The sequence below is a fragment of the Luteolibacter sp. genome (assembly GCF_039920825.1).
GTDB lineage: Bacteria > Verrucomicrobiota > Verrucomicrobiia > Verrucomicrobiales > Akkermansiaceae > Luteolibacter.
Genome location: NZ_JBDSCX010000003.1, coordinates 57672 through 102812 on the forward strand (window position 1 = coordinate 57672; position 45141 = coordinate 102812).

The following is a 45141-nucleotide window of genomic DNA, read 5'->3' on the forward strand; positions in this document are numbered from 1 at the left end:
GGCGAAAGGGCCGGGGGATGGCAAAATTGCCTGTGGTTATTTCGTGGCGACGGTTTTGAAAGATGCCGGATTCCAAGTGGATCGCTATCAGCTCGCACAGCAGGCGTCGGAAAACATTTTACGCTCGTTCATTCCGCGCGAGTCCTGTGCGTTGAGCGTTGGCAAGGAATTCAAATCATTCGCCGAGGAAGTCGGGAAACGCGAACCCGGGGTGTATGTGATCGGACTCGACACCCATGTGGCCTTCATCGTCGTCGGGGATGGCGGCTTCCGGTTCATCCACTCCTCCGGCTCGAAACCTTGGTGCGTGGTCGATGAAAGCCCGGATCAGGCAGGCGTGTTGCAACGCTCGAATTGGCGGATGCTCGGCAATCTAACCGCCGATGCCGCCGTGCTGAGACATTGGCTGAAGGCGGACAAGATCGTGGTCCGCGGGACCTGATTCGATCAAGCCAACGCGGGTTCCGCCAGACCTGCGCGGACGAGGAGCGGTTCCTGGTCGGGATCGCGGCCCATGAAACGGCGGTAGAGTTCGTCGGGCGGGACGGAATTTCCCTTGCTGAGGATGTGCTCGCGGAAGGCGGCGCCGGTGTCGGAATTGAGCACGCCTTCTTTTTGAAAACGGGTGAACGCATCCGCATCGAGCACCTCGGCCCACTTGTAGGAATAGTAGCCCGCGGCATAACCGGTGGGGCTGCTGAAGAGGTGGTTGAAACGCCGCATCATCGAGGGCGGCTGGGTTTTCAGCGGAGCGAGATAATCGGCGAGTACTTCGCGGTCCACGGAATCGAGATCCTTGCCGGCGAAATCGGATAGACGGATGTGGAGTTCCAGATCGAGCTTGGCGAACGCGAGCTGGCGCATGAAACCGGAGGCGCTCATGTAGTTTTTCGCGGCGACCATTTTCACGAACAGATCTTCCGGGATCGCCTCTTCGGTTTCGAAATGGCGGGCGAAGAGATCGAGCGATTCGCGGTCCCAACAGAAATTCTCCATGATCTGCGAGGGCAGCTCGACGAAATCCCATGGGACATTCGTGCCCGCCAGCGATTTCACTGCGACCTCGCTGAGAAGGCCGTGGAGCAAGTGACCGAACTCATGGAAAATCGTTTCCACCTCCCGGTGTGTTAGGAGCGCCGGCTTGCCGTCCACCGGCGGGCTCATGTTGCCGATGATCAGGCCGAGGTGCGGTTCGCCGAGGGCTCCGGTGTGGAGCGAGTTCATCCAGGCTCCGCCGCGTTTCGATTCGCGTGGATGCCAATCGGCATAGAACGAACCGAGATGGGCAGAGGTTTTCGAATCATGGATCTCGTAGAATTTGCACTCGGGGTGCCATGTTTCTACGAGAGTTGATGGTTGAGAGTTGATGGTTGATAGAGAAGAACCGGGTTCGATGTAAACCGTTTCCAATTCGCGGATGGTGATGCCGAACAACCGCGAGGCGATTTCAAACATGCCGGCCATCACGCCATCGACCGGGAAATACGGACGCAGCGCTTCCTCGTCGAAATCGTAGTTTTCCTGGCGCTGTTTCTCCGCCCAGTAGCCGACTTCCCATGGTTCCAGAGCGTCCACCGGTTGGCCGGATTTCGCGGCCTTGTATTGGGCGAGCTGTTTGTATTCCGCGAGGAATTCCGGATGAATGCGGGCATGAAGGTTCTCGATGAAACCGAGGGCCGAGCCGCCGGTCTTCGCCATGCGGCGCAAGAGCGTTAGGTCGGCGAAGTGTTCGTGGCCGAGGATCTCCGCTTTTTCGTGACGCAGTTCGAGGATGCGCCAGACGAGCACGGTGTTGTCGTATTCGGCATAAGCACCGACTTTCGATGATGCTTCCCACACCTGATGGCGGATTTCGGCATCGTGCAAATGCTGCATGATCGGGAACATCGACGGGAGCTGAAGCGTGAATCGCCAGGCGTTTTCATGGCCCTTCGACCGGGCGTTCGCGGCGGCACCGGCCTTGGCGGAATCGGGTAGGCCGGCAAGTTTTGTTTCGTCGGTGATGACGAGTTCCCACGCGTTGGTCGAGTCGAGCACGTGCTCGGAATACTCCTTCGTGATCTGCGAAAGCTCGGCCTCGATGGCTGCGATGCGTTCTTTTCGGTCGGCGGGGAGATCTGCGCCGGAGTTGCGGAAATCGGCGAGCGTTTCCTCGACGAAACGCTTTTGCACCGGCGGGAGCGTGGCGATTTCCGGACTTTCTCCCGCAGCTTTGATGATGGCCCACAGGCGGTCGTTGAGTGCGAGCGAAGAATAGAAATCGGTGACTTCGGGAAGCATTTTCCCAAGCGCCTCGCGTTGGGCGGGGTTGTCGCTAACAGAGTCGAGGTGGTTAAGTCGGCCCCAGCCGTCGTTGAGTTGCTCGCTGGCTTTTTCAAAAGCAAGGAAAGTGGATTCGAACGTCGCGGCGGCGGGATCCTGGGCGCAGATGGCTTCGATGTTGCGCTTCGCAAGCTCAAGAGCGCGGCGGATGTCGGGCTCAACAGCTTCGGGGATGAGCGTGGACCAGCGGATGTGGAAATCGGGAGCGAGGAACGGGTGCATGCGGGGAAGATTGTGTGAATTCGGTATTCAGTAAAAAGTGGCGGGGCGTATCTTCGGTGGAGAACCGAGGTTGTCCATTCTTTGATGGCGGAGTATTGGGACAGGAGGCAAATCAAGCCGGACTATTTCCACCTCCCGCCAAGCTCGCTCACCAGCCGCGCTACCTCGGGCCGTCGTTTGAAAACCCGCCCGTTCCATCCGAGCCGGAGCTCGTGCCGATATTCGTCGAGACCGGGCAGTGACTGGGTGTGTGGCAACCATTCCTTGCATCACCCAGATCAAATACGCCTCATGTCCGGTCACCTAATGTATCGAACCGGGACTCGCCCAAGGAATGTAAGGAACACTTTCCTGTTCGCCTACGGCTCGGGAATCCCCAGATCCTTGCAAATCTTCTTCACCAAGAGGTCGTTGACTTCGGCATGACGGGGAACCGCGGAACGACGGTTGGTCGTGCGGTTTCTCCACCATGAATGATTTCCTCCTTCGCGGACCAGTTCGCAATCGTGTTTGGCCAAGTGGCTGATGAACGCCCGCCGCTTCATACGGTGACAGGCTCTTCGGTGTAGCTGCCGTTCGCGCTTGCCCTCGCCTCCTCACGATTGAACTCCAAAGCTTCCATGAGGATTTCCCGCAGGGACGCCATCAGCTCTTCCTTGGTTTTTTCCTGTGCGTTGACGCCCGGGATCTCCTCGATCCATCCAACCCACCAGTCGCCGTCCTGTTGGGTGATTGCCGTGTAGGTTGATTTCATGAATGGATGATTGGCACGAATCCGGCGCTTGGGCAACCGCCGAAGCGTTTTGCCAGCAACGCGTCATAGAGCGGATCGGTGCCCCGCAAAGACACGCGGAGGCTGGCGGTCCCGACCATGCTGGCGACGATTCCACGCTTTGCGGAAGCGGTTTCCGACCGGAGCAGCAATTCGATCAACCGGGAAACGGTGGTGTGTTTCTCCCGTGCCACCTTCTTCGCGAGACGGAGGATTTCCGGGTCGAGCGTGATGGAGGTTCGCTTTTTCATGAGCAGGTAATTAACCCAATTCATGCCTAACGGCAAGATCGCGCTTTGAAATCGAAGGGACGAGACGTCCCTTCCCCTATGGTGTTTCCGGCTCATCCGCCGGTTCATCTGATGCGGGAGGCGCGGGCGGCGGGACAAAAGCGGCCAGTGGCTTCACCAGGTTCGTCGGCAGCGGGAAAACCCGGTCGTAGATGCCGGGAGCGACCTCGGTGGACTGCGAGTAGGCGTCGCGGATCATTTCCATCTTCGCGTCGAGGTTGTCGATGTAGTGGAGGGCGAAGGCTTCCGGTGTGCGCGGCAGGACGGGCGAGCCGAATTCGTACTGGCCGTGGTGGCTGCCGATGAGGTGGAGCAGGTGGAGGCGGGTCATTTCCGTGGACGGCTTGAGGCCTTTCCACTCATCGGTTTCCACGCTGTCGACGAGGTCGTTCCAGAGCTTGTTGACCAGCTCGATGCCGAGCGGGATATGCCCTAACATTTCTCCGTGGATGCTGTGGATCTGGGCGAAACCGTCTTCGGGATAGGAATTTTCCCAGAGCTTGCCGCAGTCGTGGAAGAGCACGCCGGCGAGCATGAGGTCGCGGTTGAGTTCGGGATAAACCGGGCACAGCGCATCGGCGGAACGCATCATCTGTGCGACGTGTTCGACAAGTCCGCCGCGGCGGGCGTGGTGATTCTTTTTCGCGGCGGCGGTGCGGCGGAAGCGATCACCTAACTGGGAAAGGAAATGGGCGCAAAGTCCGTGGAGCCGCGGGTCCTCGATGGAGTCGCACAGCCGGCGGATTTCCGCGAAGTCGCGGTCCTGTTTTTCACGGGTTTCCGGATCGCCTGCCAGAAAATCCGCGATGGCGGCATCTTCCAGATTATACCACCAGAGCTTGTTCGGATTGACGCCATATTGGTTTTGCGTCCATTCGGCTTCGAGGCGGACCACGGTGCCTTCGGCAAGTGTTTCAGCGGCTTCGGACATCGGCGAGTCCGACCAGATTTTCAGGGAAAAATTTCCGGTGGAGTCCGCGAAGACGAGTTCGAAATATGGCTTTCCGCCCTTCGTCGTGCGGGTCGCCCGCGACTGGAGCTGGGCGTGGATCGCGGCATGAATGGGGATTTCTCCGGCTTGTTCCTTGACGGCGGCAATGGTGATCGGGCTCACGGGCGTTAGCATGGCAGGTGATGCCGCCGTGTCACGTTCATCATGAATCCATCAGCGCCGGCAGGCTCACCCGGAACGTCGCGCCTTCACCGGGAACGCTTGCGACTTCGACGGTGCCATGGTGGTTTTCAACGATGGCCTGGACGATCGCGAGCCCGAGTCCCGAATGTCCGCTGGACGGACCGCGCACGGGATCGACCCGATAGAAACGGTCAAACAGTCGCGGCAGGTGGTCCGCGGAAATGCCCGGGCCGTGGTCTGCGACTTCGAGGATGACGCGGTTGTCATTGAAGAAAACGCTTACCGTCGCATCGCCGCCGTTTTGCTGGTGGCTGATGGCGTTGGAAATCAGATTGCCGGCGACAATCGAAAGCGCCTGCGGATCGGCATGGCAGCGGGCGGTCTGGAGATTGGATTGGAGCCGGATCCCGTTCTGGTCGGCGAGCGGCTGGAGGAGCTGGATGGAGTCTGCGGCGATCAATGAGAGGTCGACGGTTTCGCGGCGGATTTCCGGACTGCCATCCTGCCGCGCTAACAACAGCAGCGATTCCACGAGCGAACGCATGCGGGTGGCGGCGTGGCCGCAGTTGGAAAGGATCTCCCGGTATTCGTCGGCGCTGCGCTCGCGTTTCAACCCGCGCGAGGTTTCCGAGAGGATGACAGTTAGAGGTGTGCGAAGTTCGTGCGAGGCGTCGGCGGTGAATTCCCTCTGGCGCTCGATTCCGGCGGCGAGCCGGTCGAAGGTTTCGTTGAGCACCTGGCTGAGACGGGTCAGTTCGTTGTCGGTGCCGGCGATGTCGATGCGTTCCGATAGTTTTCCTCCTGCGATTCTCGATGCGGTCTGGCTGATCGCGTTGATCGGCTGGATGGCGCGGCCCGCGAGCCACCAGCCGCCGAGCAGGCCTAACAGCCACAGCAGCGCGCCGCTGCCCGCGATCTGCCAGCCGAGTTGCTGCAGCGCGGCGCGGTCCGCGGAAATATCGCGGCCAACCACGACCCGGAAACCGCGCGGTCCGCCGTGGACGAGTTCACGAAAGTTCCCGCGCATCCGGGTCAGTTGATCCTGATTCGCAGGAAGTTTCGGAAACACCAGGCTTTCCGGGGAATTCACCGAACGGAAAAGTGTCTGGCAACCACCGTCCCAGAAGGCGATGTAAGTACTTTCGGAAGCCTCGGGATCGAAGAGATCACGCATCTCCAGGGGAAATTGCGAAGCATCGTCGATGCTCAGGAAACGCTCGCGAATCTCAGTGGTGGTCGGCGGACGATCATCCTTTTTTTTCTGAGAGGGAAATTCCCAGAAGCTTTTCATGAATGCCCGCTCGAACGCCTCGAGCTCGCCATCAATACGCTCCCGCCGGGCATCCGCGGCCAACCGATGCGCGAGCATGCACAGCGCGGCAATCACGCCCATGAGAATGAGCGCATGCCAGAGCTGGAGCCGCCAGCGGACCGAATGGAAGAGGTATTTCATTCGATGGAATAACCGTGGCCGCGACGCGTGGTGATGAAATCCGCGCCCAGTTTTTTCCGGATGTTGGAAACATGTACATCCAGAAGGTTGGAAAGCGTGTCGTCATCCTCGTCGAAGAGATGCTCGTAAAGCTCGCTGCGGCTGACGACCTGGCCGCGATGAAGGGCGAGGTATTCGACCAATGCGTATTCGCGGGCAGTTAGGGAAATTTCCCCGCCGTCCTTGCTGACGGTCCTTGCCGCGGTGTCGATGGTGATGCCGCTGACTTCCATCAGGCTGGACGCTTGTCCGGAACTGCGCCGGATCAACGCGCGGATGCGGGCTAACAACTCGTCGCTGTCGAAAGGTTTCGTCAGGTAATCATCCGCTCCGGCATCCAGTCCGCGGATCCTGTCGGGCACCGCGTCGCGCGCGGTGAGCATGAGGACCGGTGTTTTCTTGAGCGGGCGCAAACGGCGGAGCACTTCCCAGCCGTCGAACACCGGCAGCATGCCGTCGAGGACGATGCAGTCGTAGTCGGACGCGCTCGCCTTGAAGAGACCCGCCTCGCCGTCATCCGCGGTATCGACGGCGTAGTTCTCCTCGCGCAGGCTCGCGGCGAGACTGCGTTGCAGGAGTTGGTCGTCTTCGATGATGAGCAGGCGCATGGAGAAGAGAGTTGATAGTGGATGGTCGATTGTTGATGGAAAGATGCGGGTGGTGGATTTTTTCTATCAACCATCAACTCTCAACCATCAACCTATTCATGCCGCAAGGCATCGATGGGGTCGAGTCCGGCGGCGCGGCGCGCGGGCATGAAGCCGAAGATGATGCCGATGGCGGCGGAGAAAACGAAGGCGACGATGTTGATTTTCGGGTCGAAGAGGAACGGCGCGCCGACCACTTCGGCGAGTGCGATGCACAGGCCGTAGGCGAGGGCGATTCCGGCCACTCCGCCGATGCAGGAAAGTGTCACCGCCTCGACCAGGAACTGCAGCAGTACCTCCCGCGCCCGCGCGCCAATGGCGAGGCGGATGCCGATTTCGCGGGTGCGTTCGGTGACGGAAACCAGCATGATGTTCATGATGCCGATGCCCCCGACAAGCAAACTGACACCCGCGACCGCGCCTAGCAATGATGTCATCACCTTGGTGCTGGAACTGATCACTTCGGCGAGTTGCTGCGAATCGAAAACGTTGAAATTGTCCCCCTCGTTGGCAGTGATTTTGCGGCGTTCCCGCATCAGTGCGCTAACGTCCGCCACGATATTCGCACTGGGGTATTCCTGTTCCCCGGAGATCATCACCTGGTTGAAACTCTTGCCGCCCTGGCGACCTGAAAGTCGGTGGATGATGGTGGTGTAGGGAACGATCATGTTGTCGTCCAAGTCATCGCCGAAGCCGCCCTGGCCTTTCACCGCGGTGACGCCGATGACTTCCAGCGTCATGCTTTTCACCCGTACCTTGCTGCCAACAGGATCCACCTGTTCGCCAAAGAGTTCCTTCCGGATTGTTTCCCCGATGACGCAGACGGGTGCGGACTCGTCCACCTCGGTCTCCGTGAAAAACCGGCCCGTGCCCACCGTCCAGTTCGCGATGGCGAAATAGTTGGGCGTGGTGCCCTGGATGTCGTAGGTGCGGCTTTCGTCCTGATAGACCACTTGGGCGTTGTTGGAAACGAACGGCGCGACCGATGTGATGCCGGGAATCTGATCGCGGACGGCATCGACATCCTGCAGGCTGAACATCGGTGCCGCGCCGCCGCCCCAACCCTGGCCGGGACGGAGGACGAGCAGGTTGTTCCCCATTTTGGAAATCTGTTGTTTCACGGTCTCGGTGGCTCCCCGGCCTAGCGTGACCATCGTGATCACGGCGGCAACGCCGATGACGATGCCGATCACAGTTAGAAACGAGCGGGTCAGGTTGCGCCGGATTTCCCGGATGGCGATGAGCAGCGCGTTGAAGGTCATGGCGATCATAACGGAAAGTTCTAGCGGGTTACGATGTCGTCGGAGATCAGTCCGTCGCGGACGTGGATGATGCGGCGGGCGCAGGCGGCGACCTCATCTTCGTGGGTGACCATGATGATGGAGATGCCGCGGTCCGAGTTGAGCTTGCGGAGGAGCTCCATGATCTCGACGGTGGTTTTGGAATCGAGGTTGCCGGTCGGTTCGTCGGCGAAAAGCGTGTCGGGTTTGGTGACGATGGCACGGGCGATGGCGACCCGCTGCTGTTGGCCGCCGGAAAGTTCTGCCGGGGTGTTGCGCTCCTTGTCCGACAGGCTGACCTGAGCCAGCGCCTCGCGGGCCATCTCATGGCGTTGTTTTCTGGAATAGCCGCGATAAAGCAGCGGAAGCTCCACGTTCTCAAGCGCCGAGGTCCGGGCGAGCAGGTTGAAGCCTTGGAAAATGAATCCCAGCGCGTGCCGGCGGAGCAGCGAGCGCTGGTCCTTGTTGAGGTGCTCCACGGCGATTCCCTTGAACAGATAGGAGCCGGCGGTGGGGGTGTCGAGGCAACCTAACAAATTCATGAGCGTCGATTTCCCCGAGCCGCTGGGACCCATGACGGCGACGAACTCGCCACGATGGATAGTTAGATCCACTCCGCGGAGGGCGAGGAACGCGGCCTCGCCCGAGCCGTAGCGTTTGGTCAGGCCGTGCAACTGGATGAGCTTTTCGGGGTTCATTCGGTCTTTGGTGGCTTGATGCTGATGATGACGGGAGTGCCTGCGGCCAGCCCCTCACTGGTGATTTCGGTAACGCGGCCGTCGGTGATACCCGGAGTGACCTTGATTTCCAAAGGTTCCCCGTTCTTGAGCGTCCACACTTTGGGAGTGGAGTCCGAGGAGCCCGCTTTCGCTGGAGGAGCGCCTCGCCAACGTCTGCCACCACCGGGAGAAAGGCTCTGGACGAGGGTCCGTTTGGTGGTATCCGGTTTGCCGATTGCAGCGGCGGCGACGGGGTCGAAGCGGAGGGCGGAATTGGGGACGACGAGGATGTCCCTCTTGTCAACGATCGCGATGTCCACAGTGGCGGTCATGCCCGGGCGGAGGGATAGATCCTCGTTGGTCACTTCCAACTCGGTGCCGTAGGTGACGACCGCGCCGGATGCCGTGCCAGTGGCCGCGTTTGCGGTCGTTCCGGTGCCCACGGCTCCGAACGCCACCTTCTTAACCTTGGCAGTGTAGCTGCGGCTCGGCCAGGCATCGACACTGAAGGTCGCGGTCTGGCCAACCTCGATACGGCCGATGTCGGCTTCGGACACGTTGACGAGCAGTTCCATTTTTTTCAAATCCTCGGCGATGGTGAAAAGCGTGGGCGCGGTGAAAGAAGCGGCTACGGTCTGACCGACTTCGATGGAACGCGCGAGCACGATGCCATCGACCGGCGAGCGGATGATGGTTTTCGCCAGGTCGCTTTCAAACGCACGGACGTCCGCCTCCGCTCCGGTCACCGCCGCTTGGGCACTTCCCAAATCCGCCATGGCACGGGACAGGGTGGCGCGGGAGGTTTCCATGGTGGCCCGCGAGGGAGTTTTTCCGCCACTGATCTCGAGGAGTTCCTCCTGGCGTGCCAGCGCGGCTTTGCTCTCGGCGACGGTGGCATCGGCCTGGCTGACCCTGGCTTTAGCGGCGAGCAGGGCGGCGCGGCTGCGGTCGGTCTGCTGGTCGAGCTTGGTGGTGTCGAGCTTGGCCAGGGTCTGGCCTTTTTTCACCTGATCGTTGGTGTCCACCAGCACTTCCTTGGCGGTGCCGGACAGCTCGCTGCCGACGATGATCTGATTGGTCGGAGCGAGGTTGCCCGCGGCGGTGACGATCAGCGAGATACGGCCGATCTTGGATTCCCCCGTCTGATAGTCCGCCTTCTGTTCTCCACCGTTGTTACGGCGCAGATAGTACCAGACGCCCGCCCCGATCAGGGCGACGGCGAGAGTGATGAAAATCCATTTCCTCAACGGGCGCGAGGCCCCGCTGGCGACGATGGTGGCGAGATCTTCTGATGAATCGAATGAAGTCATTGAATTTGATAGATGTTTGAAAATGATCTCAGGAGCCGGCCGACCAGCCGCCGCCGAGGGCCTTGTAGAGCTGGATGTAGGCGATGGTGCGGTCCGCCCGGACGGAGAAAAGATTGGACTCCAGCCCCAGAAGAGAGCGCTGGGCATCGAGCACGGAAACGAAATCGATCTCACCGGTCTGATAGCGCTGACGGGCGATCTCATCCGCCTCACGGGCGGCGGCGGTTGCCTTTTCGAGGGTGTCCAACCGCTCGGCGGTGCGGCGGCAGGCGATGAGCGAGTCCTCGACTTCGGAGAGAGCGGTCAGGACGGTGGAGCGATAGGCCTGATAGGTTTGTTCCTCGGCGGCGCTCTGGGCCTCGATGTTCGAGCGGATGCGGCCGGCATCGAAGATCGGGCTGCTGATTCCCGCGATGATTCCGGCGGTGGCGGTCTCCGGATTGAAGAGTTTGCTGGAAGCAAGCGTGTTCAGGCCTAACGAACCGGCGAGGTTGAGCGAAGGATAGCGTTCCGCATCGGCGGCGCGGGTGCTGGCGGCGGCGGCGAGGAGCTGATAGCCGGCGATGCGGACATCCGGGCGCTGGCGCAATGTGTCGACGGGAATGCCGACGGCCAGGCTGCGCGGGGGATTCGGAATCGCTTTTTTTCCGGAGGACAGCGTACCGTCGAGACTGCCGGGAGCTTGACCTGATAGAAGCGCGAGGAGATTGCGTGATTGGGATATGTTTTGTTGCAGCGCGGGAATGGAGGCCCGAGCCTGCTCGAGACTGCTGAGGGCCTGGCTGGATTCGAGCGAATCCGCCTCCCCGGCCTGGGTGCGCCAACTGGCGAGTTGCGAGGTTTCCTCGCGAGTCTTCACATTGCTGAAAAGGACTTCGAGAGCGGCTTCGTTGGCGCGGAGGTTGGTGTAGGCGATGGCGATTTCCGAAGCGAGCGAGGCTTGAACCGAGTTGAAATTTTCCTCACTCGCGCCAAGCTGCGCCGATGCGGCTTCGACCGAGCTTCGGGTCTTGCCGAAAAGATCGACTTCCCACGAAGCGTTCAATCCGGCGGAGTAGGAGGTGTCGGAATTCCGTCCCGAAACATCCCTATCAGAGGTATTGGCGTTGGTGGAGGCCGAGCCGCTGAGCGAGGGAAAAAGCGAAGCCCTCGTCGCATTGCGCTGGGCGCGGGATTCCTTGATCCGGGCGGAGGCGGAGGCCATGTCCGGGCTGTTTTTCAGCGCGTTCGAAATGAGGTGGGTCAGCGTCGGATCGTCGAAACGGCTCCACCAGCGCGAGAGGTCCTGGGTCGGCGACGCCACCGGGAAATGATGCGCGTTCTTCCAGTCCGCAGGCACGGAGACCGGTTGTTTAGTGATGATGGAATCGACGCCGCAGCCACTCAAACCAAGGAGGGCGAAGCTGGAACAGAGGAAAAATCGGGCGGATTTCATGGCGGAAACTGGAGGCAAGCTAGCCGCCGGAACCTTTAGAAAAGGTGAAGAGGTGGATTTCTTCCGGCGGAATTCGCCGCAGATACGCCTCTTCAGTGGCGAAGCTTGCCGCAACGTGCGAATAGTCACTCAGTCTCACGACGAATCACCGAAATGCCCTTGGAAAAACAAAAGACGGTCCCGCCATCCACGCCTGCGGGAAGCCACTTCCGCTTCGCGCGGATCGGAACCGTTCTTTCGAAGCCGCCCGGAATGTTTTACGATGTCTGCCGGGTGCTCGGACTCGGCGTATTCGGGATGACGATGCGGGTGAAAAGCAAGGGCCTGCGTTCCGTGGATCACGAAGGCGGCATGCTCGTCGCGGTCAGTCACGTGAGCCATCTCGACCCCATCGTGGTGAGTGCGATGCTCGGCCGCAGGATCAGTTGGGTTTCGCGGATCGAATTCTATCAGCACTGGTTCATGCGCACGCTGTTGTACCACGGCGGCGCGTTTCAGGTGAACCGGACCGGCGCGGCGCGTCCCATGATCCGCGAGGGACTGCGACGTCTCAAGCGCGGTGAAGCCGTCGGTATTTTCCCCGAGGGCGAACTGATGCGCGGCAAGAACTCGGTGCTGCGCGGTGCTTCCATCAAACAAGGCGTCTGCATGCTCGCCGCGCTCTCGGGACGTCCGGTGCTGCCGGTCATCGTTCTCGGCACCGAACAATTGATTCGCATCGGCCCCTGGCTCCCTGCGAAACGCGGCAAGCTCTGGATCCTCGCGGGAAATCCCATTCACGCGGTCCCTAACTCCCGCGGCCGCCGGTCGCGTGATGAATTCGCGCAACGCCTCATCGCGGAATACACCCGGCTCTATGCGGAAATCCGGTTGGAGTTCAACCTGCCGGAAGACATCGCCCCGTGAGCCGCCGCCCTTGACGTGCCTCCACCCCTGACTTGTGATGGCCGGATGAAATTCGCAAGGCCATGACGCGCTCCCCGCTTTACCTCAGCTACGGCATGCCGAAGTCGGGAAGCACGCTCGCTTTCGAACTGACGCGGACGATGCTCGAACTCGCCGGAGTTCCCCAAATCAAAATCGGCGAAGGCGTCACCGATCCGGAGGCGAAGATCAATTTCGTCCACAAGCTCGATGGCCCGGGATACGAAAAACTGCGCGACGAGGCGAAGACCATTTCCCGTCCGATCGTGATCAAAACCCATTCGCGATTGTTTCCGCGTCTGGAGAAACTGCTGCAAAGCGGGAAATTGTTAGGCCACGCCATCTGCCGCGATCCGCGCGACATGGCGCTCTCCATGTTGGACGCCGCACGCGAAGGCCGCGCCTGGGGCGGCAGCGAGGAAACCCGTTTCAAGACCGTGGCGGATACCGAGAAACGCCTTCACAAGAGCATCGAGATGTTTACGAAATGGGCCGCATCGCCTAACATCATGCCGATCCACTATGAGCGCCTGGCCTTCGATACCGAGACCGTCGCCGCCGAGATCGCCGCGCAACTCGGCATCACGGTGGACATTCCCAAAGCCATCGAAATCGCGACCGGCACCAAGTTCACCCAGCTCAACCAAGGCGTTTCCCAACGCTGGAAAACCCAGATGGATCCCGCCGACGCGAAGCGGCTGGAGGTGACGTTCAAGGATTACATCCAGACCTACTGTCAGGATGTGCCGTCCGCACCCAAGGAACGCAAGCCTCCCTCGGGATTCCTCGCGAAGTGGCTGCCGCGTAAGGGTTAGAAATCCGGATGGATCTCCGTCCCCGCTGTGTTTGTCGAATTAAGACCTGCCTGTGTCATCGCCGCCATGTTTCCCGCTGGTAACACGCGGGAGTCACCTGATGGAAGGCTTGGAACTCACGCCTGAAATTCCCGACCGCCGAAAAGCCAAGCGCCAACGCGACGTCGCCCGGCGATCTTCCACCTGCCAGCATCCGGCGCGCCACCACCATCCGCTCGTTCCTCATCCACTCCTTCGGCGGCAGGCCCACGTCGTCCAGAAACACTTTGTAAAAATAGCGCTCACTGCATTCCAGCGACGCACAAACCTCGCCGATCCGATAGCCACATTTGAGCACCAGACGTTGGAGGCAGGCTGTTTTACCCGGTTGCACGAACAGAATTCTCCACGTCCTCTCCGCCCTCACGATCCGCATTGGGAAACAGCTAACCGGACCCTCCGCCGCCAGCAAGCGGAAGTTAGATTATTTCGGGAAAATAACGATGGCAGGGGCCGACCTCCGGGCGGTCCGCGTGAATGACTGGCGAATGCCCGGCTAAGGAAAAAACCTGCCCGGTCCTCGCCGCTGTTTTCATTCTCATCCCTTTCGCCTGACCGTTGCGCTCTAACTAAGGATTCCTCGAATATCAGAAAACACGGAACCCTGTTCCGAATTGGCATCTCTCAGTTCCTTGCCCGCGCCCCCGCCGCCGGATTGGATCCGCGATGACGGGCCACACCTGATAGGCCGACTGCGGACAACCTTTCCAACAGGAAGGAATCCGCCAGCCGCTTCGAAGACTCCCCGTCGATTGAAAACAACAACCTAACCACCACCATGCCCTACACCAATATCGACGCCACCATCACCGACGCGCAACGCACCGCCGTTTTCGCCGCCATCACCGACATCGAGACCAATCTCAGTTTCCTCGTCAACCTGACCAACTCCGAGCGCCAGGCGCTGCCGAAGATGGGCAGCGCGACCCAGTCATTCGTTTCCAAAGCCCTGGAAATCGCCACCAACAACCCGCAATTCGTGCCGCCTTATGCCGATGTGGCCGGAATGAAAAAGGACTACGACCTCGCCGTCCGCCTGCAAGGCATCGAAATGCAGCTCGCCTCGCTCCACGAAAAGGTGTCCGACACAAATCTCGCCGCCGGTTCCGAGGCGTATGTGACCGGCCTCACCCTCTACAACTCGATCAAGGCCGCTGCAAAGGTCAATGTGCCCGGAGCCAAAGCCCTCGCGACCGAGTTGGCCGAGCGCTTCGCAGCAACCACAACCACCCCGGCCGCTCCCGAACCCGTCCCAGCCTGATCTAAACTCCATAAATCTCTGATTTTCAAACAACCACCACCGGAGAATTCCGGTGGTGGTTCGTTTTTTACGGGGTGGAACACGCCCCAAAGCGCCACCTTACCCCCACCTCCGAAGTGGGGGTGCCCACTTCCGAAGTCCCCCCTCCCACTTCGGAACCGTGACCCCGGAGTTCTGAACTGCGGTAGCCGAGTCCCAGCCTGCGACGGCGCGGTCCCGAACCACGAAGCCCGAGCTTGGAACTCCGGTGCCTGACTTCCGAACCGCCCGCGCCCGGTTGGGAACCTCGGTGGCGGAGTCCATCACCGCAGCCTCGGAGTTTGGAGCTCCACTCACGCGGTCCAGAACTCCGCTCGCCATGTTTAGAGGTGGGGCAATGCCACCCACGGCCTGTTTTGGATAGAAACACCGTCGCCTGCGCGGGGAATGAGTCGGATATTCTTCTTGCCCGCATAGTACTGCCCCGGTTGACTTAGTGCGTCCATTCCGGTGGATGGGGTCTGAAAAACTTCGCAACTAGCGGTCGGCATCGACCGCAAACCGATGCCGCAAAACCGACCCAAGGGCCGGGGGGGCGGTGGCGTATGTCCAGGCCGCCTCTTCGGGGGAGGCTAAAGGCCACGGCGGTCGACTAGTTGCGACTTTTTCACTCCCCGTCCACCAGGAAGGACTCGATCACTTCCTCATTTTATTTTATCCGATTCATTATGAAATCTCTTCCGGTCGTTTTGTGCCTGTCGCTTGCAACCCTCGTCTTCGGTCGCGATTTCCGCCCGGAGTCGCATTTTGAAAACATCCCGTTGGAAGACTCCTCGATCCAGCAGTGCTACGTTTTCCACACTACGGCGGGAGTGGAATATCGGGTGGAATCCTCAAACGATCTGATCCACTGGACCACGCAGGATGAAATCTACGGCTTGGGAAACGAATATGTCGTGACCATGCGGGAATACACCCCGCCGCCTCCGCCACCACCGGGCACTCCACCAGCAGTGCGGCCCGCTCCGGCCAAAAACACCAGTGTCCTGTTTCATCGGTCTTCCGGCGCGTCGGGCGGCACTGTTATTTCGTGGCGGTCGTTGGATCATGGCGGCCCGGTCGTCGTCAGGATTGCCGGGGAAATGGTCGCCGGTTGGGATCTCATGCCCCTTTATTCGGACCGCTACGACGCCTATTATTTCTTCATCATGTATGCGGGGGACGTGGCCAATCCGCCTGCGGAAAACCCACCGCTCGGTCCTAACGACACCGCGATGCTTGCGGTGTTGGAGGCCAGCCTGCCGTCGATGAACCAGAAGGTCTCCGATTCCGCCGCCCGCGCCCGCAATTCACCCCCGCCAGCGCCGGCGGACCCTGATTCCAAGCGGTTCTGGCGCGTCCATGTGGACGCCGGCATCGACTCCGATCTCGACGGCAGCCCGGATTGGGCGGAGTTTGAAATCGCGGCGCGTGGGACCGGCAGCTTGGTTTCCGGCGTTTCGGGCGATGCTTTCGATGCCGATACTAACGCCGACGGCATCCCCGACGGAGACCAGCTGGATGCGGATCTGGATGGCGTTTCTGACTCCCAAGATCCCAAACCATCGGATAGCTCCGCCTTTTTTCCTGTAGGCCCCATCCCCCGCTACGCCTTATTCCCCATCCTATATCAACCCGAGTATCCGGATCCTTTCCAGATCAGTGATAAAGGCCGCGTGCTCTATCGAACGGGGTCTTGGTGTGCCGGAATCTGGACCCCTCTCGTTCCCCCGGCGGGTGGCATCCAAGGCAGTTCCCAGCCGGCCCACGCCTACGCGATCAATGACAACGACGTGATTGTGGGCGAGGGGACCTATCAGCTGAGTAGCGACCCTGAATACCATGCGCGCATGGTTTATTATTGGCCAACGCCTGACGCCTCGCCTCGGCCGGTGCAAAACAGTCAGGATTTAAATGCGGGTTACGCATCTCATTTCGTGGGCGACTATTACTACCACGGGTTCGCCCCGCGTCCTGTTCTTTCCAAGGACGGCCGTTTCACCGCGGTGACAAAGGAGTGGTCGGAGACTTCTGGCGGATATTCCACGACAAGCGTGCAGGGTAGCGATGGTACGTTCTACGAGAACGAACTCCGGGTAAGTGTTTGGACCTTGCCGATCGGAGCCGGAAATCAATCAACTGAAGCCGATGGCTCCATCGAGATGCCATTTCATCGCGAATCCGGCCTTAACTGGGGATACACCGTGGCGCATGACCAGGACGGCAATGAAACCGGGCCTCGCGAGGGTAAAGTCCTCGCTCCCGGAGAGTTGCCGAAGCTGCCTTTCGAGCCATACAACGTCTTCTCAACCACTAACGGTATCCTCGCTCTGCCACCCACGCATTTGGAAGAGTCACCGAAGCTGTTCCGCAACAACACCTGGCACGACAGTCCTTCATACCAATACGCTGCGGACATGGCCGACGACGGAGTGGCTATTGCCGACGGAAACGGAGCCGCCAAACTCGGCCTGACCGCGCCCATCCTCCTCAATGGAAAATGGGAGGGGATCGAACGCAGCACTCCAGGCTTGCCGCCAACAGAACCAACCGACCCCGTGTTGAGACTCCTCGATACCACTCCAAGCGGCTGGATCCTCGCCCAGACTGGAACTGGTGTAACAAAAACAGACGCCACGATGTTACCGATTACGGTGAAGGGAAAATCCAGCGACACCTCGCTCGCCGACGGAGCGACCGGCGTGGATGAGTTTTCTATCCTTTGCGACAATCCCGGCCCTTCGGTTCAGGACCGGATCTGGATCATGGCACCTTTGACGGAGGGCCAAACTAAATTCACCCTGAAAGCGCCAGTGAACCCCGCAGCACCGTTGAAGCTCAAGTTGGATACGGAAGGCATCCGTTTCGACGGCGCCACTGAGAAAATATTAACTGCTCCCGAGAACGAGGTTCTCATGGAATGTGTGTCCGCTAACGAAACCACCCGCGATGTGGAGTTGAACCTTTCGCTCGGCTCAGTGGAATCCATCAGCAAGCCTCTGGGAGTCAAAATCATGAAGGACCGGATCGTCAGGGTGAAGCCCTTCCTCGTCACCCAACGCACGGTGGTTCCCGATCCCGCCAACCCCGGCCAGTCTTTGATCAAAACCAATACACCAGACCTCACTCCCACCCGCGCTACTCTGGAGAAGTATCTGAACGACGTTTTTGAACCGCAGGTGAACACCACGTTCGTTGTGGAGGAACCGACCGATCTGCAACTGGAGTGGGATGCGAACGGCAACGGCTCGGCGGATCCAGCGAGTCCTGAAACTCCAGGTGCGGAACTCCAGCCCATGCTGGATCTGGCGGACGGATTTGCGGGGGACGCTGACATCAAGGTATTCTTCCTCGGGACCGACAAGAAGATCTATAAAGATAAAGCACGCGGACTGACAATGCCCGACACGAATAGCTGCTGGATTGTGGCGGATACGCTTGCCAAACCTGACAAGCCCGAAACTGGCATTACCCTCTATGAGGTTGCCCAGACTACCGCTCATGAGATAGGTCATGTGATGGTGGGTTCCGGACATCCCGATGGCGGTGATGGTCCAGCGCCGTTGCCAGGGACCGACCACCTCGAACGCCTGATGGTGGACGGAGAAAAGCTGCCGCACCTTAAGGTTGGTGATGTGACCCGTGCGATAGCCCGCAAGCATCGGCTCGTCAAAGGCGAGTGGGATGCAGCGGAGATTTGGCTGAGGGACAATGTCGACAATCACGGTGGGCTATGAAGATATTAGGCATTTTACAACTCATTTTTTTGTGTCTGTCTTGTTTTTCGCATGGAGATATTGATCGATCATGGAGTCGAACTGACACCGAGATTGACGCATCATTTGGATCGGCCGCAGCTCAAAGAGGCGCTTTGTCTCAACATGAGGCAATTGCTGATTGGAAGGAGAAGATAGATGCTTCGATAAACCTGCCTCCACAAGAATCCATTCCTCTCTTGGGAGAAGCTGTCAATAAACTTGCAAAAAAGAATATTTTCCAAGTCGAAGAACGTATTGAAGTTTACGATCAGGCACGCGATCTCCTCCTTTCCACACCCGGCCACGCGGAATACTATCGTGACAGGATCAACGAAGCGCGGCTCAAGATGGAAAATTCGCGGGGCGATGCCGGAGATTATCCTTATTATAAAAATAAATTACGGGAGGTCATCCTATACGATTTTCCGATCTTTGAGCAACTCCCGAGTCCTGAAACCGTGAGGGTACTTGGCGAATTCCTTTTTGATGAACGGGGCTATGTCCGCGTGGACAACCCGAAGGATGAGAATGAGTTGTTCAAAATGATTGCCCAAGGCCCCGTCTTTGGTCGTGCGGCAAGGTCACTATTGGCGCTCCCGTTAGAGCACAAGCCGGTAGTGGACACGAGGTATCCCAGCTATACCAATCCCGAGGACATACTGCCGTGGCGGCAGTGGATTGAAGAGATCAAGGCTGGTAAACGCACCTTCCGCTTCGTGGGAGACCCGACGGAATACGATCTCAACGGCCCGGCCTCACAGGAAAAGCTGACTCGCCTCGCAATGAACAGGGAGCGGGATGAGGAGCGTGCGGTGGGGCACAACAGACCTTCGTCTGCTCCAGAAGCCGAGTCTGCCGTCACTCGAATTGGCAAGCCATCCACCATCGCCGGGATTCTTGCGGGTTGCGCCCTTGTTGCGGCTGCGGTTTGGTATTTTCTCAGAGGGCGAAAGACCGCGTAAGGAAAAGTTAGAAGTGTGTTCCGGCTGTCTCAGCCGGAATATTCAGCGGCTTCGCACCCGGCTGAGACAGCCGGGACACATTATAGTTAGAAATCCAGATAGATCTCCGTCCGGCGGTTGGCGCGGCGGCCTTCGGGATTGTCGTCGCCGGTTTCGGTGGTGTTGGGGCGGCGCGGCTGGCTGTCGCCCTTGGCCACGGTGATGATCTGTTTGGCATCCACACCCGCCTTGGTGAGATAGTCGCGGACGACATCGGCGCGGCGGGAGGAGAGCTGGTTGTTGTAGTCCTTGGTGCCGAGCGCGTCGGTGTGGCCGCTGAGCGTGATCTTCTTGCCGGGATCGGACTTGAGGATGAGGGTGACGATTTCCAACTGGCGGCGCGTGCGGGGGTTCATCACGTCCTCGTTGAACTCGAAGTAGAGCGCGAGCGTGTCGCCACCGGCGGGATTCTTGACGAGCGGCGAGTAGTAGATGTCGCCGCCGGCGACGCGGCGGGCGTAGTCGGCGAGGAGTTGGTTGAGATTGATTTCCGAGACGATCCAGTTAGACGGCGCGGGAGGTTGTTTGAGGGTCATCGCGAATTGCGCGGTTTCCTTGCCGTCGGTGCTTTCGACATTGGCGAGATAACCGACGGTGTCCTGGCGCTGGAACATCGAACGCAGCGGCTTGGATTTGCGGAGCCGGTAGTTGCCCTCTTCAAACAGAATGCACAGCCCGGCGATCTTGGCGTCCGATACGGTCGCGGGATCGACAAAGGCGCGGGCGAACTCGAAATCCTGCTTCAGCACGGCTTGGAGAAACGCATCGGCCACGCCTAACGAATCCGCGAAGACCGCCTTGGGAATCGGCTCGCCGGGACCGGGGGGCAGAGTGATTTTTTCGACCGCCCACTTGCCCTGGTTGCGGCGGAGATCGAGGAAAATGCTGTCGCGGCCGGGTTCCTGACCGGCGAGTTCGAGAGCCCAGCGCGAGCGGGCGTTGAGCTCGAGTTCGCCGACTTCGCGCACGCCGTCGGGCTGGCGGAGGCGGAGCGGCGTGGCGGAAAGTTCCTTGAGGCGGGCGATGGTTTGCGAATCGAGCGCGTCCTTGCCGATGAGGCGGCCGACCTTCGCGAGATCACCCGCTTCGAGCGCCTTGGCGATTTGTGAAACGAGCACCGCTGGATCCGCGGCGGTCACACCGACGCCGAGATCTGCTAGGACGGTGTCGGCATCCTCGGGTGCGACCGGCTCGGCCAGGCCATTGATTTTTGGCGGAGCCACCGGTGATGCGACTTGCGGATGAACGGCTTCGGGTGTCTTCGGATGGACGCCGGGGCGGACGATCAGCAAGACCAGGGCCGCTGCGGAGATCACCGCCGCAAGACCGAGGAAAAAGTAGGGAAGCTTGGATCGTTGCATGTGAGGCTCGGTTAAAACGACAGGGAGACTTGGTAAATTTCAGCCAATCCGGATCATTGCTGGCGGGGCAGCGCCGGGATCAATGCGCGGAAGAGCTGCCCTTCCCGGACGACATTGAGAGTGGTATCCTGCGCCGCGGCGAACGCGGACAAATCGATTCTGAATTTGTTCGCACTGATCACGGGAGAATTGTTCATCGTGACGATGAGATCTCCGGGGAGGAACCGGGATTTTGCGATTCCATCATCGGTGAGGCTGGTCACGAGCACGCCTTGGAAGCCACCGGCGCGCTCGGCGGGTTCAAGGTCACGAACCGTGATGCCGAGTGCTTTCCATGCCTCGTCGGGAGTCATGGTGCGGGACTGGGCCGTGGGATTGGCCGGGACAGCGATGGCTGGATTCGCGACTCCGGCCTCGGCGATAGTGGCGGAGATTTTCAACGACTTTCCTTTGCGCCAGACATCGAGGTTGATGACGGTGCCTACTTTGGTGCGCTGCAGAAGTGATAGAAGCTGGGTGGTGGAATGGATTTTCTCGTCGTTCACCACGCGAACGATATCACCGGCCTGGAGTCCTGCGGATTGGGCGGGTGAGCCTTGGAAAACGTTCAGGATCAGCACGCCGTTTTCCTCCTGATAGCCAAGGATGGCGCGCGACCGCTGGTCGAGGTCATTGAGTTTCACGCCGAGAAATCCGCGGATCGGTTTGCCGCGTTCGAGGATCTGGAACAGCGCGTCCTTGACGTCGTTGGACGGGATGGAAAAGCCGACGCCCTGAAACGCGGGCTTCTCTTTGTCGCGGGAGAAAATCGCGGCGTTGATGCCGATGATCTCGCCGCGCAGGTTGACGAGCGGGCCGCCGGAGTTGCCGGGGTTGATGGCGGCGTCCGTTTGGAAGAGGTCGCGCTGGGTGTCCGAGAGCGAGCGTTCTTTGGCGGAAATGATGCCCTGCGTGACGGTTTCGCCGAGGCCGAATGGATTGCCCACGGCGAAGACGATTTGCCCGACTTGGGCTTGGGAAGAGTCGCCGAGTTTCAGCGGAACGAAGGTTTCGTTGGAATCGATTTTCAAGACCGCGATGTCGAGAAGCGTGTCCTCGCCGACCAGCGTGGCATCGTAAGTTTTTTCGCCGTGGAGGGTGATTTTGATTTTCTGCGAGCCGGCGATGACGTGGTGGTTGGTGACGATGTAGCCTTCCTTGGCGACGATCACGCCGGAACCCTGGCCCTGGGTCGGATAGTCACGGATGCGAATCTGGCCGAAGATGTCGATTCCCTGCTCTCTGCCGATGCCGACGGTATCGATGCTGACGACGGAAGGCACTACGGCTTCGGTCAATTTCGCATACTCGTTGTTGAGGCGGGAGAGCAGTTCGACGTCGCCGAGATCCAGCGGCGCCTTTTCCGGCCAGGTGACCTGCAGGGGGTGGAAATCGCCGGACTTCTTGGAGAGCCATGGCAGGAGGGTGCGCAAACTACCGCCGGAATTCCAGGTCCGGATGGCGGTGACGGCGACAAACGCGATGGCGAAGACGGCCGCGAGCGCGAGCAAGCGTCGGAAAGATAGCTTCATGTGGTGGGTGGGTGACGGCTCCAGCATGCGTCAGAATCGCAAAGATCCAAGCGCGGAAACGATTCGCCCGACTCGCAAGGAGGGCGAAATTTATGGATACTTCCGCCTTGGCCCGGCGTATGGGATTTGCAATGAAATCAATCATGCGAGTCCCCATTCTCCTGCTTTGTTCGGCCGCCATGCTTCACACTGTGCGCGCCGAAACCCTTTCCGACGCTGATCGCGAGGCGTTGTTGGACAGTCTCTCGAAACTCCATGATGAGGCGGAATCCAAGGTGGACGGGAAATTCCGGATCGCGCTGGCTGCTTTCAAGAATGCCATGGGCAGCGACGATGCCGCCATCGAGCTCTATCTGAACTGCATGGAGCGGGTGAACTTCGACGAGGAGAAAAAGAAAGCCGCCGATTTCCGCGATTGGAAACGCAAGGAAGCCGAGAAGCTGTCCGATCCCGGAATGCGGCTCGCGCTTCGCCATCAGCTGCGGTGGTTGATCCTCACGATGCAGTCGATCCCGGAAAAGGCGGACAGGACGAAACTCGCTGCCGAGGCGCAACAGGCCGTCGACACGATTTTCGACGAAATCGAGAAACTCAAAGGCCAGGAGGAAATTCTCGGCCAGTCCGTGATGTCCACCGTGTTTGCGAGAGCTTACGACATCAACCACATCAAGGTGGAGAACTGGCCGCTCAATCCGGTCGAGTTGGATTCGATTTATGGTGAAGTCATCCTGCCGCCGCTCCGCCGCCCCTCGCAGTTGGCCGGGCTGCGCGCGGCGTGGATCAAGCGCATCCAGCAGGAAGGGTCCAAAGCTCAATACTGGTCGGGCCGGCGAGGAGGAGGGGGCGGAGAGGAACGGAAAGGTGCCCCCGCACCCAGCGGCCCGTCGCCCGCCTACACCAGATTTCTCGAAGAAACGCAGCCCAAACTCCAGTGGGACATGGAGATCGATCTCTACCGCAGCGGCGATGAAAGCGGCGCAGCTACACGGATGCTCGCCCATTTGGAAAAACACATCGCGCATCCGTCCGCCAAGGCATGGAGCGACCAGCTCAAGCAACTCCTGAAGCCAGCCGCCGCGCCCGCACCTGCGGCCCCGCCGGAAGCCGGGACTACGGCACCTTGATTCGCTTCCGGCGCTTGGGTTTGAATTTACCTGTTGAATCCCTTCAACAGGCGTGTTAGGTCTGCCGATGGTAAAACCCACACGATCATGAAAAAATTCATCAGCCTCGCCGTCGCCTGCACGCTCGTCTCTCAAGTCATCGCCCAAACCCCGGCGCAAGCACCCGCCCCCACCTCGGACTCGCTCTTGAAGCAAGGTCAGGCTGCTGAAAAAGCCGGTGATCCAGTTGCGGCCAAGGAGTTTTATACGAAATCCCTGAAAATGAATCCTAACAACGCCAATGCCATCTACAGCATCGGCCAGTTGAAGGTCAATTCCGCTTCCATCGCCGCCAAAGGCCGCGAGGCGAAATTCGGTGCGGTGGTCGTTCCCGTGTTCCAATTGGACGCCGCTTCTTTGCAAGAAGCCCTCGATGCCCTCAGCGTCGTGATCGAGAAGGAATCCAAGCAAACCGTCACTCCGAATTTCATCATTCAGGATCCCAAGCTCGTTCTCGCCGACCGCAAGATCACACTCAATCTCAAGAACATGCCGTCTAAGGCCGTGATGAAATATCTCATGGATCAAACCGGCGCTAAAGCACGCTACGACGAACACGCCGTGGTCGTCACCCCGCTCTGAATCACTTCATCCGGGCGGCGTTGAGGATGGCCTGATGGACATCCTCCGCCGTCGTCACGGGGTAGGCCGATCCTAACAAAACCGGGCGTTCGCCTTCCTGAACCACATCCCTGCCGTGCGATCCCTTGACGAGCGACGCGTCGAGCGGAATCACGTCCAACAAACCGCGCAGTCCGAGCTTTTTCTTCAACAGGAATTTCGCGATCCGCAGCTTGGGAAACGCGATCGCCGGATCGACGAAAAGCTCGCACGGATCATAGCCCGGCTTGCGGTGGATATCGATGGTCCGCGCGTAATCCGGCGCGACCGCGTCGTCCTCCCAGAAATAGTAAGTGAACCAGGCGTCTTCCGCCGCGATCGCGATGAAATCACCACCGCGTTCCGAGCCGACGCCTTCGCCCCATTCGCCCGTCGAGGTCCGGACCTCATCGACGCCCGGCGTGCTTTCTAGCAGCATTCGCACATCCTCGCGGATCGACGGATCATTCACATAAACGTGAGCCACCTGGTGCTCCGCAATGGCGAAGGCCTTTGATGCTCCGCAATCCAGCGTTTCCAAACCGAGTTCGTCCTTGATCTGGATCCAACCTTTTTGCCGGAACAAGCGGTTGAGATGAATCGTGCGGCTCACCGGAGAAATCCCGTATTCGGATAGAACCAGCACCCGGATGCCGCGCGACTCGTAGAAATTAATGAGGTCCGTGGCCAAGGCGTCGATTTTCCGGCACTCCTCCGGAATGTTAGCCGCCAGCGGCCCGTCTTTCTGCAACGGGTAATCAAGATGCGGCAGATAAACCAAGCTCAGCGTCGGCGAGTGTTTTTCCTCCACCCACTTCGCGGAAGCGGCGATCCATTCGGAGGAAGCAATCCCTGCCGCCGGTCCCCAAAATGCTTGGAAGGGAAAAGGACCGAGGTCTTTTTTCAACTCCTCCCGCATGCCCATCGGCTGCGTGTGCACGTCGAAAACTTTCCGCCCGTCCGCCGGATAGAGCGGCCGCGGGGTGATCGAAAAATCCGCCGTGGAATGCATGTTGTACCACCAGAACAACTTCGCGCAGGTGAAGCCGGGAATCTCCCGCCGCAACTTGTCCCACAGCTTTTCGCCGCGGACGATGTGGTTGCTCTGTTTCCAGAAACGCACCTCCGCGTTTTCCCGGTCATACCAGCCGTTGGCCACAATTCCGTGCTCCGACGGCGAAGTCCCGGTGACCACCGACGACTGCGCCGTGCACGTCACCGCCGGGAATGCTGGCTTGTAAGTCTGCAACCCGTTCTTCTCCGCGAACTTTGTCAGCCCGGGCATGTTCGCGCCGAGCAGCGACTTGGAAAGTCCGACGAGATTGATGACGGCGAGGCGCATGGGGTTGGTTTCAGTCGTGGGTGATATACCAGCCGATGGAGTGGTCCTTTGAATCGTAAAAGACACGGTGGTAGTAAACGACCGCTGCAAAACCGCTGATTCCTCCAAACGCGAAACGGTCCACCCTAGGCACCTCAGTCTGATAAGCTTGTTCCTGAAGAAGCTCCCACGATTTGGGTTCCCACCCTTCCTTGGGTTTGTATCGGGTTTGGTCGGCCAGCATCGGCTTGATCCCCGCCTTGCGGATCGACTCCCGGATTTGGGAAGGCGTCTGTCCCCGCTTATAAACCTGCTGGAAACGGGAATACTCCTGCTTCTGCTCCGAAACAGAGGCCTGATAATCCGCTGGCGTCATCGGGCTGCACGATGCCAGCACCAACCCGAGCAATCCGATCCAAGGCAGATAAATTTTCATGGCAAAAGGAAATCACGCTCCGATCTGCCTCGCCGCTTGCAGCGTGTTTTTCATCAGCATCGCGATGGTCATCGGGCCGACGCCGCCGGGGACGGGTGTGATGGCGGAGCAGAGCGGGGCGACTTCGGCGTAGGCGACGTCCCCGGTGAGGCGGAAGCCGGATTTTTTCGTGGAATCCTCAACGCGGTTGATGCCGACGTCGATGACGACGGCACCGGGTTTCACCCAGTCGGCTTTGACCATTTCCGGACGACCGACCGCGGCGATGAGGATGTCCGCGCGGCGACAGATCGCGGGCAAATCTTTGGACCGCGAGTGGGCGATGGTGACAGTCGCGTTTGAGTTTTTCGAAACTAACAACGATGCCACGGATTTGCCCACGAGCATGCTGCGGCCGAGCACGACGGCCTCCGCCCCGCTGGTTTCGATGCCGGAAATTTCTAATAATTTCATACAGCCTGCCGGGGTGCAGGGGACGAATCCGGTGGGATCTTCCAACACCAACTTGGCGACATTTTCCGGGTGAAATCCATCCACGTCCTTGCGTGAATCAAGACCTCGGATGATGGCTTCCTCGTTGATGTGCTTGGGCAGTGGGAACTGGACAAGGATGCCGTGGACTTTCGGATCCGCATTCAAATCCCGCACGACTTGGAGCAGTTCGTCCTGCGTGGTTTCCGCGGACAGCTCGATTTTTACCGAGTGGAAACCCAGCTCGGCGCAGGTGCGGGCTTTCGACCCGACATAGACTTGCGACGCCGGGTCGGCGCCGACGAGTACCACGGCCAGGCCGGGCTGGATGCCTTTGGCTAACAGTTCGGCTGTTTCCGCGCGGCACTCGTCGAGCACGGCGGCGGCTACGGATTTTCCATCGAGGATTTTCGGTGAGTTCATGAGAAAAATTTCAGGCATCATCGGTCCCGGCGAGAAGGATTTCCCGGATGCGGTCGCTGTGCTGTTGGAAGGCAGCTTCATCAAGCTTGGGCGGGACGGCAAGAGTCTCGTCGAAAATCACGGTGACCCGGCTGAACGGTTTCGGGATCACGAGGCGGTCCCAGGTTTTCAATCGCCAAGCGGAATGAAACCGGGCGTGGATCGGTAAAATGGGCGCGCCGGAGGACTCGGCGAGCTTGATCATGCCCGCATGGAAGCCATAGCGGGGCCCACGCGGCCCGTCCGGGGTGATGCAGACATCAACGCCTTCCTTGAGCTCGCGCTTCATCCCGATCAAGGCGGCGACGGCCCGCCGCGAGGATGAGCCGCGCACCGAACCGATGCCGAAAACAGCCATTGCGCGGGCGAGAATCGCGCCGTCCTTGCTCGCGCTGGTGAGCACCACAGCCCTGCGGTGGCGGCCACAGTTTTTTCGCCAAATCGATGGGATGACGAAGATCCGGTTGTGCCACATCGCGTAGATGACGGGCGGCAAATGGTTGTCCGGACCGGTGATCCCGCAACGGTCATCGACCTCGAAGCGCAGGGTGGCGTTCCAGAGTTTCATGAGCCACCCCGCGAGGGTTCCGAGGATTTCCGCCTTGCGGCTGCCGCGGATCTCGGTGCTTTTAGAACTCATCGGTTAGAGGAAGCCGGCGGGATGAAGCGTGTCCACGAGGTATTGCTGGCGGGACATCAGTTCCTGATACATCTCGTGTGCCTGCGGATCCGGGTCGCAACGGGATTCTGAATCGCCCGCGACCAGGTAGCTGGCGATTTCCTCAAAACCTAACGACTCACCGCTCTGATGGAAAAACGCCACCGCCGCCTGCATCGCCGCGCCCACGGCGGCTCCCTGCCTGCTGGAAACAGGAACCACCGGCGCGCCGAAGACGTCGGCCAGCAGTTGGCGCGTCACCGGACTGGCCACACCCGGACCTAACAAACGAATTTCCGGTGGATCGAAACCCAAATCGCGCAGCCGGCTCATCGCGTAACCAAGACCTAACGCCACGCCCTCCGCCGCCGCCCGGGCCATGTGCGCGGGGGTGAAATTTTCCGGAGTGATGCCGTGCAAGACACCAGTGCCATCCGGCAGGCGGGGGATCGATTCACCGGTGAAATACGGCAAAAGTAGCAGTCCGTCCGCACCCGGCGAAACGCTCGCGACCATCGCTTCGAACTGTTGCGGACTCCAGCCGTAGTGACGTCGCAGGACTTCGGGAGCCACTGCCGCGTTCGTCGTCGTTGCAAGACCGAGCCAACTGCCCGTCGCGCTGCAAAGCGGGGTGATTTCTCCGCGGAAATCGATCACCGGAGCATCGCCGACGCCGACAATCACGCCGGACGATCCGAGTTCGACCGCCACCGTGCCGTTCGTGACACATCCGGCGGCGAGCGCGGCCAACATTGGCGACGCGCTGCCGGCACCGACCTGCACCAGTTCCGAAACGCCCCATTCGCGGGCCAGCGCCGGACGCAACAAGCCGCGAGGTTGATCGGACGGACCGATGGGTGCCAGCAGCGAGGCCAGAGCCGGGTCAATGAAATCAATGAGCTCCGCCGACCACTTCCGCGTGCGGATGTCTAACAATCCGGTTCCCGACGCGCTGCCGGCCTCGGTGGAACGTTCGCCCGTCAGCCAGTAGGCGATGAAATCCTGCGCGGTGAGCAGGCTGGCGGCGCGTTGAAAATGATAGGGTTCGTGCTGTTTCAGCCACAGGCATTCCGCTGCCGCCGACTCCACTCCGGGTGCTTGTCCCGCGACCTCGATCAATCCGGGTGCGCCGCCGAACGCGCGGGCGATTTCGTCCGCCTGCTTCTTTACCGAGACGTCACCCGCGAGTTTCGCCGGGCGGATGATGCGGTTGGCTTCGTCCAGCAAAACAAGCCCGCGTTGGGGGCCTGCCACGCCGATGGCCGCGACGCGATCTTTCTGGCCTTCGAGCGCGGCAAGGCATTGGCGCACCGCGCGGTCCACGGCGTCGATCCACTGCGCCGGACTCTGCTCGCGATAGCCTGCCGGAAGTCCTTCGATCCAATCGTGGGGGACCCACGCTTCGGCACGGATCACCGCGGATTCCAGATCCAAGGCTACGGCGCGGGTGCCGCCATGGCCGATTTCAATCCCCAGAAAGTGCATGGTTGGTGTCCTAAGAATCGCAAGGTCCGTCAAACAAGGTGGGAGGACGGGTGCCGCGAGTTTCAACACGATGGAGGATTTGACAAGTCCCGCCGTCGTGGAAATCCGCAGGGACCGCGGGTTTGACATGATTTATAGAATTAGATATTCAGCATCCATGAACGACACGCCGCAAGATGCTTGGTTTTACTCGGGAGAGGGCGAGAGGATCGGGCCCGTGACCCTTTCCGATCTGCGGATCAAGGCGACAGACGGGGAATTGAACCCGCGCCTCGACATGGTGTGGACGCAAGGCATGGACGCTTGGAAACCCTCGGGCGAAATCGAGGGGCTGTTCGAGCGGCGGACGGCTCCCGAGCCCGCGCAAACCTTGGGACCGCCGACGGATCCCTACTCGCCGCCCAAGCAGGAAACCGCTGCGGAAGTGATGGGCAAGGAAGGCGGATGGCCGGGAGCGAGACGGCGGAGTTACCTGCTTATCACATTGTTCTTCCCGGGCTTGTGGGTGTATGGAGTTGCGGCGGCGATGCCGTTTCTCACGTCACAATTCGGTCCTCAAATCATGATATTCGCCTCACCGGGGATCCGTTTGATTCCTGCTCTGGTATTTATCTTTATCGGGCTGAGGCGCTTGGTGAATTTGGGCATGAGCCGCTGGTGGTTTCTCGGGAATTTTGTCCCGATCCTTGGCTTCTGGGTCGGCTACCGTTGTTTCGCCTGTCCGGGCGGATTCGCCTATCACAAGAAACTCGATGGTGCGGGGATCTTTCTTGCGATTGTTTACTGGCTTCTGTTAGCCATCGGACTCGTGGTGATGGGACTCTTGATCGCGATTTTGCTGGGTGCCTTCGGCTCTCCCGAGCTTCGGGACCAAATCCGTGAAATCATGCGCCATGCGGCGAATGGTTCCCCACCGAAACCGTGATCCAATATTCCAAACAGACCGACGAACGCCGCGAGGCCGGACCGATGGAATGTTGGTGTCTCCACGGGGCCGTCGGCATGGCGGCGGATTGGCGCGGCTTTGCGAAAAGCATGGCCGCCACCGGGATCGGGACCCGCGCCATCGATTCATGGCGGTTTCTCGAATGCTGCCCCATGCCGCTAACGGATTTCGGGAAGGCGCTCAATGCCGACGCCAGCGGCGAAGTCTTCCGTGGGAGCAGCCGTGCTCTTCTCGGTTACTCGATGGGTGGTCGGATGGCATTGCATTCTTTGTTAGAAGACGGTCATCCGTGGCAGGCGGCCATCATCGTTTCCGCCCATCCAGGATTGGATTCCGAAACAGAGCGAGCGGACCGCCGCGCCTCCGACGCCGGATGGGCAACTCAAGCACTGGCTGGTGATTGGCAGAAATTTCTCACCGCATGGAATGCCCAACCCATCCTAGGTGATGCGGCGATGCGTGATCCGCAGGCCTCCGGCCGGCTCATCATGCGCCGCCGGGAAATCGCCCGCAGCTTTGTCGATTGGTCGCTCGGGGCCCAGGAGCCGTTGTGGGATCGTCTCGGCAAGATCACGATTCCCGTCCTGTGGGTCGCCGGGGAAAACGACACGAAATTCCGCGCTCTCGCCGAACGCGCCTCATCCCTGATACCGAAGGGCTGCGTCGCGATCGCTCCTGGAACTGGTCATCGCGTGCCTTGGGCAGCGGAAACGTGGTTTGCCGAGACGGTCGGCAGTTTCCTGAAACTTGGTTACGTTTGAGCCCGCATCGGAGTTGCGGGCGCATGGTCGATCGTCCAAACTGCTGCCCTTATGTGGACCACTGTGCGCGAATTCGAGGACATCCGTTTTGAAACGACGGATGAGGGAAGTATTGCCAAAATCACCATCAACCGCCCCGAAGTGCGCAACGCCTTCCGCCCGCAGACGGTGAAGGAAATGCTGATCGCTTTCGATCTTGCCCATGAAGATCCCAAGGTCGGCGCGATCATCCTCACCGGCGCGGGCGATCTCGCATTCTGCTCCGGCGGCGACCAGAAAGTCCGCGGCCACGCCGGCTACATCGGCGAGGATGGCATCCCGCGCCTCAACGTGCTCGATTTGCAGAAGAAAATCCGCTCCCTGCCCAAACCCGTCGTCGCGATGGTCGCCGGTTACGCCATCGGTGGCGGTCACGTTTTGCACATTGTCTGCGACCTCACCATCGCCGCCGACAACGCCCGCTTCGGCCAGACCGGTCCCAAGGTCGGCTCGTTCGACGGCGGCCTCGGCTCCAGCTACCTCGCCCGCATCGTCGGTCAGAAAAAAGCCCGCGAAATCTGGTATCTCTGCCGCCAATACGACGCCCAACAAGCTCTCGACATGGGCCTCGTCAACACCGTTGTCCCGCTCGCCGATCTCGAAAAGGAAACCCTCCAGTGGTGCCGCGAAATGCTCGCCCATTCGCCACTCGCCCTGCGTTGTTTGAAATCCGCGCTCAACGCCGATTGCGACGGCCAGATGGGACTTCTCGATCTAGCAGGAAACGCCACGCTTCTCTACTACATGAGCGAGGAAGGCCGCGAAGGGAAACAAGCCTTCCTTGAAAAACGGAAACCGGATTTCTCGAAATTTCCACGGGTGCCTTGATCCGGCCCCGGTGTTTTCCAACTCCCATTCCCCATGCCCGCCAAGAAATCCCGCGCGAAGAAAAAATCCGCCGCCATCCCGCTCCCATCCGCCGCCGATTGGCGCACCACGGACCAGGACGAGATTCTCCGTCGAGTCCAGCGCGCCCGCGATGAGAAACACGGCATCACCAACCTCCACCCGGAGCATCCCGTCTTCTCGAACTTCCGCGTCGTCTCCCCCAGCGGCATGATCTATCAGACTGAAATCCGCGATCTCAGCGACCGCGCGTTTTCCTGCACCTGCCCGGACTTCCGCATCAACGGCCTCGGCACCTGCAAGCACATCGAGGCTACCCTCATCTGGCTGAAACGCCGCGTGAAAGGCGATTTCCAACTCGCCGGGAAATCCGGATCGAAACGCATCGACCTCGTTCCCGCAGGCGAAACCCTGCGCATCGAGCGGAATTTTTCCAAAATCCCATCCTCTCTTCGCCCGCTTTTCGATGCAGAAGGAGTCCTCTGGAATGACAGCGAGGAAGCACTCGGAAAAATCAGCAGGCACCCAAAAGTCCGCATCTCCCAAGACGTGGAGGCATTCCTAACATCCGCTCGTCATGCCGAAGAGCGCCGCATCCTTCGCCGCGATTACGAAACCGGCATTGTCCAGGGCCGCCATCCAGAGCACGTCACCCTCAGCCCGCTCTATCCCTATCAGCGCGAGGGCATGCTCCACCTCGCGTTCGGCGAACGCGCTCTGCTCGCCGACGAAATGGGCCTCGGCAAAACCATCCAGGCCATCGCCGCCTGCGCCCTGCTTCACCACCTCGGAAAAGCGAAGCGCGTCCTCATCGTCACACCCGCCTCGTTGAAAGCCGAGTGGGAGGAGCAGATCGGGAAATTCACCACTCTCGGGAAACGCCTCGTTTACGGCCACCGCTCGATCCGCGCCGCCTGTTATGCCGATCCCAACCCGCCGTTTTTCACCATCGTCAACTACGAGCAGGTCGTCACCGACAGCCTCGACATCAACATCCACCTCAAGCCCGACATCATCGTGCTCGACGAAGCCCAGCGTATCAAAAACTGGGCCACCAAAACCGCCCAGGCTGTCAAGCGCCTCGAAAGCCGCTACGCCTTCGTCCTCACCGGCACCCCGATCGAGAACCGCATCGACGAACTCTACTCCATCGTCGATTTCCTGGATCCCACGCTTCTCGGCCCGCTGTTCCGCTTCAATCGCGACTTCTATCAGCTCGACGAAAAGGGCCGCCCGTCGGACTACAAGAATCTCGCCGCCCTCCGCGAGCGCATCCGTCCCATCCTGCTCCGCCGCCGCAAGCACCACGTCGAAACGGAACTCCCCGACCGCACCGATCGCCAGCACTTCATCCAGCTCACCTCCGCCATGCGGGCCGAATATGAGGAATACAAACAACAAGTCTCCCAGCTCGTCCTACGCTCCCTCAAGCGCCCGCTGACCAAACAGGAATCCGACCGCATGATGATCCTGTTAGCCATCATGCGCATGATCTGCGACTCGCCCTCCATCATCAAGGGCCACGATTGCCAGGACTGCCCGAAGCTCGACGAACTCGCCCGCGTGCTCGACGAATGCCTCTCCGATCCTGACGTGAAAGTCATCATCTTCTCCGAGTGGGAAGGCATGCTGAAAAAAGTCCGCGACTGGGCCGATAGAAACTCCGTCGGCTACGCCTGGCACACCGGCAGCGTCCCCCAGCAGAAGCGCCGCGGTGAGATCCTCGCCTTCCGCAACGATCCGAACTGCCGCCTCTTCCTCAGCACCGATTCCGGCGGAGTCGGCCTCAACCTCCAGAACGCCAGCGTCGTCGTCAACTGCGACCTCCCCTGGAACCCCGCCCGCCTCGAACAACGCATCGCCCGCGCCTGGCGGAAACACCAGAAACGCCCCGTCACCGTCGTCAACCTCATCGCAGAAGGCACCCTCGAGCACGCCATGCTCGAAACCCTCGCCAACAAGATGACCCTCGCCGAGGGAGTGCTCGACGGCACCGAAAAATCCCTCAGCGAGGCTAAACTCAAGCGCGGCCGCGACGCCAATATCGCCCGCCTCCAACAGATTCTATCCATCGCCCCCCACGGCAAACCTGTCGAGAAATCCCCACCCGCCGATCCCTCCCTCGCCTTCGCGGAAAAAGCCGCCGCCACCCTCGGCCCCGCCCTCCTCCACTGCCAGGAAGCCATCCTCCCCGGCGACGCCACACCCGTCCTCCTCACCGTTCTGCGCGATCCCACGCGCGCCGCCGCCGTCTCCGCCCTCTTCCATGAGACCGACTGGCGCGGAAACGTCCCCAAGCTCCAAGTCCTCGACGAAGCCACCTGGTCCGCCATCCAACAACTCGCCGCAAGCGGCCTCATCACCCTCAACACCCGCGCCACCCGGCCGCTAACAGGCGACGCCCCGGCAGCCAAGCCCTCGCTCACCCCTGAGCAACTCCAACGCATCACCGACCTCCGCACCTTCGCCGCCAAAAAACAAAAAGTGGCCAAACTCCTCATCGAAAGCGACCTCGCCGAAGAAGCCGGACCCCACCAGAAAGCTGCCGAAAAAGCGCTGGCGGAAGCCGATGGAATTGAGAGCGGAGGAAATTTTCCCTGATTTGCTGACTTCCGAATTGCAAATCTGAAGTTCAAAGTGAACATTTGTTCACCACATGCCTCGTTCGCAATCTAGCCCTAGGGAGAAATTGCTCAGCTACCTTCACAAACTGGAGGCGGCTGGCGCTCCTCCTCCCTGCTTTCGAGAAATTTGCGTTGAACTCGGCTATCAAAGCACAAACGCAGCAAAGAAGCTGATTAATCGATTGCGTGATGCTGGCGACGTTACTTTCCAACCTGGGCGCGCAAGAACCCTGAAGCTGGCAAAGACGCCGGAAACGGGAGTCCCTCTGCTCGGCTCAATTGCAGCTGGTTTCCCTGATAACCAGGACGTAGGGCGCATCGAACGCCTTCAATTCAATCCACTCAACTTCGGAATCAGAAATCCTACGGATGCCTTCGCACTTCGGGTCCGTGGCGATTCCATGACCGGGAGGCAATTTTTCGATGGTGATCTCGTTCTTTTGGATCGCTCTGCCAAACCAAAAAACCAAGATGTCGTCGCCGCCTTGATCGATCAGGAATGCACCTTGAAAACCCTCGTCGTAAGAAACGGCAAGGCTTGGTTGAAAGCCGAAAATCCCGCCTATCCCGATATCATCCCCGCCCATGACCTGCAAATCCAAGGAGTGGCCAAGGCTGTGATCCGAATTCTCGCCGCATAATGCCCTCCGCAAGTCCATCTCCTGTTCGACCGCTGGAACAGCGCCTTGCCGCTTTCGGGTGCACGGACTTCATTCGCTTGGATGGAAAACTCTCGGATCCAGAGCAACTCGACTATCTTGATCTCCTGCCGAAACGCTCCACCCAGAAGCCTCTCGTCACTGCGGTAGCCGAGAATCAGGGAACGGCACTACTCTATATTGTGGATGCCTGCGAGGATTTGAAATTCGATCCGGTTTCCCTCTCTAAAATCAGCCGCCAACTCGCCAATCGCAGCGATCCCGCATGGCTGGGCGTCGTCACACCAGGCTCACTGGAAATCTACCCAATCGGCTTTCGCGAATCCGCGAGCACCGTGCCGGTGAAATCCATCAAGGCCGACAGCATGACCGCTCCTATGTTTTTCCAAAGTTTGGTTCATGGAACCTTCGAGGAAAACGACCGGCTCCACGGAACGGATTACGTCTTCCGGAAAATCTTCGACCTCCTCACCCAAACCACCAACGCCTTCGTGCCCAAGGAAGGCAAAGGTCGGATCGACGCGCTCGAAGTGCTCTCGATGACCGGGCGCGCATTGTTTTTCCGCTTCCTGATCGACCGCCGGATTGTGTTGGAAAACGAAGCCTCCGATATCTGCCCCGCAGCATCCGGATTGAAAGACGCCTTTTCCTCAGCGGAAGCTGCGGCACAAACATCCGCCTGGCTCGATGAAACCTTCAATGGCGATTTCCTGCCGCTCATCAATGAGGAGATTCCCGCCGGAGATCGGAAAACCCGTCAAGCCGCCTACCTTCGTTTCTATCAACGCACCCAGCATCTTGTCGGGAAGAAAATCTTCGATCACCTTCAGGCCATTCTCAGGGGATGGAACGAAGTCGGTGGAGATTTCCAGCCCGAGTTCGACTGGGGAGATTTGGATTTCGCACACATCCCGGTCGGCGTGCTGAGTCAGGTGTATGAAAGCTTCAGCCACCGTGCGGACACCCGGACCGCGAAGGATACCAGCGTCCATTACACTCCGCGGACCATCGCCGATTTGATGGTCAACGAGTCCTTTGCCGCACTCAAGAAACCCGCGTCAGCTCATGTGCTCGATCCTTCTTGCGGAGCCGGGATTTTTCTCGTTCTCGCCTTCCGAAGGTTGGTGCGCGAACGCTGGCAGCACGACGAGGAGCGTCCGAAGACTGCTGTCATTCAAGAGATTCTCTATCAGCAATTATGCGGCTTCGATGTGAGCGAACCGGCTCTCCGCCTCGCCGCACTCGCGCTTTACATCACCGCCATCGAGGTCAACGGCACTCCCAGGCCACCGCGTTCCCTCAAGTTCCCGCGCAATCTCCGGGGCGAAGTGCTGCATCGCTTCGGAAACGAAGATGAGAGTGCCACAAAAGCCACCGCCTTCTCACTCGGCAGCCTCGGTCCCGACGTGTCCCCGGATTTCAATGGCCGCTTTGACATCGTCATCGGCAATCCGCCATGGACGCGTCTCCGGGAAAATGCGGATCAGGAAAACGAAGAAGAAGCCACGGGCAGATCCAAGACGGACGAGCTGAACGACGCGTTCACGCAAATTGGCCGACGCGTGCTCATGGCGAGAGGCTTTGCCGATCTGGCGAAAAACTATCAGAATCCGGACAAGAATCCCGACCTGCCGTTCCTCTGGCGGGCAACGGAATGGGCGAAGCCAAAATCCGAAGAGTGCGAACCCGGAATCATCGCCTTGGCCATGCCCGCCCGTTTGTTCGGACGCACCAGCGGCAAGGGCTTTGAAGCATGGCGGGCGATCCTGCGGAGCGTTGAAATGACAGGCCTGCTAAACTGTGCCGACCTGAGAAAAACCGCAGTCTGGGAAGGGGTGGACATGCCTGCCTGCGTTTGGTTTGCCAGAAACGCCGTCCCTGCGGAGGAACATCGTTTTCAATACTCCACCCCCCTTTACGAACAACGACAGAATGAGCGAGGTCGTTTCCGGATCGATTATGAAACTTCGCAAGCACTCAGTATCACGAGGGTGGAGAAACAACCGTGGCTGCTCAAGACCCTCTCGCTGGGGACTTGGCTGGATGTTGAGGTGATGGAGACTTTGATAAAATCAAAATTTGAAACATTAGGCGGAGCTTGGAAGAAATGGGACAAAAAGAAGAAACAAACAGGCCAAGGATATAATCTGTCCAATGATCTTGAGCAAATGCCTGCAGAATTCATTGCAGATTTAAAAGATTTTGAGCGAATCCCTGACACCTTTCGAATCGATCACTCTAGTTTGATCACCTTTCGAGAAAAGAATGGAAAGGACACCGTCTATTGGACTAAATCTGAAGAGCTATATCAATCACCGCTTGTCATAATACCTCAATCCCCCGGTCAAAGTTCTTCGGGAGCACGAGCTTTTATTTCTAAACAGCCTCTCGCCTTCTCTCAAAGCTACTACGGCTATTCCTGCGCAGGACATCCCGATGGTGAGTCACTTGCTGCACTTATCTACCTACTGCCTCATACAAGACTTTTCGCCTATTTCTGTTTGATGACCAGCCGACGCAGTGGGTTCGACAGACAAACCTTTAACAAGGAGGAGTTTGAAGCGCTTCCGTTCCCTGATCTGGAAAAGGTCTCTCCCGCCACCAAATCGAAAATTCAGAAATTAGCCCATCGTTTGGAGAACGATTCCATCAAACCTTGGGACGAGATCGATTCGTTTATCTTCCATCTCTACGGGCTTGATGATGACGCCGTCCAAGTCGCAAAGGACACACTCTTTTCCGCCGCATCCTATCGCAAGGCGGGCAAGGCGGCGTTGGATCGCACGGCACAAGCGACGCGCGAGGATTTCCTGCAGACGCTTCGCGAAGAACTGAATCCCTACTTCGATGTTTGTGGTGAGAGCGTCGAAGTTCTTGAACCGGAGAAACAGTCCGGCGAGTGGCGCGAACCATGGTTCTTCCTGACGGTTTCCAGAAAATCGACCGAAGTTCCCTTCCAACCGAGCCTGCTCCGCGAGGCGATGAAGGTCGCCAATCAACGCGGCGTCAGCAGGATCATCGTCCATGCCCCGGGCAAGCGAGGTCTGTTGCTAGGCCTTCTCAATCAGCGCCGCTGGTGGACGGTCACCCGCGCCCGGCTTTGCGCCCAGCACATCATCCGGCAGCACCTTGGGGCATTTGGACTTCCGGAAACCGAATGAGCACTGCCCGCACAGCCGGGTTTTTCACCCTCGGGGTGCCGCCGGAGCGGTATCATCTGCCGCATCCCCGCCTTGGGCTGCCAGTCATCCTCCTCATCCGGCGGGTTTTGATCCGGGCCTTGGAGTTGCTGCGCGACCAGCACTTCCGCCTCGCAGATGCCACCGAGGACGAAGTTACCGCCGCTTTACTCAGCACCATTGAAAACGACCTTCGGCAAGCGGGGACTGTCGCCGGCTTCAATAAGCGCACCTATGAGCCCGTGGTTCGCCAAGGCCAATGCGCCAACTACAACGGCGCGGTTCTCACCAAGACACCGGATATGTGCTTCAAGCTTCGGCATGACGAAGGCGAGCCTCATCCCGTGATTCCTGAATTCGACGCGTTGTTCGTCGAGTGCAAACCCGTGGATGCCAGCCACCCGGCGGGTTCAAAGTATTGCGATGACGGACTGATTCGTTTCGTCCGTGGCGACTACGCTTGGGCAATGCAGGAAGGGATGATGTTGGCTTTTGCTCGAAACGGGCGAACGATTGGCAAACACCTCATCCCCGCGATGTCCGAATCCACCCGCATGAAGTCACTGCACACTTTGGAGTTGCCTACGGCAGCGACAATCAACGCCGCGGCGGCAACCGACGGTGCCGAAGCCGTCCACACCAGTCGCCACAAGAGGTCTTTTCCATGGCTCCACGGCAAGGGACCGGCCACCGACATTACGATCTATCACTTGTGGCATGACTGCGGATGAAAAAATCGTTCTCCTTCAGAAAATAGAGGCCGAGCTCCGCGAACTTGACTCGCGGCGAGAGGCGCTGATCCGGGAGCGCGGTCTTCTGCTGGCGGAACAGCAATTGGAAAAAGAAACCGTCGTGACCGCCGACTTCAGCCCTGCGGAGAAGATCGACATCTTCCTCTCGCTCTTTCGTTGCCGCGCTGATGTCTATCCGAAGCTGTGGGAGAATGAAAAATCCGGGCGCAAAGGCTACTCTCCGGTCTGCCGGAACGAGTGGTTTCGTGGGGTTTGCGAGAAGCCCAGGGTGAAGTGTTCGGATTGCCCGCATCAGGCGTTTCCGCCGTTGGATGAATCGGTGGCACGGGATCATCTGACAGGAAAAGCTGTCATCGGCACTTATGCGATCCGCTCAGACAACATCTGCGTTTTCCTCGCGGCGGACTTCGATGGCGACGGTTGGCGGGAGGACATCCGAGCGTATCGGGATGCCGCCCGGGAACTGGGTGTGGAGGTTGCCGTGGAAAGATCCCGTTCGGGAAATGGCGGGCATGCGTGGATTTTCTTTAACGAACCTGTCCCGGCACTTATGGCACGACGTCTGGGCACCCTGATAGTTGCAAAAGCATCGGCGATTCATCCGGCGATGTCGCTGGCTTCTTATGATCGCTTTTTCCCGAATCAGGACACGTTGCCAGCCGGTGGATTCGGCAATCTGATCGCGCTGCCACTCCAGGCGAAGTCCCGTGACTTGGGCAACTCCGTGTTTCTCGACGAGGACTTTGCGCCGCATCCCGATCAGTGGGCATTTCTCTCGCGAGTTCCACGCATCGACCGCGAACATTTGGAAGACTTGCTAGATCATAACGTCCCCGCCGGGGTGGATGATGACCCGCAGCTCGCTCCTCGATACGAGGACCGCGTGCTCGACGTGATTCCCGCCGCGGTGAAACGGGGCGACTTCACTGGCTCGGTGAAAGCCGTGCGTCGCGCCCAGTTGGAGATCCCGATTTCGAACCTGCCGGTCTCCTTGGTCGCCGCCTTGAAACGACTGGCCACGCTGGCGAATCCGGTGTTTTTCGAGAAGCAGCGGCTGAGATTCGGCACCTACAATAGCCCGCGCTTCATCTTCTGTGGGGAGATCCACGCCGACCGTCTGATCCTTCCGCGCGGAGTCGTTTCGGCAGCGGAAGAGCTGTTTCGCAAAGCCGGCGGCCGGTTGGAAATCGTGGACAAGCGTCCGGATGCCGGGCGATGCGATTTCGAATTCAAAGGCAAACTCACGGCGGATCAGCAGACTGCGGTCGATGCGATGTCGCTCCATGACGACGGCATCTTGTTAGCTCCGCCGGGAGCGGGGAAGACTGTTATGGCTTGTGCGATGATCGCTGCTAGAAAAGTTCCCACACTCATCCTCGTTCACAGGAAGACCTTGCTCGATCAGTGGGTTTCACGGATCGGGCAGTTTCTCGGGTTGGAGAAAAAACAAATCGGAGCCCTTTCCGCAAATGGGACCAGCGGAACTCCAAGTATCGTGATCGGAATGATCCAAACTCTCGTCAAAGCCGCGAATCCCGAGGCCATGTTCGCTCCATTTACCCAAGTGATCATCGACGAATGTCATCACGTCCCGGCAGCCTCGTTCGAAGCGGTCATGAAGACCTGCACCGCACGCCATTTCCTCGGTCTAACCGCGACACCTGATCGCAAGGATGGCTTGCAGAAGATTCTTTTTCTCCAGTGCGGCCCGATCCGGCATCGTTTGGAAATGCCGCCTGATCCGTCGATCAAGCGGACACTTGTCCTACGCGACATTCATCTCGATTTGCCGCTGGAGGATCTCCGAATGCCTGTGCATGAACTTTGGGGGCTGCTCGCGGAACACGAGGGACGCAACCGGATCATTGCTGCCGACATCGCGGAAGCGTTGAGGCAAAAGCGCTGTTGTGCGGTGCTCAGCGACCGGAAGGAACACCTTGTCACCCTCGAACGGCTGCTCGTCGAGGGGAGCGCCGGATCCACCGAACGGGTTTTCCGGATCGATGGAAATATGGGCAAGAAAACGCGGGCCGCCGCATTATTAGGTATTGCGGGCCTTGCCGCCGAAGGCGGAGGGTTCGCTCTACTCGCCACCTCGTCTTTGGTCGGAGAAGGATTTGATCTGCCGCAGCTCGACACCTTATTTTTGACTCTGCCCGTCTCGTTCAAAGGCCGAATCATTCAATACGCTGGCCGACTCCACCGCGCCAGCGAAGACAAATCCGAAGTACGGATTTACGATTACGCCGAGCCGGAGCAACCACTCACCACGTTCATGCGCCGCAAGCGGATGATTGCCTACCGGAACATGGGATATATTGTAAAGGCTGCTGATGAAGAAGCGTCAGCCGATTCTCGACCGGACAGACAGCGCTGAGCCCGTCCTAAGGGTGAGACATGCAATCCGGGTATTTTGCGACGTCATACCAACCGAACTGTATCCATGGAGGCAGGCGATTGGGCATGGGATCTTTCCCGAGCAAGTGTCGACGCACACGGTTTTTTGAAATAATCTCCATCTTTACGGCTCCTACCATCCCTCCCTATGAAACCGATCCTCGATAAAATCGCCGCCATTCATGAACGCTGCAACCCCTGGTTGCAATGTTTCGTGCTTCTCTTCCTCCGAATCACCATCGGCTATCGGTTCTATTTATCAGGCAAAGGCAAGCTCGCCCATTTCGACAAGACGACCGCCTTTTTCGAAGATCTCCACATCCCTGCTCCCGCGTTTCACGCCGGACTGGTGGGTTGCACGGAAATGATCGGCGGGATCTTGTTGATGGTGGGTCTTGGTACGCGTCTCGCTTCGGTGCCGCTGATCATTTCGATGATCGTGGCCTATCTAACTGCCCACCGCGAGGAAGGATTTGCGAGCCTTTATGATTTTACCGATCAGGCACCCTTTATGTTCCTGTGCGTATGCCTTGTTCTGCTGGCATTTGGTCCCGGGAAAGTCGCTCTGGATGCCTTCATCGAGCGCTGGTGGAAAAGCCGGAAACCGTGAGAACGCCTACAATTCCTTGATCCAGAGGTTGGCGAAATCAATTGCCGAGCCGTGATGTTGGAGTCCGATGGCTCCCTTGGCCGGAACCCCGGGAAGTTGCGCATTGTCGATCACCACGCGGCCGTTCAGCGCGACAGTTAGACGGTCGCCCTTGATGGTGACCATCGTCCGGTTCCACTCGCCCAACGGAAGGTCGGCTTTGGCTTTGGGAGTGACGCCGGCGCGGACCTCGGGCGACATCGCGGGGTTGGTGCGGTAGCCGTAAACCTCACCGGAGCCGATCGGCCAGTTCCACAGGTTGACCTGACTCTGGATGTTTCCCCGCAGATAGATCCCGCTGTCGAGTTCCTCGATTTCTACCATTTCGGGTTTCCCGTCGGCTCCGAGTTTGTTGTTACCGTCGGCCAGGACGATGGGTTGCTTCTGGAGAGGTCCGCTGCCAGCCCAACGCCAATCGAAAACGAGTGTACAGTCGCCGTATTCCTTTTCGGTCCAGAGATCGGAAGGTTCTCCCGGGCGGCCGCTGTGTTTGAGAATGCCGTTGGAAACCGTCCATTCCGCGCTATTTCCGTGCTTCCATCCGTCGAGATTTTTGCCGTTGAACAGCCGGGTGAACCCCGCGGCCATCACTCCTTCGGTGTTGGCGGCTGGTTTGACTTCGGTGATTTCGATGTTCCTGAATGCGACCCGATCACCATGTCCGAGCCAGGCAATGTGACCTGCCCGCCGTTTCGCTCCTTGATGGTCGGGATGCTTGGCGCTCAGATCGTCCAGATTGGCGCGGAGGATGATTTCGCCGTTCAGTTCGACTGTTAGGCCCGGATTGGAAACGACCACCCGTTCGTGATTCCATTCGCCGACAGGTTTCAGCCCGCTCTTCTTCGCAGGGGCGAGAGTATAAAGCGAGCCGTTGAACTGATAGTCCTTCAATTCGCCGTATTTCGGGTCGGAGTTGTCCAGGATTTGGATTTCCATGCCTGCATAGGCACCGTCGCCGGTTCCGGGATAGTGGATGCCGAGGCCGTTGTTGCCTCCGGGCGGAAGTTTGAAATCGAACTCGAGGATGTAGTTGGCGAAGGTCTGTTCCGTCATCAGGTTTTTCCCCTCCGGCGTGCAGACGATCGCTCCGTCCTCGACGATGTAGCCGTCCCCGGACCATCCGCTGAGGTCCTTGCCATTGAATAGCGGACGTGCTCCGGAGGATTCGGCGGCAAAGACGTTAGATCCGGCGATAGCGAGGATGAACGGAATGAGAAGATTCTTCATGGGCATTGGAAAAGCGGGGGAGCGATTGAAAACAAGGACGTGCGGGTGCACGTCCTTGTCTATCCCGCCCACTACGGAGCGACAATGAAGAAGATTTCCGCGGATTCAGCGATCCGCTGCGAGAGCATCGATCAGATATCGGGCGGGGCGGAAATTTTCGATCAGGATCTCGCTCTGGTTTCCTCGTTTCATCCGCACTTGGCTGATATTGAAATTCGGTGTCTTGTGCGGAGCGAAGAGAATGTCGTCGTGGGTCGAATTCTCGTGCTTTTTGAACATACTCGGCAGGATGTCGCCACCGAGATGATCGTCGCGGCCCGTAGCGAGGTGACAGGTGCCGAGGACCTTCTCATCCTGAATGTCGGCTCCCGATACCGGAAGCACTTGGGTGCCGAATCCGAGCTCGCCAAGTGTCCCTGTCATCGGGTCGTCAGCCAGCCGGGCGTTGTGTGCGTCGATGGTCGCTTGATTTCCCTGAATCAGCGTGGAATGGACGATGCAGCGGTCTTTCACTTCGAGGACCCCGAGAGTGCCATCTTCGTATTTCATCGGGAACTGACCGCGTGCATCTGCAGGGACGAAGTAAACCTCACCGGCGGGCAGGTTGGCGATGTCCGGGGTTTTCCCGAGACAAAGACCGTGGGATTTCTGGGCTTCCTGGCCGTCGAGACCGAGCCATGCCGTTAGAACGCGGCCGTCCTCCAGGGCGAAGTCGATTTCTATCGAATCCGCTTTAGTCAAAGCGAGGCGTAGCCGCTCGGCATCACCCGAGACCTCGTGATAATCCACCGCCAGTCCGGAATTCAGGATGATGTCGTTGAGTCCGTGCAGTGTCGCTCCCCGGAATCCGTATTCCTTGCATTTCGCGGTTAGGGGCGCGGTGGCGGAGAATGTCGAGATGCACAGGATCAAATCATAGTTTGGATAGATGTCTCTATCAAGTGAAAGAAGTTTTCCTTTCGTATCCCAGACATCGTCTGCTAGATCGAGGTTTGATCCGTGGGTGCAGGGGAACGCGAACATTTCTCCTCCGGTCATTCCTAGGTCATCGAGCGCTCCCGCCTCAAGTTCCTGATGGAAATACTTGTGGGCGTTTTTCTGCACCGGATAGCCCGGTTCATTGAGGAATGCGTAGTCCTTGATGAGCTCCGCAGGCTCGTCGAAATCAATCAGAATGCAGACCTTGCAACCCTGAGTCGGCTCGAAAACCGTTCCCAACAGGCGCACCAGATCGAATTGGGGAAATTTCCGGTTTTCAGGATGAAGCAGGATTTCCTCGTGAAAGTAATCAGGAAGGGAGGGGGCTGACGTGGCACTCATAGACGTTGATCCTAAAACTGCTGGGCACGCTCGCAAGAGGCGATTGTGGAAAATTCACAGGATGCCCAGGTCCGGAGAATCGTCATCGTTCGCCTTGCCGCTCTCCCGCATCTCCCTGAGCACCGCAGTCATATCCTCCAGCGACTCCCAAAGCTCCCTAACGACGAAAAACGGCGCCCCGCAACGCACCGCGATGGCCAGGCAGTCCGACGGGCGGGCATCGAGCTCCACGATTTTCCGCTCCATGATCTCGTTTTCCGCCTCCAAAATCAGTCTTGCGTAATAGATGTCCTGCTCCATTCGAACGATCACCGCCCTTGAGACCGTTGCTCCGAAGGCTTGGAGTGTAAGCAAATACAGGTCGTGAGTGAGCGGCCGTGGTGGCATTTGTCCGCTTAATGAGGCGTTGATTGACGCTCCGACACCGGGATCGATGTAGAAAACGATCGATTTCTTCCCGTCACCCAGAAACACGGCGCATCCGGCCTGCGTGGGCAACAGGGCGATCGGCTCAACTCGAACAAGCTCAGGCATGGTCAAAGCATCGGACTGAACGCCCTAGTTTCCAAGATCAAAGAAGGGTCAGACCAATTCCGGCTTCAGGATCATGCAGCGAACGTGCTTCCATGTCCCCAAATCCCCATGTTAGATGATCCGTGTTTTGAAATTTCATCACCCAACCCGTTTGATTTCAGCGGGTTGGGGTGGGTGTTTGAAAAAACCTTCAAAAAAGATCACAAAATGGATTGACCGGGGTCGCGGGGTCGGAATAGG

General features: G+C 59.1%; 39 protein-coding genes (1 of these 39 cut by a window edge). 17 read left to right on the forward strand and 22 right to left on the reverse strand.

Going from position 1 to position 45141, the window contains the following annotated elements:
• On the forward strand, positions 1-442 hold the 3' portion of the coding sequence (locus ABIQ96_RS00475; RefSeq protein ID WP_348212560.1) for a hypothetical protein. It extends 332 nt beyond the left edge of the window; 442 of the gene's 774 nt are visible here — the last part of the coding sequence; the start codon falls outside the window, past its left edge; the stop codon is at positions 440-442.
• A 5-nt stretch (positions 443-447) separates the two neighbouring features.
• On the opposite strand, the gene ABIQ96_RS00480 is transcribed toward ABIQ96_RS00475, so the two are convergent.
• The 11 genes from ABIQ96_RS00480 to ABIQ96_RS00530 all read right to left on the reverse strand — a co-directional run bounded on the left by ABIQ96_RS00480 (position 448) and on the right by ABIQ96_RS00530 (position 11624).
• The gene (locus ABIQ96_RS00480; RefSeq protein WP_348212561.1) at positions 448-2544 is read right to left on the reverse strand and encodes a M3 family metallopeptidase; all 2097 of its coding nucleotides are present in this window, start codon (positions 2542-2544) and stop codon (positions 448-450) included.
• A 359-nt stretch (positions 2545-2903) separates the two neighbouring features.
• Positions 2904-3089: a type II toxin-antitoxin system HicA family toxin gene (locus ABIQ96_RS00485; protein WP_348212562.1), complete on the reverse strand. Its 186-nt coding sequence runs from the start codon at positions 3087-3089 to the stop codon at positions 2904-2906.
• Positions 3086-3298, reverse strand: coding sequence for a type II toxin-antitoxin system HicB family antitoxin (locus tag ABIQ96_RS00490; protein WP_348212563.1), 213 nt, complete (start codon positions 3296-3298; stop codon positions 3086-3088). The genes ABIQ96_RS00485 and ABIQ96_RS00490 overlap by 4 nt, the downstream gene beginning before the upstream one ends.
• Positions 3295-3567, reverse strand: coding sequence for a DUF6364 family protein (locus ABIQ96_RS00495; RefSeq protein ID WP_348212564.1), 273 nt, complete (start codon positions 3565-3567; stop codon positions 3295-3297). The genes ABIQ96_RS00490 and ABIQ96_RS00495 overlap by 4 nt, the downstream gene beginning before the upstream one ends.
• A gap of 76 nt (positions 3568-3643) precedes the next feature.
• The gene (locus tag ABIQ96_RS00500) at positions 3644-4720 is read right to left on the reverse strand and encodes an HD domain-containing protein (RefSeq protein WP_348212565.1); all 1077 of its coding nucleotides are present in this window, start codon (positions 4718-4720) and stop codon (positions 3644-3646) included.
• 40 nt (positions 4721-4760) lie between these two features.
• The gene (locus tag ABIQ96_RS00505) at positions 4761-6194 is read right to left on the reverse strand and encodes an ATP-binding protein (RefSeq protein ID WP_348212566.1); all 1434 of its coding nucleotides are present in this window, start codon (positions 6192-6194) and stop codon (positions 4761-4763) included.
• A complete protein-coding gene (locus ABIQ96_RS00510; RefSeq protein WP_348212567.1) occupies positions 6191-6841 on the reverse strand; it encodes a response regulator transcription factor in 651 nt (216 codons plus the stop codon). Before ABIQ96_RS00510 ends, ABIQ96_RS00505 begins: the two co-directional genes overlap by 4 nt.
• Positions 6842-6933: 92 nt before the next feature.
• Positions 6934-8142 carry an ABC transporter permease gene (locus ABIQ96_RS00515; protein WP_348212598.1) on the reverse strand — a complete coding sequence of 403 codons (1209 nt, stop codon included), beginning with the start codon at positions 8140-8142 and terminating at the stop codon, positions 6934-6936.
• 20 nt (positions 8143-8162) lie between these two features.
• Positions 8163-8858 (reverse strand): ABC transporter ATP-binding protein, encoded by a 696-nt coding sequence (locus tag ABIQ96_RS00520; protein ID WP_348212568.1) that lies wholly within the window; start codon positions 8856-8858, stop codon positions 8163-8165.
• Positions 8855-10189 (reverse strand): efflux RND transporter periplasmic adaptor subunit, encoded by a 1335-nt coding sequence (locus ABIQ96_RS00525; RefSeq protein ID WP_348212569.1) that lies wholly within the window; start codon positions 10187-10189, stop codon positions 8855-8857. The genes ABIQ96_RS00520 and ABIQ96_RS00525 overlap by 4 nt, the downstream gene beginning before the upstream one ends.
• Positions 10190-10217: 28 nt before the next feature.
• Positions 10218-11624, reverse strand: coding sequence for an efflux transporter outer membrane subunit (locus tag ABIQ96_RS00530; RefSeq protein WP_348212570.1), 1407 nt, complete (start codon positions 11622-11624; stop codon positions 10218-10220).
• Positions 11625-11777: 153 nt separating this feature from the next.
• On the opposite strand from ABIQ96_RS00530, the gene ABIQ96_RS00535 reads away from it, so the two are divergent.
• Together ABIQ96_RS00535 and ABIQ96_RS00540 are read left to right on the forward strand one after the other, a co-directional pair.
• Positions 11778-12530 (forward strand): lysophospholipid acyltransferase family protein, encoded by a 753-nt coding sequence (locus tag ABIQ96_RS00535; RefSeq protein ID WP_348212571.1) that lies wholly within the window; start codon positions 11778-11780, stop codon positions 12528-12530.
• Between the two features lie 62 nt (positions 12531-12592).
• A complete protein-coding gene (locus ABIQ96_RS00540; protein WP_348212572.1) occupies positions 12593-13363 on the forward strand; it encodes a sulfotransferase domain-containing protein in 771 nt (256 codons plus the stop codon).
• Between the two features lie 55 nt (positions 13364-13418).
• Here ABIQ96_RS00540 and ABIQ96_RS00545 read toward each other — a convergent pair whose 3' ends face one another.
• The gene (locus ABIQ96_RS00545) at positions 13419-13778 is read right to left on the reverse strand and encodes a helix-turn-helix transcriptional regulator (protein ID WP_348212573.1); all 360 of its coding nucleotides are present in this window, start codon (positions 13776-13778) and stop codon (positions 13419-13421) included.
• A gap of 402 nt (positions 13779-14180) precedes the next feature.
• Here ABIQ96_RS00545 and ABIQ96_RS00550 point away from each other — a divergent pair, with 402 nt between their 5' ends.
• From ABIQ96_RS00550 to ABIQ96_RS00560, 3 genes are all read left to right on the forward strand, one after another.
• Positions 14181-14663: a hypothetical protein gene (locus ABIQ96_RS00550; protein WP_348212574.1), complete on the forward strand. Its 483-nt coding sequence runs from the start codon at positions 14181-14183 to the stop codon at positions 14661-14663.
• A gap of 707 nt (positions 14664-15370) precedes the next feature.
• Positions 15371-18418, forward strand: coding sequence for a hypothetical protein (locus ABIQ96_RS00555; RefSeq protein ID WP_348212575.1), 3048 nt, complete (start codon positions 15371-15373; stop codon positions 18416-18418).
• Positions 18415-19401 (forward strand): hypothetical protein, encoded by a 987-nt coding sequence (locus ABIQ96_RS00560; RefSeq protein WP_348212576.1) that lies wholly within the window; start codon positions 18415-18417, stop codon positions 19399-19401. Before ABIQ96_RS00555 ends, ABIQ96_RS00560 begins: the two co-directional genes overlap by 4 nt.
• A gap of 86 nt (positions 19402-19487) precedes the next feature.
• Here ABIQ96_RS00560 and ABIQ96_RS00565 read toward each other — a convergent pair whose 3' ends face one another.
• Positions 19488-20801: an OmpA family protein gene (locus ABIQ96_RS00565; protein ID WP_348212577.1), complete on the reverse strand. Its 1314-nt coding sequence runs from the start codon at positions 20799-20801 to the stop codon at positions 19488-19490.
• Between the two features lie 53 nt (positions 20802-20854).
• Positions 20855-22372 (reverse strand): trypsin-like peptidase domain-containing protein, encoded by a 1518-nt coding sequence (locus ABIQ96_RS00570; RefSeq protein WP_348212578.1) that lies wholly within the window; start codon positions 22370-22372, stop codon positions 20855-20857.
• A gap of 179 nt (positions 22373-22551) precedes the next feature.
• On the opposite strand from ABIQ96_RS00570, the gene ABIQ96_RS00575 reads away from it, so the two are divergent.
• Both ABIQ96_RS00575 and ABIQ96_RS00580 read left to right on the forward strand, forming a co-directional pair.
• Complete coding sequence (locus ABIQ96_RS00575) at positions 22552-23496, forward strand: hypothetical protein (RefSeq protein ID WP_348212579.1); 945 nt, start codon at positions 22552-22554, stop codon at positions 23494-23496.
• An 87-nt stretch (positions 23497-23583) separates the two neighbouring features.
• Entirely contained in the window at positions 23584-24117 is a 534-nt protein-coding gene (locus tag ABIQ96_RS00580; protein ID WP_348212580.1) for a tetratricopeptide repeat protein, read from the forward strand.
• 1 nt (position 24118) lies between these two features.
• On the opposite strand, the gene ABIQ96_RS00585 is transcribed toward ABIQ96_RS00580, so the two are convergent.
• The 5 genes from ABIQ96_RS00585 to ABIQ96_RS00605 are packed head-to-tail and all read right to left on the reverse strand — an operon-like array spanning position 24119 to position 29097.
• Positions 24119-25477, reverse strand: coding sequence for a nucleotide pyrophosphatase/phosphodiesterase family protein (locus tag ABIQ96_RS00585; RefSeq protein WP_348212581.1), 1359 nt, complete (start codon positions 25475-25477; stop codon positions 24119-24121).
• Between the two features lie 10 nt (positions 25478-25487).
• The gene (locus ABIQ96_RS00590; RefSeq protein ID WP_348212582.1) at positions 25488-25892 is read right to left on the reverse strand and encodes a hypothetical protein; all 405 of its coding nucleotides are present in this window, start codon (positions 25890-25892) and stop codon (positions 25488-25490) included.
• A gap of 12 nt (positions 25893-25904) precedes the next feature.
• Entirely contained in the window at positions 25905-26786 is an 882-nt protein-coding gene (gene folD / locus ABIQ96_RS00595; RefSeq protein ID WP_348212583.1) for a bifunctional methylenetetrahydrofolate dehydrogenase/methenyltetrahydrofolate cyclohydrolase FolD, read from the reverse strand.
• Positions 26787-26796: 10 nt separating this feature from the next.
• Positions 26797-27465, reverse strand: coding sequence for a lysophospholipid acyltransferase family protein (locus tag ABIQ96_RS00600; RefSeq protein WP_348212584.1), 669 nt, complete (start codon positions 27463-27465; stop codon positions 26797-26799).
• Between the two features lie 3 nt (positions 27466-27468).
• On the reverse strand, positions 27469-29097 hold the full coding sequence (locus tag ABIQ96_RS00605) for an FGGY family carbohydrate kinase (RefSeq protein WP_348212585.1): 1629 nt from the start codon (positions 29095-29097) through the stop codon (positions 27469-27471).
• A 28-nt stretch (positions 29098-29125) separates the two neighbouring features.
• On the opposite strand from ABIQ96_RS00605, the gene ABIQ96_RS00610 reads away from it, so the two are divergent.
• The 9 genes from ABIQ96_RS00610 to ABIQ96_RS00650 all read left to right on the forward strand — a co-directional run bounded on the left by ABIQ96_RS00610 (position 29126) and on the right by ABIQ96_RS00650 (position 41781).
• Positions 29126-29893: a GYF domain-containing protein gene (locus ABIQ96_RS00610; RefSeq protein ID WP_348212586.1), complete on the forward strand. Its 768-nt coding sequence runs from the start codon at positions 29126-29128 to the stop codon at positions 29891-29893.
• Complete coding sequence (locus ABIQ96_RS00615; protein WP_348212587.1) at positions 29890-30675, forward strand: alpha/beta fold hydrolase; 786 nt, start codon at positions 29890-29892, stop codon at positions 30673-30675. The genes ABIQ96_RS00610 and ABIQ96_RS00615 overlap by 4 nt, the downstream gene beginning before the upstream one ends.
• Positions 30676-30726: 51 nt before the next feature.
• Positions 30727-31542, forward strand: coding sequence for a 1,4-dihydroxy-2-naphthoyl-CoA synthase (menB, locus tag ABIQ96_RS00620; RefSeq protein ID WP_348212588.1), 816 nt, complete (start codon positions 30727-30729; stop codon positions 31540-31542).
• Between the two features lie 33 nt (positions 31543-31575).
• Positions 31576-34161, forward strand: a complete 2586-nt coding sequence (locus ABIQ96_RS00625; RefSeq protein WP_348212589.1) for a DEAD/DEAH box helicase — start codon at positions 31576-31578, stop codon at positions 34159-34161.
• Between the two features lie 88 nt (positions 34162-34249).
• Complete coding sequence (gene lexA, locus ABIQ96_RS00630) at positions 34250-34825, forward strand: transcriptional repressor LexA (protein ID WP_348212590.1); 576 nt, start codon at positions 34250-34252, stop codon at positions 34823-34825.
• Entirely contained in the window at positions 34825-38004 is a 3180-nt protein-coding gene (locus tag ABIQ96_RS00635; protein ID WP_348212591.1) for an N-6 DNA methylase, read from the forward strand. The genes lexA and ABIQ96_RS00635 overlap by 1 nt, the downstream gene beginning before the upstream one ends.
• Positions 38001-38753 carry a hypothetical protein gene (locus ABIQ96_RS00640; RefSeq protein ID WP_348212592.1) on the forward strand — a complete coding sequence of 251 codons (753 nt, stop codon included), beginning with the start codon at positions 38001-38003 and terminating at the stop codon, positions 38751-38753. Before ABIQ96_RS00635 ends, ABIQ96_RS00640 begins: the two co-directional genes overlap by 4 nt.
• Positions 38740-41151 (forward strand): DEAD/DEAH box helicase family protein, encoded by a 2412-nt coding sequence (locus ABIQ96_RS00645; protein WP_348212593.1) that lies wholly within the window; start codon positions 38740-38742, stop codon positions 41149-41151. The genes ABIQ96_RS00640 and ABIQ96_RS00645 overlap by 14 nt, the downstream gene beginning before the upstream one ends.
• A 168-nt stretch (positions 41152-41319) precedes the next feature.
• The gene (locus ABIQ96_RS00650; protein WP_348212594.1) at positions 41320-41781 is read left to right on the forward strand and encodes a DoxX family protein; all 462 of its coding nucleotides are present in this window, start codon (positions 41320-41322) and stop codon (positions 41779-41781) included.
• Positions 41782-41787: 6 nt separating this feature from the next.
• Here the strand turns inward: ABIQ96_RS00650 and ABIQ96_RS00655 are convergent, their stop codons facing one another.
• From ABIQ96_RS00655 to ABIQ96_RS00665, 3 genes are all read right to left on the reverse strand, one after another.
• Positions 41788-43047 (reverse strand): DUF1080 domain-containing protein, encoded by a 1260-nt coding sequence (locus ABIQ96_RS00655; RefSeq protein WP_348212595.1) that lies wholly within the window; start codon positions 43045-43047, stop codon positions 41788-41790.
• Positions 43048-43152: 105 nt separating this feature from the next.
• Positions 43153-44367, reverse strand: a complete 1215-nt coding sequence (locus ABIQ96_RS00660) for a hypothetical protein (protein WP_348212596.1) — start codon at positions 44365-44367, stop codon at positions 43153-43155.
• A 54-nt stretch (positions 44368-44421) separates the two neighbouring features.
• Positions 44422-44901, reverse strand: coding sequence for a bifunctional nuclease family protein (locus ABIQ96_RS00665; protein ID WP_348212597.1), 480 nt, complete (start codon positions 44899-44901; stop codon positions 44422-44424).
• Positions 44902-45141: the final 240 nt, after the last annotated feature.

Coding starts and splice junctions, on each gene's coding strand:
- ABIQ96_RS00480 (WP_348212561.1), bottom strand. CDS start 2,544: ATGCACCCGTTCCTCGCTCCCGATTTCCACATCCGCTGGTCCACGCTC.
- ABIQ96_RS00485 (WP_348212562.1), bottom strand. CDS start 3,089: ATGAAGCGGCGGGCGTTCATCAGCCACTTGGCCAAACACGATTGCGAA.
- ABIQ96_RS00490 (WP_348212563.1), bottom strand. CDS start 3,298: ATGAAATCAACCTACACGGCAATCACCCAACAGGACGGCGACTGGTGG.
- ABIQ96_RS00495 (WP_348212564.1), bottom strand. CDS start 3,567: ATGAAAAAGCGAACCTCCATCACGCTCGACCCGGAAATCCTCCGTCTC.
- ABIQ96_RS00505 (WP_348212566.1), bottom strand. CDS start 6,194: ATGAAATACCTCTTCCATTCGGTCCGCTGGCGGCTCCAGCTCTGGCAT.
- ABIQ96_RS00510 (WP_348212567.1), bottom strand. CDS start 6,841: ATGCGCCTGCTCATCATCGAAGACGACCAACTCCTGCAACGCAGTCTC.
- ABIQ96_RS00515 (WP_348212598.1), bottom strand. CDS start 8,142: ATGACCTTCAACGCGCTGCTCATCGCCATCCGGGAAATCCGGCGCAAC.
- ABIQ96_RS00520 (WP_348212568.1), bottom strand. CDS start 8,858: ATGAACCCCGAAAAGCTCATCCAGTTGCACGGCCTGACCAAACGCTAC.
- ABIQ96_RS00525 (WP_348212569.1), bottom strand. CDS start 10,189: ATGACTTCATTCGATTCATCAGAAGATCTCGCCACCATCGTCGCCAGC.
- ABIQ96_RS00530 (WP_348212570.1), bottom strand. CDS start 11,624: ATGAAATCCGCCCGATTTTTCCTCTGTTCCAGCTTCGCCCTCCTTGGT.
- ABIQ96_RS00535 (WP_348212571.1), top strand. CDS start 11,778: ATGCCCTTGGAAAAACAAAAGACGGTCCCGCCATCCACGCCTGCGGGA.
- ABIQ96_RS00540 (WP_348212572.1), top strand. CDS start 12,593: ATGACGCGCTCCCCGCTTTACCTCAGCTACGGCATGCCGAAGTCGGGA.
- ABIQ96_RS00545 (WP_348212573.1), bottom strand. CDS start 13,778: ATGCGGATCGTGAGGGCGGAGAGGACGTGGAGAATTCTGTTCGTGCAA.
- ABIQ96_RS00550 (WP_348212574.1), top strand. CDS start 14,181: ATGCCCTACACCAATATCGACGCCACCATCACCGACGCGCAACGCACC.
- ABIQ96_RS00555 (WP_348212575.1), top strand. CDS start 15,371: ATGAAATCTCTTCCGGTCGTTTTGTGCCTGTCGCTTGCAACCCTCGTC.
- ABIQ96_RS00560 (WP_348212576.1), top strand. CDS start 18,415: ATGAAGATATTAGGCATTTTACAACTCATTTTTTTGTGTCTGTCTTGT.
- ABIQ96_RS00565 (WP_348212577.1), bottom strand. CDS start 20,801: ATGCAACGATCCAAGCTTCCCTACTTTTTCCTCGGTCTTGCGGCGGTG.
- ABIQ96_RS00570 (WP_348212578.1), bottom strand. CDS start 22,372: ATGAAGCTATCTTTCCGACGCTTGCTCGCGCTCGCGGCCGTCTTCGCC.
- ABIQ96_RS00575 (WP_348212579.1), top strand. CDS start 22,552: ATGCTTCACACTGTGCGCGCCGAAACCCTTTCCGACGCTGATCGCGAG.
- ABIQ96_RS00580 (WP_348212580.1), top strand. CDS start 23,584: ATGAAAAAATTCATCAGCCTCGCCGTCGCCTGCACGCTCGTCTCTCAA.
- ABIQ96_RS00585 (WP_348212581.1), bottom strand. CDS start 25,477: ATGCGCCTCGCCGTCATCAATCTCGTCGGACTTTCCAAGTCGCTGCTC.
- ABIQ96_RS00590 (WP_348212582.1), bottom strand. CDS start 25,892: ATGAAAATTTATCTGCCTTGGATCGGATTGCTCGGGTTGGTGCTGGCA.
- folD (WP_348212583.1), bottom strand. CDS start 26,786: ATGAACTCACCGAAAATCCTCGATGGAAAATCCGTAGCCGCCGCCGTG.
- ABIQ96_RS00600 (WP_348212584.1), bottom strand. CDS start 27,465: ATGAGTTCTAAAAGCACCGAGATCCGCGGCAGCCGCAAGGCGGAAATC.
- ABIQ96_RS00605 (WP_348212585.1), bottom strand. CDS start 29,097: ATGTCAAACCCGCGGTCCCTGCGGATTTCCACGACGGCGGGACTTGTC.
- ABIQ96_RS00610 (WP_348212586.1), top strand. CDS start 29,126: ATGAACGACACGCCGCAAGATGCTTGGTTTTACTCGGGAGAGGGCGAG.
- menB (WP_348212588.1), top strand. CDS start 30,727: ATGTGGACCACTGTGCGCGAATTCGAGGACATCCGTTTTGAAACGACG.
- ABIQ96_RS00625 (WP_348212589.1), top strand. CDS start 31,576: ATGCCCGCCAAGAAATCCCGCGCGAAGAAAAAATCCGCCGCCATCCCG.
- ABIQ96_RS00635 (WP_348212591.1), top strand. CDS start 34,825: ATGCCCTCCGCAAGTCCATCTCCTGTTCGACCGCTGGAACAGCGCCTT.
- ABIQ96_RS00640 (WP_348212592.1), top strand. CDS start 38,001: ATGAGCACTGCCCGCACAGCCGGGTTTTTCACCCTCGGGGTGCCGCCG.
- ABIQ96_RS00645 (WP_348212593.1), top strand. CDS start 38,740: ATGACTGCGGATGAAAAAATCGTTCTCCTTCAGAAAATAGAGGCCGAG.
- ABIQ96_RS00650 (WP_348212594.1), top strand. CDS start 41,320: ATGAAACCGATCCTCGATAAAATCGCCGCCATTCATGAACGCTGCAAC.
- ABIQ96_RS00655 (WP_348212595.1), bottom strand. CDS start 43,047: ATGAAGAATCTTCTCATTCCGTTCATCCTCGCTATCGCCGGATCTAAC.
- ABIQ96_RS00660 (WP_348212596.1), bottom strand. CDS start 44,367: ATGAGTGCCACGTCAGCCCCCTCCCTTCCTGATTACTTTCACGAGGAA.
- ABIQ96_RS00665 (WP_348212597.1), bottom strand. CDS start 44,901: ATGCCTGAGCTTGTTCGAGTTGAGCCGATCGCCCTGTTGCCCACGCAG.